Source organism: Streptomyces sp. AC558_RSS880, from assembly GCF_019049255.1.
Taxonomy (GTDB): Bacteria; Actinomycetota; Actinomycetes; order Streptomycetales; family Streptomycetaceae; genus Streptomyces.
The window spans coordinates 57,672-115,342 of record NZ_JAGMUJ010000059.1 but is presented as its reverse complement, the minus strand read 5'-3'; the positions used below and the strand labels follow the sequence as shown (position 1 = coordinate 115,342).

Here is a 57,671-nt window from a genome sequence, read left to right as displayed (position 1 = left end):
CTTGGGCCCGGCGAGCAGGAACCTCGGCGGTGCCACGTACCCCTCGGGGAAGGCCGGCATCCCCTCCGGCCGCTGCCCGGAGATGAGGTACTGGTTGACGCCGGCTTCCTTGATCCAGGTGTCCAGCCACCGGTGCCGGACGCCGCCGCGCAGCCGCATCCGCTCCAGCAGCCCCCGCACGTACGCCAGATAGCGGTCCGGTGTGGGCAGGCCGCCGTCCAGGCCGAGCTGGCCCGGCAGGGTGAGGTGCAGGTCGCGGGCGAGGGCGACGATCCGGTCCGGTTCGGCGATCACCACCTCGGCGGCCGTGGTCCGGGTCAGCTCCAGGGTGCGTCCGAGGCGTGAGCGCAGCCCGAACTCCATGACGGTCGCGAACGCGAGCCGCTCCCCGATGAGTTTCCAGGTCCGCGCGTCCCCGGTGCCGCGTCCCGAAAGCAGCCGGTCCACGCCCGGTTCGTCGTGCAGGTCCGGCGGGACGACCGCGGCCAGCGTCTGCGGGTCGTCCACGGCGTCCAGCACGTCGCCGATCAGGTCGTTCAGCGGCAGCGGCGTACCGGAGTCGTCCAGCCGGTGCGCCAGGAGCGAGCGCAGCGAGAACTTGTACGAGGCGTTGGCGACGTATCCGGCGCGGTGCGCCGCGTCCTGCGTGGAGTCGTTGAACAGCAGCGTCTTGCGTTCCTCCGGCGCCAGCGCGATCTCGTGGCCGCCGGTGAACAGCTGGGTGACCGTGGCGGAGGCCAGCGCGGCGAGCGCGGTGCCGAGGAACCGGATGCCGTTGTCCGTGTCGCAGGCCGGGCAGGTGTCGTCCTTGGCGGCCTGGTCGGCGGTCTTCTTGTCCAGGACGGCCCGCGCGAACCAGGCGTCCTGCAGCCCTTCCGCGTCCTCGGCGACGGGCATCCGGTAGGTGCCCTGCGCCCCGTCCAGCACCACCACGGACTGCGGGTCGACGCCGCCGGCCTGCTTCGGCGCGGTGCCGGTGAGCGCCGCGAGGGCGTCCCGCGCCTCGGCCGGCGTCGCCGAGATGAAGTACCGCAGCCGCCGCTTGTCGCGTCCGACGGCGGCCTGCCAGATCTTCAGCGGGCCGGTCTCCAGCTTCTGCGGATCGGCCTCCGGGGACAGCGCCGCCCAGCCCGAACGCCCGCACACCCGGCAGTAGACCGCGGGCAGGTGCGCCTGGGCCGGCCGCTGCACGGTGTCCGAGCCGGGCAGCGCCTCGGGCCGCCGCGAGTCCGCCGTCGGCCACTCGTCGCCGTCGGACGACTCCTCGGACGCGGACGCCGCGGTGAGCGCGGAGCGCCGGGCGACGGTCCGCTCGTCCTCGTACCAGCGGAACTCCGGCCGGGCGCCCACCCCGCTCAGCACCCGCCCCACCGGCCGCACCCACAGGTGCGCCTCGATGTGCAGCAGCGGACGCGGCCGGCGCTCGTCGGACTCCGGGTCCCGCGCGGACGACAGCAGCGCCACGAACCGCGACAGCGCCTCCAGCGCGAGGCGGGGGTTCTCCCGAGCGGTGCGCGCCCACGCGTACCCGAAGCGGGCCATGCGGTCGCGCAGCCCCCACTCGTCGAGCGGGTCGCCGTTCAGCAGCGCGAGCACCCCGTGGGTGAAGTCGTGCTTCTTCAGCAGCCGCCCGATCCGGAAGGCGTCCAGGCCGCGCCGCCCCAGCAGCCGCTCGGCGAGCCCGTCCAGGTCGAGCCGGTCCGGGTCGGACTCCACGCCCGGCCCGCCCGAGACGTCGATGACCTCCTTGGGATCGGGCGGCTCGGGCAGCTCGTAGTCGATGTCGCCGACGAAGTCGTCGGCGCTCAGCCGCTCCTCACCGATCACCGCGTCCGGCCCGAACGGCACGCCGAACACCTGCTCGGCGACGGCGAGGATGCCACTGCCGTCGCCCCCGCCCTCGCCGAGGGTCGCCGAGGTCGCCACCGGGCAGATCGACCCGAGCGGTCGCTCCGGCTTCGAGGCGCCCACGGCGGACGCCAGCCGCCGCAGCAGCATCGCCACGTCCGTGCCCTGCGCGCCGTCGTAGGTGTGGAACTCGTCCAGCACCACGTACGCGGGGTCCGCGTCCTCCCACAGCGGCCGGTCCTCGGCCCGCTGCAGCAGCAGGTCCAGCATCTTGTAGTTGGTGATCAGCACGTCCGGCGGCGCCTGGCGCATCTCCTCGCGCCGCGTCATCACCCGCCGGAAGTCCGTGTCCGGTTTGTCGCCGATGTAGAGGCCGGCCGTCACCTGGGCCAGCTCCGGCTGCGCCAGGTACTCGCCGATGCGGCCGGCCTGGTCGGTGGCGAGCGCGTTCATCGGGTACAGCAGTACGGCCTTCACGCCGCGCCGGCCCAGCGCCTTCTGCCGTCGGCAGTGGTCGAGCACGGGGATCAGGAACGACTCGGTCTTGCCGGACCCGGTACCGGTCGTCACGAGGGTCGGCTCGGCCGCCCCCTTGTAGGTGCTCAGCCGCTCCCACGCCTTCGCCTGGTGCCGCCACGGCGTGAACGACGGCTGCCACTCCAGCGCCGCCCGCCACCCGTCCTCGGCCGGATGGAACGGCGTCCTGATCCGCAGGAACGGCCCCCGGAAGATGCCCGTCTCCGGATCCCCGAGGAACCGCTCCAACGCGCGCCGCGTGTCCTCGTCGGCCAGCGCGTACGTCGTCGTGAGGTACTGCGTCAGACTGCCGCGGAGCTGCGCGGCGGCCAGGGTGGGCTTCACGAGGACCTTTCGGGCAGGACGGTTACCGCGACCGCCGGTGCGCACCCCCGTGACAACCAGGCGCCGGTACCGTGACGATCAGCATCAAAAATAGCGCCCACCTCGGACATCGGTACCCGCCTGGTCGGATTCCCGGACCGGCCGTACGGCTCCGGCCGTCACTCGGCCTTCCTGAACAACGCCGACATGTCGTCTCCCGTGTCCTGGGTCAGCCGTCCCGGTGCCTCGGGGGACAACAGTCCGATCCGGGCGGCCAGCTCGCGGCCGTGCACGTCCACGGCGGCCTCGATGAGTCCCGCGAGGGCGTCCAGGGCGCTGCGGGCACGCGACCGGGCGACGACCGCGCAGCCGACGGCGGCCGCCGCGGCGGGCCACCACCAGCAGGCGAGCAGGGCATAGCCGACGGCCCAGGCGGCGAGGCGGGCGGCGGCGCCGAAGGAGTCGTGCGCCGACTGAATCCGGCCTACGGCGGGTTCGGGGAGGATCAGCCACAACCGGGGCCACAGGACGGCGAGGTCCACCCCGTAGGCGGCCTCGACGCGATCGGCCGCCGCCTGCATGCGGTCGCCGTACCAGGTGGGGCGGGACGGTTCGCGCAGTGCGATGCGGTCGCGGGCCTCGGTCAGGGCCAGGACCCGTGTCAGGGCCCCGTTCGCGCTCGTCCCCGCACCATCGGGTCCGGTACCCGCGGGGTGGGCGTGTTCGATGGCCAGGGTGAGCTCCGCGTCCCGCTGCCGCCACCGGCGGGCCCGGCGCGCCGTCCTGGCACGCGAGTACGGGTCACGGCCGAAGCGCAGCCGCCACCGCTCGATCCCGCTGCCGAGGAACTGCGCGCCGAGTGAGGCCGCGGTCGCGGTGAGCAGGACGAGGGCGACCAGGAGCGCGGCGGTGCCGGTGCGGTCCAGGGCCGGGCGGGCGGCGAGGTCGTCCAGGGTGGTGCGCAGCCGGTCGACGTCGTGCCAGTGGCGGTGTCCCAGGACGGCGCCGACGGCGGTCGTGGCGAGGAACAGAGCACCGGGGAGGACCAGCGAGTTCAGCCAGCGTTCGGTGAGTTTGCCGCCCAGGGTGGCGAGGAGGGGGTTCACGGGCGCGGGGTCATGGTGCCGAGCCCAGTCGGCTCTTGCGCATGCGGGTGCCGTGCACGGCGCAGAACGGGGCGGGGAGCAGGTCGCGGGCCCGTTCCATGCGGGCGCAGACGGGCGACTCGGGGCAGACGGCGACCTTGATGTGAGGCGCGATGCCGGGAGCCGTGGCGCCCCGGGATACGCCGGCCAGCCCGCGCGCGTCCCCGTTCCGGCGCAGCGCCGTGTCCAGGGCGCGGTAGCAGGCCGCGAGTTCGTCGGCGTCCGCACCCGACCGCAGCAGGTCGCGCGCACGCTCGGCCGCCTCCCTGACCCCGGGCTGCCGCAGATCCTCGGGCGAGCCGAGCAAGGCGCACAGCGCCGCTGCCGCCCTGTCGGGTCGGGGTAGGTAAGGAGATGCGGTCATGGTTCAAGTGTGCCGCAATAAAGAGGAGTTGAGAGCCTCTTCGAGGTGCCGATGAACGTTTGCGGTGGGGGAGTGACGGGATGGCGTACGACCGGGATGGATATCTGAGAGCGCTCCACGCGCGCCTCGACCGGGCCGTAAAGGCGGACGGGGGAACGGGCGCGGAGGTGGTGGCGTGCCCCGAAGCGGACGCCGAACTCCGAGGCCTGCTGAGGACCGCCGATCCGAGGACGGACATGGAGGCCCGGCACGCGGCCGGCTGGCTCTGCTTCCTGCGTGCGGCGGCCGGCCCCGCGGAGCACGGAGGTGTGTACGGGGCGATGGCCGGGACGCTGCTCTTCCCGGTGTGGGTCGCCGATCCGGCGTCGGTCCCACCGGAGTTGGCGGCACCCTACGCGGCCACCGACCCGGCCGAACGCCCCGACCCGACGGGCACGGACGGTCCTTCCGAGTGGTCGGCCGCGTGCGCCGCCGCCGTGATCGCGGCGGAGGGCCGGCAGCACACCCCGCCGCCGGACGCCTCCGAAGACCTCCTTCGACTCCACCAGATGGCCGTGGTGCTGGCCGCGTCGGCCCTCTCCCGTGAGCACCTCCTCGCGCAGGCCGTCGGAAGCGGCAGCCTCGCCGTCCTCGCGACCTGGGAATACGACTACTGGTTCGCCGACCGGCTCGAAGAAGTGGCCCGCGCCGTGGCCCTCGCCGGGACGACCTGGCCGTTCGGGGACCTGGCGGACGGGGACCCGGTCCGGTTCATCCACCGCGCGGTCAAGGGGACCCCGGCCGCTTCCCCCGCACGGCTCCTCGCCCTGGACGGCCTGGGCCGTCGGCTCCGGGACCGCTACCTGGAGTCGTTCGACACCGAGGACCTGCGCGAGGCGGTGGGCATCGCCCGTGACGTGGTGGCACAGCTCCCGCCGGGGCACCCGCACCTGGTCCACGGACTCGGCGCGCTGGGGCGCGCTCTGCTGATGTTGCGGGAGGCGGAGGGGGCGACGGCGGAGCAGTGCGACGAAGTGGTGGACCTGTGCCGCCGGGGATTCCCCGTCCACCCGCTGGGGCCCGCGGCGGCGGGCCACGATCTGGGCATGGCGCTCGCCCTGAGGTCGCAGCACACCGGCCGGGTGGAGGACCTGGACGAGGCGGCCCAGGTGCTGGACGAGGCGCTCCGGATGGCGCGGCGTCCGGGGGAGAAAGCGGCCCTGCACGACGCACTCGGCAGCGTGCTGCGCTTCCGCTCCGTCAGGACCGGAGCCCAGGACGATCTGGAGGCGGCGCTGGACCTCACCGGCCGCACCACCGCGTCCGCGGGTACGACGGGTGCCCCGCAGCCGGCCTTCCTGGCTCCGGCGTTGGCCCTGTACACCCGCTACACACGCGATCCGGCGAGGAACGGGGCGGACCTGGACGAGGCGCTGCGCCGCATCCGGGAGAACGTGGCGTCCCTGCCGCCGGCCCACCCGGACCGTCCCGCGACACTCAACTACCTCGGCCTGGTGCTGGTGGCCTGCCACGAACGCTCGGGAGGGGTGGAGGAGCTGAACGCGGCAGTGGAGGCCCATCGGGAGGCGGTCGCACTCACCCCCGAAGGACACGGAGTGCTCGGGCTGCGGCTGCTCAACCTCAGTGCGGCGTTGAGTCTGCGTCACCGCCTGACCGAGGACGGCGAGGACCTTCGGGAGGCCCGGGAGTGCCGCCGCCGGGCCTTCACGCTGCCCGGCCTGGGCCAGGCCCATCATGCCGCGTTGCTGAGCTCGATGGGGAGCAGCCTGTTCACGGGACACGAGCGAGCCGCCGACCCCGTCGCCCAACTCACGGAGGCCGTGGAGCTCTTCAGGCAGGCCCTGGCACTGACCCCGGACGGCGACCCCCAGGTACACCGTCGGCGGTTCCGCCTCGCCATCGCCCTGCTGACCCTCCACGAGCGGACGCCGTGGACCGGCGCGGCCCGTGAGGCGCGGGAGCTGGTCGACACCGTGATCGCGGCACTGCCCGCGAACTCGCCCGACCTGCCGGGCGCCCTGGTGGTGGCCGCGGCCGCACGGAAGGCAAGCCCGCGCACCCTGCTGACGTCGGCTGCCCGGCGCGAGGTGGTCGCGCTGAACCGCCGGGCGGTCGAGGCCACTCCGCCCGGCCACCCCAAGCGCGCGTCCCGTCTGAGCGCCCTCGGCGCCGCCCTGTACGACCTGGCACTGGACCGGCGCCGCCGCCGGGCCGATCTGGCCGAGGCCGCCGATGTCCTCAGGGAGGCGGCCCTGCAACAGCAGTGCGCGCCCTCCGAGCGGCTGCACGCGGCACAGGCCTGGGGCGAGGTCCGGGCGGAGCTGGGTGACTGGGACCGCGCCCTGGACGGCTACGTGGTGGCGGTCGATCTGCTGCACTCCGTGGCTCCCCGTCAGCTCGTCCGCGACGACCAGGAGTTCCTGCTGAGCCGTACCGTCGGTCTGGGCGCCGCCGCCGCTGCCTGCGCGGTGCGCTGCGGCCGCCCCGGGCTCGCGGTCGGACTGCTCGAACACGCCAGGGGCGTGATCCTCTCCCACGCCTTCGACACCGACAGCGATCTCACCCGGCTCCGGGAGACCGCCCCAGACCTCGCCGCCCGCTTCGAGGAACTCCGGGACGCCCTCGACACGGCCACCGCCGGCGAAGAGTTACCGGAGGAGGGATCGCCCGGCCGGGAATCCCGGGCCGATCAGCGCCAGCGGCTGGCCGCGGAGTGGCGGGACCTCACCGGCCGGATCCGCGCCGAACACCCCGAACTGGGCCTGCTGCGTCCGGTACGGGACTGGGACGAACGCGAGCTGCGCGCGACGGCCGCGGCGGGCCCGGTGGTCCTGGTCAACGTCTCCCCGTACGGCAGCGACGCCCTGGTCGTCACCGAACACGCCATCGAGGCCGTACCGCTCCCGGGGCTCGACCCGGAGACGACAGCCAAGCGCCGACGGACCTTCGAGGACGCGTTGGTCCGCATCGAGACGCCCGGAACCTCACGCAAACAGTCCCAGCGCGCCCAGCAGGACATACGGGAAACCCTCGCCTGGCTGTGGCGGACGGTCACCGGCCCCGTCCTCGACCGTCTCCCCGGGGCCACCCGCGTGTGGTGGTCGCCCGGCGGCCTGCTGGGCACGCTGCCCCTGCACGCGGCGGCCCCCGCCGACGGCACTCCCGGCGCCCTGGACAAGGTGGTCTCTTCCTACACGCCGACGCTGCGGGCCCTGCACCACGCCCGCCGGCGCGTGGCACGCCCGACGGGTACCGGCACCCTGGTCGTCAGTGTCGCGGAGGCCACCGGCCAGGCCCCGCTCCCGGGCGCCCGCCGCGAAGCCGAGCACCTGGCCCGACTGCTCCCCGGTGCCGCGCTGCTGGCGGACACCTCCGCCACGCACTCCGCGGTGGTCTCCGCCCTGCACCGCCACGCCTACGCGCATTTCGCCTGCCACGCCCTGGGCGACCTGGAGCGCCCGTCCGGCAGCCGGCTCGTCCTGCACGACCACACCGAACGCCCGCTGACCGTCCGCGATCTGGCCCGGCTCCGGCTGCCGTCGGTCAGGCTCGCCTACCTCTCCGCCTGCGCCACCCTGCACACCAGCCCCGAACTCGCCGACGAGGCCGTCCACATCGTCAGCGCCTTCCAGATGGCGGGCTTCCCCCATGTGGTTGGCTCGCTGTGGCACGTCGACGACGTGATCGGGGCCGAGGTCGCGCTCAGCGTGTACGAGGAACTGAACACGGGGGACGGCACACTCGACGTCGCCCGCACGGCCGAGGCCCTGCACCGGGCCGTACGCACCCTGCGCGGCACGTATCCGCAGACCCCGAGCCTGTGGGCCTGCCAGGTGCATGCCGGTCCCTAGAAGGGCTCGATCAGGGCGTCCGTCCGTGGAGGTGTCCGGACGCGGTGAACGGGAACACCCGCAGGAGCCGAGGCCGGGCCTCCGTCCGGCGGGGATCGGTTCCCGGTCGCCGGCGGGAGACCACGGGCGGCACCCGCGCGCCCGATCGCCCGTGGCCGTTCGTCGGGTCCGGCCCGTCGGGCACGGGACGCACCCTGCCGGGTCGGTGATCACGGTCCGGAGGCTTCCTGGCGGAGGGCGCCGGACCGGCTGTCCGGCGCGGTGCCCACCACCGCCCACACCGTCTTGCCGGGGCCGCCGCGTCGGTCGATGACGCCCCAGTCGTCGGCGAGGGCGGTGACGAGGAGGAGGCCGCGGCCGGACTCGGACTCGGCGTCGGGGGCCGTGGGGGCGGTGGGCCGGCGTTCGGCGCGGGTGTCGGAGATCTCCACGCGCAGCCGTGCGCCGTCCGCCTCGGCGGTCAGCCGGACGTGGAAGTCCCGGCCGGGGACGCGTCCGTGCCGGACGGCGTTGGCGCACAGCTCGGCGGTGATCAGGGTCAGCGTCTCGTTGACGTCGCTGGTGTAGGAGTGGCCCCAGGAGTTCAGGCAGTGCGCGACGAACAGCCGGGCCAGGCGGGCCCCTCGCGGGGTCGAGGTGAAGGCCATGGCGAACTCGGTGGGAGGCGTGGGACCGGGGGAGAGCCGGTGCTGCTGGGAGGATGGGCTGTGCATGCCGTCAGCGTGGCGGCCGTGCCGGGCGCGCCACCAGCAGCGATGCCTGTACGGGAGTGCGCTGTACGTGGCGCGGGTGACCGCGCCGGCGAGCACGGGGACGGCCGGCGTGTGGGCACCGGCCCCCGACAGCACGCCCCTCACCCCCGGCCCACAGCGGCCTTCACAGGCGGTCCGCCTCCACGATCCGCCGCAGGAAGCGCCACGTGCGGTTCCGGCTCACCCGCACCCGCACCCGTGTCTTGGGCCCCGACCATCCCGACACCCTGACCAGCCGCGACGGTGTGGAGACGGCATTGCTGACGTCGGCTCGTCGGGACGGACTTCGGCGAAGCCGCTGAAAGGCCTGGAGCGGTGGCCGCGTCCGGGGTGCGTGAGGTGTGCGGACGGGGGCGGGTGTCGGCGACGGTTGCGGGACGTCGGCGCCGGGAGTCGGTGCGGAGGCAGGCGGCCGGGCTGTCCGAGCAGGAGATCGAGCCGTCGGAGGCCGCGCGGCGCCTGCCGGCCGGAGGAGGAACGAGAGCAGCCGGCGGGTTCGGCAGGCGGTCCGGTCAGCCGTACATCGCCACGCGGTACAGAGCCGCGAGCGCGTCGTCGATGGGATGGGGCTGCGGCTTGCCGGAGGAGTCGAGCCTGTTCCACCGCTGCAGGTTCACCGCGACCGCCATCTGCCGTTTGCCGTCGGCACGGATCATGGCCAGCGTTCCACCGCCCCAGACCGTGCCGCCGTGGCCCCAGAAGGTGCCCTGACCGGGACCCTCCATCGGGTGCAGCCCGAGGCCGTAGTCGATCGTCTTTCCCTCTTGGGAGACGACCGGGACGGTGCGCCGCATCTGCGCCAGCGACGACGGGCTGACGATCTCCCCGGCCAGCAGCATGCCGAAGAAGCGGTTGAGGTCCGAGACGGTCGATATCAGCGAGGCCGACGGCCCCACCCAGGACATGTCGTAGACGCTGTAGTCGCGCGGTGGGTCGATCATGCCGAACCACGCCTCGTAGAGCTGCGAGTGCGGCCCGTCGACGTACGGTCCGGTGGGCAGCTCGGTGTCCCGGAGCCCGGCGCGCTCGATGACGTTCCGGGTGATGCAGTGCTCGGCGGTGGTGCCGGTCACCCGTTCCAGGAGTTGGACCAGGAGCAGGTAGTTGGTGTTCGAGTACACGCCCGGAGTGCCGCCCGGGGCGCCGACGGCGGGTGCGGTGACCCCCATCTCGATCAGCTCGGTGGGGTCGAACCGCGTGAACCGGTGGTCGTCCAGGCTCTGGGGTCCGGTGTCCGCGAGGACGGGGTACGCCTTGAGGGAGGGGTAGGCGTACGGGAGGTACTCGGCGAGGCCGCTGGTGTGGTTGATCAGCATCCGGACCGTGATCGCGTCACCGCGTTCTCCGGGAACCAGCGTCGGAAGGTAGCGGCCGATCGGTGTGTCGAGCCCGATCCGACCGCTCTCGACCTGCTGCAGCACCGCGGCGGCGGTGAAGGTCTTGGTGACGCTGCCGACGCGGTGCCGCATGCCGGCGGTGACGGGGCGGCCGGTGGCGACATCGGCGACCCCGGCGGCGCCGCGCCAGACCCGGTCGCCGTCGCGCACCTCGGCGAACAGGCCCGGCATCCCGGCGCGGTGGACGTTTTCGATGGCGGCGTCCAGCGCCGCGGAATCCAGTGGGTTCTTCACGTCATGCGTCCTTTCGTGTTGCCCGGGGTGAGCTCCGCATCGCTCGCCTGACCCGGACAACCGGGCACGAGTGGTATGCCGACCCGCCCGGCATACTCATGTCCTCATTATGCACGCGGTGCGTGCATCACCAAGTGCACAGGTAGGCTGAGATCCGGTGAGAGGAGCGAGATGGCAGGTCGAAGGCGTTGGACGACCGAAGAGATCCTGGACGCGGCGGCAGAGCTGCTGCGCACGAGCGACGCGGATTCGTTCAGCGTGCGCAAGCTGGCCGCGGCCCTCGGGACGGATTCCTCCAGCCTCTACCGGCACTTCCGCAGCAAGACCGAACTGCTGCGCGCGGTCGCCGACCGGATCCTCCTGGCCGCGATGGACGGCTACCGCCCCGAGGGCGACTGGAAGCAGCGCATCACCGCCCTGGCCCTGCGCCTGAGAGAGGCCTTCGGCCGGCAGCCCCAGCTCGCCGCGGTCTGGGGGCGCTACGCCTCATCCGGCACCGGTTCCCGGCTGGTCATGGAAGAGGTGCTGCTGGCCCTGCGCGCGTCGGGACTGCCCGACGAGGAGATCCCGGTGCGCTACCACCGGTTGGCGGTCCTCATCGCCGCGCTGATCGCCTCCGAGGCCGGGGTCAGCACTGTCTCCCCCGGAGAGTACGAACAGGCCATGGAGCTGTTCCGCGTCGCGGTTCTGGGCGCCGATCCCGAACGCTTCCCGGCCCTGGCCCACTTCGCCCGCGACGTCCGTCCCCTCGGGGCGGATCGCCGTGCCGCGTTCGAGGAGATCCTCGCCGCCCAGCTCGCCCACATCGAGGCGGCGACCCGCCCGAGCTAGCCGACCGGCTCGGGAGTGTCGACGAACCTCCGGGTCATCCCCGCGGGTGCGGGGGGACGGGAGGGCTCCGGGCGCGGGTGGCCGAGCACCCGTTCGTGGTCCGCGCCGCCCTGCTGACCGAACTGCGCCACGCCGGCCCGCGGCCTCGCATGTCTCCGCCGCCTGCGGACCTCATTCCGAAACGACCGGCTGTGCGGGGCGGGCCACGCTCGGCGTGGGGACAGCGGTGGTGCCGGCGGCAGCGGGCAGGGTAGTGTGCGGGAAGCGTCGCGTGCTCGTGGCAGACCGTGTCAGGCATGGAGGCGCCGGATCGAAGGAGGCCGACGATGCACTCGTCGCACCCTTCGCTCTCGCGTGACTGAGCGCGAGACGACCAGGCTCGTCGCCTGGAGCCAAGAACTCCGCCGGGTGCACGGCCGACTGCGAGAAGCGCTGTCCGTGACCCGCGCGTCCCTTGCCGACGGCACCCCCGGTGAGGCGGCCACCCGTGAACTGCTGCTGTACTGCCACGGCTTCTGCGCGGCTCTCGACGGCCATCACCGGGGCGAAGACCGCACCCTGTTCCCGGCCGTCGCAGCCGCACACCCGGAGCTGCGCCCGGTGCTGCGCTCGCTCGAGCAGGATCACTCGATGATCGCCCACCTGCTGGGCAGCCTGCGCGACGCTGTCGACCGGGCCGCACCGCCCGAGGAACTCGACCAGCATCTCGAAGGCATTGCCGCGGTCATGGAGAACCACTTCCGCTACGAGGAGCGGCAACTGCTCACCGTGCTCGAAAGCCTCGAGCCGGCAGCCGTACCGGGAGAGGCGCTGGGCCCGCTGTGACCCTCGACCGGGTGGTGGGCGGTGGGCGGTGGCGGCCGCCGCCGGACCGATCAGTCCCGTTGCGCTTCGTACCGGGTCAGGTCAGGCTCGGGGGACCCGCTGCCGCTGGGAGCCGCCGGCGGCGATCGGGAGACTGCGCAGCGTCAGCGCACTCGGTGGAGGCAGCGGCCCGTTGGCCGTGTCGGCGCGGAACGACTGGAGCAGGTAGGCCACCAGGCGCCGGGACGCCGCGCCGTCATCCGGCAGGGCGGTCACCAGGGCGCAGTGTGCCAACAGGACCACGGCGAGGTCGGAAGGGTGGAAGTCGGCCCGCAGCGCGCCCGACGCCTGAGCCCTGCGCACCAGGGCCGTGAAGTCCCGTTCGACTCGTCGCCGGGACCCCGCGTGCTGCGACGTGCTTTCCGGGAAGGCCGCGACGAACGCGGCCGGGAACCCGCGTTCCTCCCGTTGCAGAGCGCAGACCGTCTCGACCAGTTGCTGGAAGCCCTGCCACGGGTCGGGGGCGGCCAGAGCCTCGGTGAGCGCCCGCACACAGGTCTCCATCTGCTGCGCGAACGCGCCCCGCACCAAGGCGTCCCGGGTCGGGAAGTGCCGGTACAGCGTCGCCACGCCGACTCCGGCCCGACGTGCCACGGTCGCCATCGGGGCGTCGATCCCGTGCTCCGCGAAGACCGCACGGGCGGCCGCGAGGACGCGCTCCCGGTTGCGCCGGGCGTCGGCCCGCAGCCCGTCCCGGGCGGCGATCCGAGAGGATTCCACCATCACTGCCTCTCGCTTCGGCTCCAAACGGACGATCGCGTCCACTTGGGAGCCTACCGTCGGTGCCGATTCCCCGTACGACGACCGATGGCAAAGGCAGGACGATGAACGACCGCATGATGAAAGCCGTGCTCCATGACCGCTACGGCGGCCCCGACGTGCTGTACCTGGGCCGCGTGCCACGCCCCGAGCCGGCCGCCGGCGAGGTGCTGGTGAAGGTGCGCGCGTTCAGCGTCAACGGCGGCGAACTGGCGGCCCGGGCCGGCCGTCTCCGCCTCGTGACCGGCCGGAGGTTCCCCCAGCGCGTCGGCCTGGACTTCACCGGCGAGGTCGCCGCACCGGGTGCCGGCGTCACACGGCTCGCGGCCGGCGACCGCGTGTGGGGGGTCCTGGGCCGCACCTCCGGGTTCGGCAGCGCCGCCGAGTACGTGACCGTGCCCGCCGAGCGGATCGGCCTGGTCCCCGACGGGCTTGACCTGGTGGCCGCCGCCGCGCTGCCGGTGGCCACCACGGCCGTCACCGCCCTGCGGGACAAGGCCGGGCTGAGCCCCGGCGAACGACTCCTCGTCCGGGGCGCGGCGGGCGGCGTCGGCAACGCCGCCGTCCAGCTCGGACGCGCGTACGGCGCTGAGGTCACGGCCCTCGCCCGTGCGGCCAACCTCGACTTCGTGCGCGGGCTAGGCGCGCACCGGGCCGTCGACCACCGGGGCGTCCGGTTGGCGGAACTGGGCCGCTTCGACGTGGTCCTGGACACCGTGGGCACCGACCTGCGGGCCTTGCGCCGCCTGCTGAATCCCGGCGGGCGTATGGTCACCATCGCCTTCGACCTGAAACGACCCGCTGCGTCGCTCGGCTACCTCGCGGCCAGCGCGGTCCACGGGCGTGGCCGGGTGCGCTTCTTCAGCGGCAACCCCACGCGGGCGGACTTCGACGACCTCGCCCGCCACGTGGTCGAGGGCAAGCTGAGCCCCGCGGTGGACACGGTCTTCCCCCTGGAGGAGACCGCGGCGGCACACCGGGCGCTGGAGGCGGGCGGGGTCCAGGGCAAGTACGTGGTCAGGGTCGCGTAGGACACCTGTGAAGGTGCTGGTCACAACCACTCGTCGACGGCCGCTACGAGTACCGTCGAGCCGTGACCCGCGTGCGGGCCGACGGCCTCCGCGCCGCACGGTCGGGACGTCCCGTCAGGCGTCCGCATGATGGGAACGGGTGACGCGGCCGCCTCAACGGGCGGGCGGGAGCGGGGTCCTGGTGCTGCCGGGGTGCGTGGTGCGGCCGGACGTCGCCTGCCGGGGCATCACGTCTTCCGGGCCAGCCCGGCGACGATGAGGCGTTCCCAGACGCTGAGCTCCCGTTCCGCGCCGCCGGCGTTCCACGGGTTGGGGGCCGTGTCGGGACGCCACAGGGGCGCGGGGACGATCCCGGGGTCGAGGATCTCCAGGCCGTCCAGCAGGGAGGCGATCTCCTCGTCGGTGCGCCACCGGCCGCGGCCGAAGGTCTGCTGGAGGACCCGCTCGGCCTCCGCGGTCTCCGGGTTGTCGCCGGAACGGAAGTGGCTGACGAAGAAGTGGCTCCCGGAGGGCACGTGGTCGCGCCAGTGGCGGACGATCCCGGCCGGGTCCTCCTCGTCGTTGACGTGGTGGAGGATGGCGCTGAGGACGACGGCGACGGGGCGGTCGAAGTCGATCAGTTCCAGGGTGTCCGGGTGGGTGCGGACGCCTTCGGGGTCGCGTACGTCGGCCCGGACGACCCGGGTCCGGTCGTTCTGCTCCAGTAGCGCACAGCCGTGGACCAGCACCTGGGGGTCGTTGTCGACGTACACGATCCGGGACTCCGGGGCGTGCCGCTGCGCGACCTGGTGGACGTTGTCGGCGGTCGGCAGACCACTGCCCAGGTCGATGAACTGCCGTATGCCGGTGGTCGTCACGATCTGCGCGACCGCCCGCGTCAGGGCCGCGCGGTTGGCGAAGGCGATGGCCACCGAACCGGGGAGGTCCCGGAAGAACACGTCCCCGACCTTCCGGTCCACGGCGTAGTTGTCCTTGCCGCCGAGCAGGTAGTCGTAGACGCGGGCGATGCTGGGCCTGGTGGAGTCGATGGAGGAGCCTTCAACCGTCATGCCGGCCATCCTCCCCCGCGACGCCGCCCGCCCACCGGCGTTCCGGAATCCCCGGGCGGACGGATCCCGAGGTCGCGCCGGCCCCGGTCCGCGGCCGCGCGGCCGTACGGTGCCGTGGACGCCTTGCGCCGGTGGAAGGTGCCGACCGCCCACCCTGACGTGCGGGTCTACGCCGGAATCGTCCAGGGCGGCCCATAGGCCGGCGTCCGAGGTCCCGCCCTGCTCGTGCCGGCCGCCCTGGCCGCGAACGCGGTGCCGGCCTCAGTCTGACGGCGCCGGCGCCGGCGCGGCGCAGGCGTCGGCGATGGCCCGCGTGTCCCAGTAGAACGGACGGACCTCGGTGATCCGCCCGTCCTTGACCGTGATCGTCTGCAGGATGGGGAAGCCGAGTGCACGGCCGGTCGCGCGAGCGCGGGCACGGACCTGGGTGAGCACGACCGCCGTCTCACTGGTGGCGAGGAACTCCTGCTCCACCATGTCGAACGACTCCCACACCTCTCCCATCCTGAGGAAGAACCGCGCCAAGCCGTCGTGCCCGCGCCACGTGCCCCCGTAGGGCAGCGCGTCTGCCTGGTGCAGTTCGACGTCCTGCGCGAAGAAGGGCGCGAGCAGATCGAACGAGGCCTCGCCGGGGCCTCCCGCCGCCAAGGGCGTCCGCGAGCTCGCCGAGCGGACCGCCGCACGCGTGCGGGAGGTCGACTGAGGACGCGTGCGGGCCCCGCGTCAGCCGAGATGTGTACTGCCGGAGAGCCGAGTGCCCGGTGTCAGCTGAGCCGTGCGGACTCATCCCACCCGTGACCAACAGACGTCGGGCAGCCCTTGGCGGGGACCGTCGGCACCGACGGGAACGACGTCTCAGGGGAGAGCGGCACGCGTTCTCCGATGGACGGACGGGTGCCGTACGGGGGAGAGGGCGGGCGCTCGTTCCCGTCCCCGGTACGGGGGAAGTGGGGCCTGGGGCGCGTATCGGGTCGTGATCAAACTGCCTGCTTCGCCCACCGCCTGTGAGACCCGCGTGAGAGCATCCGTGCATGAGCAGCGACCTGGAAGTGAGCGCTCTGGCGATCAACGTCACGATCCCGCAGACGCTCCGCTGGACGGACACTCGACGTGGTGAAGAGTTCCAACTGACCACACTCAACATCCGGCTTCTCCCGGACGGTCATCTCGCCGTGAAAGCCTACGGCCGACCAGTCGGCGGTGGTCGGGGCGCATATGTCTCGTTCCCGGTCCCCGACGAACCAGAACTGGCGGCTCTGGTTGTCGATGCGGCCAGCCGCGCCGGGACGCTGTGGGCCGCCCACCGCGGTCTCGGCTGAGCCTGGTTCGGCTCGAGGGCAGACGGTGGCAGTTCCGGACTCCGCTCTCGCGGCGGGCTCTGGTCCGGTAGATCTCCTTGCGTGGCTCGAGTGCAACTGACGGACACGGAGTGGAAGTTCATCGGGCCGTACCTGCCGATCGGCGAGTACGGCCCGTACCCCGAGCGGCTCCGGCAGCGGTTCGAGGGTGTGATCCGGCGGTTCAGGTCCGGTGGTCAGTGGCGGGAGACGCCGGAGGAGTTCGGCGCTTGGTCGACCGTGCACAACCGCTTCCGGCAGTGACGTGACGCCGGCGTCTTCGAGGCCCTGCTGGAGGGGCTGATCGCGGAAGCGGCGAAGCGGGGCGAGGTGGACCTGTCCCTGGTCGGCACCGACTCCACCACCGTGCGGGCACACCACGATGCCGCCGGGACGCACCCCCCTCGTAAAAGCGCGAGGCTAGCCCAGCAGCCGGACGCCATCCGGTACGTCGATCCCGAACTCCTCATCAAGGAGGCGTCGTGCCTCCCTCTCGTCGGTCAACTCCCGCTCCGTGACCGCGCCGTCGGGGCGGGTCTCGGTGAGGTGGCGGCCGTCGAGGAGCAGGTGGCGACCGGGGGTGAGGCGCTGGACGTAGGGACGGCGGCTGAACGGGGAGCGGGGGTGCGTGGCGATGTGCCAGTTGATGACCTCGAAGTCGGGCTGCTCGAAGGGCTCCACCGTGAAGACGTACTGCGCCTCCCAGCCGTCCGCCCCGCCTGCTCCGGTCGTGCCGTACGCCTCCAGCACCCACATCTCCAGTGGACCGTCATGCGGTGCGTGCACCAGCCGGTGGCGGCGGCCCGCGTCGTGGAACTCCGTGCCGACCACCAGCGGCACCGGCTCCAGCAGGGCGCCGACCGTGCCGAATCCCACATCCGCGAGGTGGGGTCGCTGCTCGCCGGGGACCTCGACGAGCAGCGCCATGTGCGTGCGCGGGCGGCTCTCGAAGCGGTCGGTGCCGACCACGACCCGCGCGGTCAGCAGGGTCACCCGGAAGCCCAGCGCCTCCAGGGCGTCCGCGAACAGCGTGTTGTGCTCGTAGCAGTAGCCCCCACGGCGACCGTGCACGAGCTTGGCCGTCAGGTCGGCCGGGTCGAGGGAGGGGACCACACCCCGCACGGGGTCCAGGTTCTCGAACGGTACGGTCAGCGCGTGGGCCGTGTGGACGCCCCGCAGCGTCGCGAGGTCGGCCCGCCGCTCGCCCTCCCACCCGATCCGCTTCAGGTAGGCATCGAGGTCGAACGACGTCGCCGGTACAGTCTCAGGCATACCTCCACCGTACGGACGCACCGTCCCGGCCTACCTGCCCCCGAGGCCGGAACCGCCACCGGTCTTTGGTCCTAGCACTCCAGCCGGACTTCTGTGTTCGTCCTGGTCAACGGTCTCGATGAGGATCCCGCCGGGCGGTTCCTTCCGGAGGCTCCCCTTTTCACCGCCCCGGCAACGTGCTGGTGGGCAGGGGGCATGCGGGGGCAGTCGGAGGAAGTGCTGCTTCGGGTGCGACAGCGGAACGTGGTCGTTCAGGTCATGCCGATCGGATGCGCGCAACACGCGGCCCTGGACCGGGTGCCGCTTCGAGGGAGGATGGGGGAAGAGAGCGGGCCCGCGTGGTGAAGTGTGGGCCTGTGACAACTCCGACAGCAGGGAGCGTTCTTCCGATGACACCACAGCCGGCACGCCCTGAGCGCGGCGGTCCCGAGACCGCATCGGTCATGGACGTCCCGCCGTTCAAGCCTCCTCTCGTCAAAGCGGTGTTCAGGGACGTGACCCCGATGCACGTCTCCCGGTCGGCCGCGTGGGCCGCCGCGTCGGTGACGCGGACAGTGCTGACGGAGATCATCGACGGCGCGAGGAGAGCGGCGGCGGAGGAGGCACGGAAGAAACTGGTTCCCGGGGATCTCCTCTCGGCGATCGACCGGAACGTCGAGGTCGAGGTGGGGAGCAAGTGGTACGACCACAGCCCGACGTTCCGCGGCCTGACCGGTGTCCGGTACGACGCCGAGGGTGTCGTCGTGCCTTCTCCCAGGCGCAGCAGGTCACGCAAACCGAGTGCTGTGGTCGGCGCCCACAGGTTCGAGGCGGGGGTCAGGAAGCTGCTGCGGGGACGGGGGGTGACGGCCGTCCCGGCGATGGTCCGCGACCTGGACGGAATCGCGAGCGTGTTCCTGACGGACCTCGCCCGGGACGCGGCCATGGTCGTCCGCGAGGGCGGGATCAAACGTTTCGGTACGGTCGCCCTGGTGACGCCGGGCGAACCGGCCCCGCCTCCGCCCCTCAAGGAACCCCTCCTGGCCCTGTCCACCCGCAGCGGGGACGGGCGGACCATCGGCAGGGACGACATCCTGGCCGCCACCACGATCCAGTTGTTCGGCAACATCAGGCAGCGAGCCCTCACCGAAGCACGCGAGGCGACACAGCACACTTCGGTCGGCTGAGCGGGTGCGACCGACACCGCCGCCCGCACCCTCATCCGCCACCGCGGACTCGCCACATGAGAGGGCCTCCGAGGAGCGGCACGGTGGTCGAACAGCCGGGCCGGGCGGAGACCCCGCGGGGTCGAGGCGAACGGCATCGCGAACTCACCGGCCGCCGAGGCATCGGGGAGAAGGGAGAGCATGGTACGCATGCGGCCGGCGTTGCGGTCGGGCCGGGCGTGCCACCAGGAGCGAAGCCCGTACGACCGTGCGCTGTACACGGGCGGCGGGCGAGTGGCGTGAGAGCCCTGCCCCACGACGGGGTCAGCCCCGGCGGCACCGTTCCCGCAGCTCGTCGAGGACCGCCTTCTCACGGGAGTTGACGTCACCGTCCACGGTGGCCACGCGTTCCGCCGCGTCGAGGACGTCGCCGAGATCGCCCGGCTCGGCGTCCACGCGCTTCCATACGTCGGCCGGGTCGATGTCGACGACCTGCGCGAGCTGCTCGTCGACCACCTTGTGCCGCTCCCGGACCAGCCTCACCAGATGGCGCATCAGCAGCGCCTCGTCGTCGGCGATCTTGGCCTTCGCGTTCTCCCCCTGGATCGTTCCGCGGTCGGCCGAGCTGCGGGGCGCGTGCCCCGGCTGCCGTCTCCGCGCGTTGCTTCGGCGAGCGGCGCGACAGCCACTCGACGTCCTCCCCTTGAGGCGCCACCCTAGCGGGCACAGGCAGCCAGTGAACCACTTCGCTTGATGCAATACCTGGTCCTGCGTCGGGTTGCTGTTCAGCTTGCGCCGTTCCCAGCGATGGGGATGGCGGATGACGACTCCCGCCATGCCGCCGGACCCGGTGAGCCGGATCACCGGAGTTCCCGGAAGCCGGTCCGGGGTGGTCCTGTCCCTGCTGAGCCCGTTCAGGTCGGCCAGGAAGCAAGGCGTCGGGTTCGCCCGATCGTGGCGGACCCGACGCCCGGACCGTCGCAGCCGTTACCGCCGGCGCGGCGCCCACCGGCCCGCCGGCACGGCGGACATCACTTCACCACGACGTGGTCCCCGGACGACTTCGACGGTCCGGTGGTGGTGTTGCCGTTGTACACCCATCGCCACGTGCCCGTTTTGGAGGCCTTCACGGTCGTCTTGAGGTTGCCCGAGCCGTTCGCGTACACCTTCTTCACCGTGGTGTAGGAGGTGGTGCCGGCGGGCTTGAACTGCAGGCTCACCTGGCGGTCTCCGTAGGAGGCGTACTTCCTGGTCTCCCAGTTGGCCCGGGTGACCTTTCCGGTCACGGTGATGGTCTTGCCCTTGGCCACGGGTTCGGGCGAGGCGTTGACGGTGAGGCGGGAGTTGCGCTTGACGTGGATCGTCAGACCCTTGTAGTCGACGTCCCCGCCGCCGCCCTTGAAGTACACCTCGGCCCCGACCTTCCAGGCCCCGGCCTCGCTGTTGCGCATGTCCCACACGCTCGGGTCGAAGTACATCGTCTCGTTGAAGTCGCAGACGCCCGACTTCACCTTGACGCAGTCGCTCGTCTCGATGGCGTGCCACAGCCGGTCGGCCCCCTTGCGGTACAGGAACACCGCCGGGAACTTCCACTTGTGTGTGGTCGTCATCCGGAAGGAGGCGGGCACCGCGACCTCCCCCGACGCCCCGATCACGATCTGCTTGCCGCCGTTCACCTGGACACGGGAGAACGAGACCCCGCCCTCGGCCGCCCCGGCCGGCACCGCGGCCACGGCCGTGAACGCCGCCGCCGCACCACCGGCCACGACGATTCTCCAGACCTGCTTCCCCACCTGATCCCCAATCCGTACGGAAGGCACCGGAGGCTCATCCCTCCAGCGCCTTGAAGACAGCCGGCAACCACACGGGGTTGTAAGCCTGTTGATCACGATGAAGCATCGGACCAGCCCTGCCTTCCGCGAGGTCGTCGCCGGCACGCGTCCCGGTCCGAAGGCCGCTCACCCGCACGGGACCCGGCCCGCCGGGGCCGGCGGCGGCGCTGAACCCTCGTCACCGACCGGACTGTGCAGCGGGGGATCCTGGTACGAGGCAGGCGCAGGGCGTGCACCGCCTTTCCGGTCACCCCACACGGCCCGTCCCCTGCGTCCGTCTCGTCGGCCCCACCAAGACGACACCTGCGCATCGTCGTATGCGTCGGCCCCATGTGATCGCAGTCGGCCCCTGCGATGCTGATCCTGCTGTTCAAGGACTGTCCCGGTGCGTGGTGTCCGAGCGACGTCGGATGTTCAGCCGGGGGCAGCTCGCGGCCGTTGTCGCTCGGTTCTCAGGGCTCCACGCCACAGCGGCGGGCGATCGCTTCGAGGCGTTCGAGTTCCCGTCGCGCCGCTGTCGGGTGGGCGAGGTCGAGGGCCATGCCGGCGCGGGCCGTGATGTAGAGGATGTCTTGGTGGGTGGCGGTGTCCAGGCCGGGGGCGGTCCGGAGGCGGCGGCCCGTGACGCTCAGGTAGATCGCGATGCTGTCGAGTTCCTCACGCAGGTGTACGGGGAGCACCTCCCGCAGGTCGTCCTTGGCGTAGTCGCGTGCCTGCCGGTCCGCCGTACAGGGGTCAGGCCGTACGGGAGCCCAGGGAAGGCCGGCTTCTCGCGCATCGTCGTACATCTCCGCCACCCAGGCGCGTGCGGACTTGAGATCGCCCGCGGCAGCTGCCTCACGGGCCGATTGCAAGCTGGAACGCAGTCGTGCACGGGCCTGGGGATCTTCGCCGGTCCGGGCGTCCAGATAGCCGGACCACACGTCGAACGCCTTGCTCAGCTCGGCGTCCAGCATGATCTTGTACACGTCCGGCACTCCGCCGCCCCTTCGTTGAGCCCGTCCGGGCATGGACGGGCAGCGGTCAGAATAGGACGGGTGCGGGGTGGGATGCCTGCGCATTATCCGGCGGCGGCGTGCAGGCCTCCGCGTCAGCCGGGATGCGTGCGGCCGAGGAGCCGAGTGCCCGGTGTCGACTGAGCCGTGCGGGCTCGTCCCACCCGTGGCCGACGGGTGCGGGGCAGCCCTTGGCGGGGACCGTCAGCGCCGAGGGTAACGACGTCTCAGGGGAGAGCGGCACGCGTTCCCCGATGTACAGACGGGGGCCGTACGGGGAGAGGGCCAGGGCTCGTCCCCGGTACGGGGGAAGTGGCACCAAGTGGCGCGAAAGCTACGGTGTGTGTCCTTAGAGTGAGCTGTGAGTGACGGTCGGGTGTGGCGCCTGCGGTGAGTTGAGGGGCGGGCGCCACTGTGCGGGTGGGTGAGGTGAGGGCGCCGGTGACTACGACTCACGGTGAGAGCGAGACGGGCATCCTGCGGTGCTTCGGGCAGCAGTTGCGGTTGCTGAGGACGAGCAGGGGGCTGACGCGGGCGGAGTTGGGTGCGAAGCTCAGTTACGGCGAGGACATGGTCGCGTCGGTGGAGTTGGGGCGGCGGATTCCGAAGCCGGAGTTCATCGAGCGGGCGGATGCTGTGCTGGAGGCCGGCGGTCTGCTGACGGTGATGAAGGAGGAGGTGGCGCGGGCGCGGTATCCGGCGTTCTTCCGGGATGCGGCGAAGCTGGAGGCGGAGGCGGTTGAGCTGCATGTGTATGCCAACCAGGCTGTGCCGGGGTTGTTGCAGACGGAGGAGTATGCGCGGGCGGTGTTCGGGGTCCTGCGGCCCCCGCTGGATGATGCGATCGTCAACGAGAGGGTTGCCGCGAGGCTGGCGCGACAGGAGATCTTTCACCGCACGCCACATTCGCTGATGAGCTTCGTCATCGATGAGTCTGTGCTGCGCCGTCCCATCGGCGGACGTGACGTGTTACGGGGGCAGTTGGAGCAGGTGTTGCTCGTCAGCCACATGCGGCACGTCGAGGTACAGGTCATGCCGCTGAGCCGTGATGAAAACGCAGGGATGGCCGGTCCGTTCACCTTGATCGAGACGAAGGGAGAGCGCAGGATCGCGTACGTGGAGGTGCAGAACGTCAGCCGGGTGCACAGTGATCGGGAGTCGGTACGGGCGCTGGAAGCCAAGTACGGAAGCCTGCGTGCCCAGGCCCTGACGCCTCGCGAATCGCTCGCGTACGTCGAGAAGTTGTTGGGAGAGCTGTGAACATCGACAAAGAAGTGGCAGGAGCGGATACCCGCCTGCGCTGGTTCAAGAGCAGCTACAGCAGTGAGGAAGGCGGGGAGTGCGTCGAGGTCGCCATCGACAGCGTCGCCGTCCATGTGCGTGACTCGAAACAGGCGTTGGAGCACGGGCCTGTGCTGACGGTTGGGCCGGTGGCGTGGTCGGCGTTGCTTGACGCGATGTGAGTTGGCCGGGGCTGAGGAGGTTGGCGCTTCTCCTACTGAAGCGCCAACCTGCGTTGAAGAGGTGTGCTCAGGCCTCACGGGTCCCGGGCGGAGTCCAGCGGCCAGCGGCAATCTCTTTGTCCAAGCGAGCTTGGAAGTACGCGTGCGCTGCGCGCATCTCGGCCTCGCGGTCTGCCTTGTAGAAGGGAGTGGTGTAGCCGACCGGGGGTGGGGTGGTCTCTGGATCTTTCAGGTGGGCCATGAGGTCGATGTAGTCCTGCTTGGTCTGGCCGTAACCGTAGGTGTTGTGGTTCGCGGCGATCTTGCGGCCCTTCGAGTCGAAGTACGTTTCGGACTCGTAGTCGGAGAGAACCGGGTATCGGGATTTGTAGATGGCGATGAGTTGGTCGGCTGTGATGCCAATCCAGACGGATACGAGGGCGTCGAGTTCGACGAGAGCGGCTCGGCGTTCGTACTCCGTGCGCAAAGGCGTGTTGTATTTCCAGGTCGGCTTGAGATGCGCGGCAAGTGGCCCGAGGTTTGGCCAGTCAGGGTTGGCCCAGCCCTCGTACCCCGACCAGGTAGGGTGGAACAGCTCCTCCCAAAGGGGCGCGTAGGCCATGGTGAGAGTGTTGAGGCGTAGGGTGCGAACAAGGAGCGGGTGAGCCAGCGGATGGTCAGGGCTTCCCATCGGCATCCTTGAAATGTCGCCGCTCTGCAGATGCCCACGGCCAATGATGCGTAGAAAGTAGTCGAGCGGTAGAGCTGCCCAAAAACCCGCAGCAACGACTGTTGTGCGATTGTCGGCGACGTGACACGAATGTACGCCGTTCACATGAGTTGGGCCTGGTGGAATGATTGCCGCAAAGAGACTTCGTTCGGTGTCGAACGGGATCATCTCGCGCCAAGCGAGGCGGAAGTACTTCGTATATGAGACGTCATTCCAATGATCTTGCGCAGCAGAGTATCGTCCGCTATCGCAAGCGCGAATGTAATTCGTTCGGGGGAGCCAGTCGTGGGGCAGGTGAGTCAGGTCGTATGTCGACCAGTCGAGGTGGCTCTTGCATTTTTCTTTGGGTTGTTTCACAAACGGTGTGGCAACGCCAATGTGAGGCCCTTGGAGGACGACATCTCCTAGGCTCTGCGTGGCTTGTGTTTCCCACCGGATGTATCCGTCTTTGCTGCCGCTGGTCTCGTGGTATCCCTGACTGGTCTTGGGATGGAACTCACCGAGGCGATGAGGAGATCGAGAGAGGGCGGAGATGGCATCTTCTTCGGTATCGGTGAGAGGTGCGAGCAAGCCGCACTCTGTCGCGCTGGTGTTTTTAGAATTCGTGAGTGCGTTCCACTCACTCAAGCGCTCTTGATTGACATGTACCAGGCGTCGGCGATGTGGACGAAGATCCCATTCTCCGCGATATTTGATGCCGGGCAAAGGACCTGTGCCGTCGTGATCCAATGACCCCACGAGTGGTTCGGTGCCGTATAGGTGGCTGATGTGAGTGAAATTCACGGAGCCTTGGGACCCGTATACGTGAACGCCGAAAGCCGTGGTGTGACCCACTGGGTGAGGGAAGGCCCAATTCTTGCCGTTGATAAATCCGGCGTGCGCCCTCAGGTGTTTGTATGCGACTGCGCGGATCCTTCCTTCCTTTGCTCCTCCGAAGTGTGTATCCGGATGTACGAGGCCCGCTGTACCCAGCGTCTGTAGATTCTTCCAAACTCGGCACATGAATGCTCGATACAGATCTGCTTGCGTTCCAACTAGTAGCGGATACGTGGATGTCCCGCCAAGCGTGGCAAGCATGCCGACGTTTTCCGAGAGTTCGTTCAGGAAGAAAGTGGACGAGCGTGAGGAGGTGCCCAGTGCCTCAGCCTTGCGGAGTTTCCATTCCTCGGTGCTTGGTTTCTCTGTGAGACTGAACCAAGGGTCCAGCTCGGCCAGAACCGTGCCTTCCTGCCACCTCGGCCGCACCCAGGGCGGATTACCCACCTGCAGATCAAACCCGCCCCGGATGCCGAAGACCTGCCCGAACTCCAATTCCCAGTGAAAGAACCCCTGCCGCTCAGCCACATCCCGAGCAGCCCCCGCCCACGGATACCGCGACTCCAGCGAAGTGAACCGCTCCATGCCCATCCACTCGGGCAACTCGTCCTCGTACCGCTCCAGTTCATCCAGCGTGTCGAACTGGGCCACCAGCGAATCCGCAGCCACATCCTGCGTGCCCAGCAGCGACTCGGCGAAGTCCAGCCAGTCGTCCAGCGAGGCCAGGGCGATCACCGGACGGCGCTCGCCCCGGATCTGCTCCTTGCGGCTGCCGCCCCGCGTGGCCTTCGACTTGACCTCGACGACCTGGACGTCGCCGAACAGGTCCTCCGACTCGTACGTCTCCCGCTCGGGCGCACCCGCCTGACCAGGGACCGGGGCCGGGGCCGCTGACACGGTCCACCCCGCCGACTGCGAAGCAACCTCCGCCGCCCGCACGTACGCCTCATGCGACCCGTCCAGCAGTGCAGCCTCCTGGACCGGCCAGAACCACAGTGCGCACCACGCGTCCATCAGCGTCTTCAGGCGCCAGTACGGAGTGTCGACCGCCTCCAGGTCCGCCTTGACCTTCTCCCTCGGCACCGCGACCTCAGGCGACCACAGCCAGCCGTCCTCCGCGCCCCACACGTCCACCCGCCGCGAGATCTCCCGCTCGGAGATCTCCAGCCGGCGCACGACCAGCCCCCACAGGTACTCCGCTCGCCGCGCCAGCCCTTGAAGCCGCTTCGCCTGCGTGGCATTGGGCGACTTGGTGATCGCCTTCCGCCAAGCACCCAGCACCTTCGCCTCCGCCGGAGCCAGCGCCTTGGCCTCCTTCTCAGCGGCGACCGCGCCCCACTCCTTCGCCGGAAGCAGGAAGTGATGCACGGCCCCTTCAGGCAGCGTCGCCCCCGCCACCGCCTCCGACAACGGGAAACGTTCCGGAGTGGTCCCCAGCCAGCCGCCCTTCTTCAGACGCTCGGCCGAGTACACCTCCCGACGCCCGCCGATCAGTGAGTTGCCGCGCCGCAGGTGCAGCCCGAACCACGGCGCCTCCATCCCCGGATGCATCGTGTTGAGCCACAACGACACCTCCGCCAGCTCCACCGCCGTGTTGTTGAGGTCCACGCCGTAGGAGTTGTGCAGCGCGATGTACGCCTTGGCCTTCTGGAGCTCGACCGCGTACTTCTCCGTGTCGATGGCGACGCCCAGCTCGTCCTGCCGCCGCCGCAGGTACTCCGCCGCGACCTGGTTGATCGCCTCGTTGAGGAACGCGCCCGAGCCGAGCGCCGGCTCGCAGATCTTCCACTCCAGCAGCTCGCGCGCCTCGGTCACCGTGTCGTCCTGGTCCAGCCGGTGCTGCAACGCCAACTGCACGGTCACCCGAGTCAGCGACTCCGGCGTGTAGTACGACGCCGACGTCTGCCGGTCACGCCCCGACAGGCGGTACACGAACGCCCCCGGCGCATACCGGACCCGCCGCTCCTCACCCGTGTCCTCGTCCTTCTGCCGGACGAACACCTCATCCGGGTACTCGTCGGCCTTCGTCGCCGGAACGAGCCACGAGCCGTCCTTCGGGTCACCGTTCTTCGCGACCTCGTACAGCTCCTCGCCCGCGACGAAGCCCGAGTACGACATCAGACCCTCGTACACGGCGCCGAGCTGGTTGATCCCCAACTGCGCGTAGGAGATGAAGCCACCGCGCTCCCGCTTCTTGCCGCGCGTGAGCATCAGCAACCGCAGCACCCGGTACAGCGTCTCGTTGCGCAGCCGGGTGTCGATGAACCGCTCCCTGCCCTCGGCCTCACCCTCGACACGCGGGTCGGGGACCGCACGCGCGCCGATCAGCCGGATCGCCTCCGGCTCGAACAGCTTGGAGTGCAGCGGCTCGAACCGCAGCCCCACGTCCTCCGACGCCTTCGCGTCCACCACGCCATGCGTCCGACGCGGCCGGTAGCCCTCCTGCACCTTGCTGAACAGCAGGTCCAGCGACTCGTACAGGTAGAAGCCCTTGCGGGACTTCTCGTCGACGAGGTCCCGCTCGGCGATCAACTCGCCCAACCGGCCCAGCCCGTACCCCATCTGGTACTCGGGGTAGTCCGACGGCAGGATGCCCAGCTCCGGGCGGGCCTCCGCGTACAGCAGGAACAGGATCCGGTACAGGTAGCGCAACGACTCACGCGTCAACTGGCGCCCCAGCTCGGGGAGTTCCTTGACCTCCTCCGGACGGACACCGCCCTCGCGCAGCCGGTCAAGGACCTCGTTGGCGATCAGCTCGACGCTCAGCCGCAGCCCATCGCGCAGCTCGCTGGAGACGCCCACCGCGTGCTTCGTCGACTTGTCGACGAGCGTGGCGAGGGGGTTCTCCCCGCCCTCCTCCGGCGTCCGCAGCGAGTCCGCGCCGAACAGCGCGGCCACCGTGTCGAGTTCGCCGCCCGCCTTGGTGTCGTTGCGCTCCAGTGCCGTGTCCAGCGACACCGCGAGGTACCGGCCCTCACCCCACGCCGCCCGGTCCGCGAGCACCACGACACCACCGACGAGCAGCAGCACATAGCGCGGCGCGTCCTCACACGCGAACAGGAACGAGGCGAGCTTGGAACCAGTCACGACGGTGTGCTGACCGTCCAGGCGCAGCTCGTCCAGCAGCCGCCCCGCGCCGTCCGGGTCCAGCGCGTCATCGGGCTCCGCCGACCAGCCGCAGTTCAGCGCGACGAGATCCTTCTCCGCGTGCGCGACCGTCACCTCGTACGACTGGTCGGCGCGGACGACGGTGAGGGTGCCCGGCTTGGCGTCGAAGCCAAGAGCGCGCAGCACCTCCGCGTTGAGCGCGCGCACACGGTCGCGCCACTCGGGGGCGTCGTACGTCACGGCGTCGTCGCCGGTCGCCGCCCGCTCCTCGTCCATCGTGAAGTACGACCGAGAGGCGAAGTAGGTACGGCGCAGCGCCCGCAGGCCCGCGCGCGGGGTGACCGGCAGCGCGCCCTCGGGCCGCTCGGCGCCGGCGGCGTCCTCCTCGCGCTGCTTCCACTCGGCGAGCAGGCCGGACTTGAGGTCCTTGGGGAGGACCTCGGCGAGGTAGTGCGCGGAGAAGTAGTCGCCGCGGTTGACCAGGGAGTCGAACGTCATCGTGAGGAACCTCTGGGTGATCGGTCAGGCGGCGGCGTGGGCCGGGGCGAGGACGGCGAGGACGCGGAGCATCGGGCGGCCGGTGGTGAGGAGGGAGTCCGCGAGCGAGGCGAGACGGTCGCGCGTCGCGGTGGGCGCGGAACCGCCGCCCGCCGTCAGCGTCGGCTGCTCCCACGCGCCCAAGCGGGCCTTGTACTCCTCGATGGGCGCCCGCAGCGGCTCGTCCCACGCCTCGCGGTGCTGCTCCAGGAACGCCTCCGCGGTGTCCAGGACGCCGGGGATCGCCTCGGCGAGGCGGGCGGTGTCATGGGCGAGGCCGGGGTTCGCCATCGTCGGGCCGACCTGGGCGCGGCGCAGCACCGCGACCATGTCGTCGTCGACCTCGCCGTCCTCGGTGACCGCCATCCACTTGACGACGGTCGGGCGGCCGAGCGCGTTGGAGTAGATGCCCTGGACGAGGTACGTGGGCCGGGACACGTCGGCTGTCAGGACCGGCGCCTCCTGCCGGTCCAGGCGCACCAGGACCTTGTCCGTGAGCCACTCCATGACCGGGTGCAGATCGGTCAGCAGGGAGATGTCGGGCCAGCTCGACGTCGCCGAGGCGCGGGCGCGCGCCAGGCTGCCGTCGGCGAGCCGCCGGTTGAAGGTGACCTTCAGCCGGTCGCGCAGGCCCTGCTCGCGGACGTACTCCGGAGGCAGCGCCTTGAGCCGGTGGACCAGGTCGGAGGGCGGGACGAAGGAGAGCAGCCCGGTCTCGGGGTCGGCGGACAGGTCGAGGCGGTCGTGGGCGTCCGGGTAGACCTCGCGCAGCGCCTCGTCGAGGAACTCGCGCGTGGAGCCGAACAGCCGGGGCACGTCCGCCCTGGGCACCGCCCCGCCGCCGTCGCCGCCGTCCGCGGCGAAGGCGCCGTCGTCCTCCTCCGGCTCGTCGTTCACGGCGCCGAAGAAGTCGGCGAGGAAGTCGTCCACGCCGTCGTCGTCACCGGTACCGGAGCCGCGGTCGGCGTCCAGGGACTCGTCCACGCCACGGCCCCGCAGCAGATCCTGGATGAGGGACTTCTCCTCGGCCTCCGCCCGGTACAGGCCGGACACCGCCTCCGCCGTGCCCAGCGACCGGTGCGCCTCGGCCTCCCGCTCCAGCAGGCGCTCGGAGACGAGCGTGTCGTCCTTGGCGCCGTCCACCGCACTGGTGAGGATCAGCGCGCGGAACTGCGGCTGGTGCGGCTGCCCGTAGCGGTCGATGCGGCCGTTGCGCTGCTCGATGCGGATCAGCGACCAGGGCACGTCGTAGTGGACGAGCTGGTGGCACTGGCGGTGCAGGTTGACGCCCTCGGAGGCGACGTCACCGGTGAACAGGATGCGTACCGGCGTGTCCGCGAGGCCGAAGTCCTCCACGCACTGCATCTGCTGCTCGTCGGACAGGCCGCCGTGCATGACCCGGGCGGCCTGCTCGGCGGCCTTCCCCTTGAAGCCGAGGGCCGCCGGTACGGTCCGCGCCAGCCACTCCAGGGTCTGCACCCGCTCGGAGAACACCACGACCCGGGTGTCGGACTTCGGCCCGACCCCGATCTCCCGCAGCTGATCGAGGAGGGCCCCGAACTTGCCCGAGTCCGCCTCCGTCATGCCCGACGCCAGCTCCAGGAGCCGGTGCAGGGCCGCGCGCTCGGCGGCCGTCGCCTCCGGATCGTCCTTCTTCTCCAGCGTCTTGATGCGCGTGGTGACCGTGGCCTTCAGCGCCGTATGGGAGGAGAGGAACGACTTCAGCAGCGTGTACGGGAACAGCGGGACGTCGCTGACCGACTTCGACCCGTCGGACGGCAACCAGACCGCCGCCAGCTCCTCGAAGATCTTCTCCTCGGCCGGAGTCGCCGTCACCCGGACCGAACGCGACGGGCCCCGGTCCGCCCACTGCCCCTTCATCTGCTCCCGCACCTCGGGGCTGACCTTCGTACGCCGGATGAACAGGTGCTTGATGTCGTCGGCGCGGTAGTGCTCCGGATCGCGGATCGCGGCCGGGTCGAGCAGGGAGATCAGCTCGGCGAAGGAGCGGGCGTCACCGTTGTGCGGGGTCGCCGAGGCCAGCAGCAGGGCGTCCGTGTGCGGGGCCAGGGTGCGGGCCAGTTGGTTGCGCAGGGAGCCCTTGTTGATCAGGTTGTGCGACTCGTCGATGACGACCGCGTCCCAGTTGATGCGCTCCAGGTGGTGCTTGTACTGGTCGGTGTTCTTCAGGGTGTCGATGGAGACGATGACCCGCTTGAAGTACGTGAACGGGTTGCGGCCCGCCGGGATCTCCCGCTGGATCCGCTCGATGCCCACCGAGTCCAGCCGCACCAGCGGGATCGCGAACCGCGTCCACAGTTCGTGCTGGAACTGCTCGAGCACGTGCTGCGGGGTGACGACGAGGATGCGCTCGCCCCGGCCCCGGCGGATCAGCTCGGCCAGCGTGAGACCGATCTCCAGCGTCTTGCCGAGACCGACGACGTCCGCGATGAGCAGGCGCGGGCGCAGGTTACGGCCCGACAGGGCGAGCTGGGCGGGGCGCTGCTGGTAGGGGAGGGCGTCCAGGAGGAAGGAGTCCGCGAGCGCCAGGCCGCGCTCGGCCTGCGGCAGCGGCGTCTTGCGCAGCACCGCCTCCAGGAACAGGCGGGAGCGGCGGAAGTTCGGCGAGTCGTCCCGCACCAGGCGGGTCAGCTTCGGGTCGAGCAGTTCGATCCGGTCGAGCTTGTCGAAGAACACCGCCTCCTGGTCGCGCACGAAGTCCGACGCGCCCACCGCCTCGATCCTGGCCCCGTCGTGCTCGGTCCGCGTGGCGTTGCGCACCAGCCACACCTCGTCCCGTACGAGGATCTGGGCGCCCGGCGGGTACTGGGCGTCCTCACCGCTCGTCGCGGGAGCGGTGCTCAAGTCGGCGGTCACGCGGGGGCCTCCTGGGCGGTCATGTCGATGGGGTGGACGTGGGGCGGGGCGGGCGACCGGTGGTGGGGCACGGCCGGACCGGCGGGACGTGGGGCCGGGGGAGCGGGCGTGAGGCCCGGCCGACCGGCCGCCGGTGTCAGAACGGGGCCTTCGCCGCGTACGCGGTACGCAGCCGCTCCGCCGTCCTGCGGGCCTGTACGGAGTGGCGCAACGTGTGCGTCGCCCCCTTCGGCCGCTGGGGATCCGCGGGCGGGCGGCCCGGCGCCGGCTGTTCGCGCCGGGACCCGTCGGGACGGTCCCGCGGGGTGGTGGGTACGACGCCGGGGGAGCCGGGGACCCGAGGGCCGGAGGGGCCGGGGGAGTCGTCGTGGGCCGGAGGGGCGGCGGGGCCGGGGGCGGTCTCGACCAAGGTGGTGGGGGAGACCGGCGGGGCATCGGCCGGGGCCGGTGTCTCCGGCTCGGCCGGGCCGATCTCCGTGGCCGGGGCGTCGTTCGCGGGGGCGGGCCAGGCGACGGTGGGGATGCCGTCGGAGGGTGATTCCCTGTGCCGCTGCCCCGCCGTGTGCGCGGTGAGCCTGCGACGTGCCTGGGTGATCTTCATGCCCTGGGCCTCGATCACCGAGCGGCACTGCTGCACCACCTCGGTCAGCGACGGCCGGTCGGCGGCGTCCTGGGCGAGCATGCCGGTCAGCAGCGGCTCCAGCTCGTCCGGCACGCCGGACAGGTCCGGTGCCGTGCCGGGGTCCGTGACCAGGTGGAACACCATGTACGGGGTGGCCGCCTCATGCGGGTAGTGCCCCGTCACGGCGAAGAGCAGCAGGGCCCCCAGCGCGTACACGTCCACCGCCGCCGTCAGCGGCTTCACCCCGGCGGCCTGCTCCGGGGCCATGCAGATCGGGGTGCCGACGACCTGGTGGGGGGCGGTGAGGGAGACGGACGACTCGGTGAACGCGGCCAGACCGAAGTCGATGATCTTCGGGCCGTTCGGTCCCATCAGGACGTTGGCCGGCTTGAGGTCGCGGTGCAGCAGCCCCTGGGCGTGCACGGCCGACAGCGCCTCCGCGAGGACCGCGCCGAGCGCCGCGGTCAGGACGGACGGCAGCGGCCCGTGCGTCTTGACGTGCCGCGCGAGGTCCGGGCCGTCCACGTACTCGGTGGCCAGCCACGGCTGCTCCGCCTCCGCGTCGGCTCCCAGGAACGCCGCGATGCGGGGGCCCCAGATGGTCTTGAGCACCTCGATCTCCTGCGCGAACCGCTGCCGGGACTCGGAGTCCACGACCGACGGTTTGATCACCTTCACCGCGGCGGGCTCACCGCCGAGGGACTCGCCCAGGAAGACCTGGCCCATGCCGCCCTGGCCGATCCGGCCGAGGAGCTCGAAGTCACCCATCGAGGGCGGGTCCTCGGGATTCAGGGGCGTGATCTGCACGTGTGTCCTCGACATTCGGTCCTGGCGAGCGTCCGATCAGCCGCGATGCGCGCCTGGGGACACGGTAGTGGATGGGGGAGGGGGCAGGGACAGGGGTTGCGGAACGGAGATATCCACCTCTATGGGTGAGGAACGCGCGGAGGGTTCGGGCCGGTGGCGGTGCGCCGGTTACGACATCGCGTCCCGGGACGGGAGCAGCTGCCCCCCGGTCAGCCCGCCCGCCAGCAGCCGCGCCGTCTCCTCCGCCAGCAGGGCCGCCCGCCGGGCCTCCGCCCGGAGCGCGTGCACGTGCCGGAACGCCTCCCCGTACCGTCGCTGTTCCTCCAGCGGCAGCAGCGGTACGCGCAGCCGCCCCGGGGTGAGGTGGCGTGTCGAGCTGCCGGTCGAGGCGCCGGCCAGGTTGGTCTCGGAGCTCAGGAAACCGAGGAGGAACCAGGGGTCCAGCCGCGCCGGGTCCGGCCGGAACAGATGGACGCCCGCGCCGAGCAGGGCGCCGGCCTCCGCCTCGCCCGCGACCCGGGCCACGGGGCCGGTGCCGCCGACCAGGTTGCGGACCAGGACGTCACCCGCGGCGATCTCCGGCATCTGCTCGGCCTGTACGTCCAGGGCCCGCCCCGTCGGCCCGGTCCCGCCGGCGATGTCGCCGCCCGTCACAACCGGCCGGCGTTCCCCGCCGCCGGCGCCCGCCTCCGTGTCCTCCGCCTCGGCGGCCATCGCCCGCGGCGAGACCGGAACCGCGCGCAGCACCTTCAGCGCCCCGCCCCGGGCCAGGTCCGACACGGTGGCGGTGCGCCACTCGCGGGCCGAAGTCCCCGCGGCGTCCCACGACGTCGTGCCGGCCAGCTCGGCCACCGTCCGCGCCGCCGCCGCCAGCCCCTCGCGGGCCGCCGCGGCCTCGCGGGCCAGTTCCCGCGGGTCGACGTCCGCCTGCGAGGCACGCACCTGCCGGGCCGGGGTCACGTCGACGACCTCGTCGAGCAGGTCGACCACGCCCACCGCCCGCGCCACACCGGCCCGCGCCTCGAAGCCGTCCGGGTCCTCGGCGTACGCCGTCCACGCGGAGACGATCTGCTCGGTCACCCGCGCCCAGTCCACCGCACCGGCACGGCTCCCGCCGCGCTCCGGAGCCGTGGGCTCGCCCGCGGTGTCGACGAAGAGCACCGTCTGGTAGGCCGGCCGGGTCGGCTCCGGGCGTTGCAACACCCACACCTGCAGGCCGATGTGGAGCGGGATCGCCGCCCCCGGCGGCAGGGCCGCCACCGCCCGCAGCGCGCCGCTGCGGATCAGCTCGGCGCGGACGCGACGGCCGGAGGAGCGGGACGCCGTGGCCGGCGGGAGGAGCAGCACGGCGTGGCCGCCCGGTTCGAGGTGGGCCAGCGCGTGCTGGACCCAGGCCAGTTCGGACTCGGCGCGGGGCGGGAAACCGTACGCCCAGCGCGAGTCGTAGGCCAGCTCGTCGTGGCCCCAGTCCCGGTCGCCGTAGGGCGGGTTGCACAGCACGGCGTCGACGGTGAGGTCGGGGAAGGCGTCGGCGCGCAGGCTGTCGCCCGTGCGCACGGTGACGTCCGCGCCCTCCTCGGCCGTCAGGGTCAGGCCGACCGCGGTGCGCCGCGCCTGGACGGGGACGCTGTCCTGCCCGTACAGCTCGCGCGCGCCGCGCGCGGCGGCGGCCGTCAACAGGGTGCCGCTGCCGCAGGCGGGGTCGAGGACGCGGGCCGGGGGGCCCGGGACCAGGCGGGCCAGCAGGTCGGCGAGCGGGGCCGGGGTGCGGTAGGCGCCGCTGGCGGCGCTGTCCTCCAGTTCCCGCTCCGCCAGGACGCCCAGCGCCGTCTGCGCGCCCTCGTCGCGGACGCAGAGCAGCAGGGCGCGCAGGACCGTGGCGTCGGAGGCGGTGAACCGGACGGGTTCCGTGTCCGGCACCACGTCCGCGACCCCGGCCGCCGCGTCGTTCGCCCGCTTCACCAGGTCGGCGTCGGGCAGCGCGAGCAGACCGGTGAGGTCGTCGGCGGGGCGGCGGGCCGCCGCGAGGACCAGCAGGAGCAGGTCGGACGCGCCGGCGCCGACCCGCTCGCGAAGACGCAGGGTGGTGCGCAGCTCCCCGCTGGGCGTGGCCGCCGTGTGCTGTCCGCGTGAGGCGAGCCAGGCGCGGACCTCCTCCAGGTCGTACAGCGGGCTGCTGTCCGTGCCGCCCGAGGGCGCGGGGAAGTCGTCGTGCCGACGGCGCCAGTTGCTGACGGTGGCGCGCGTGACGCCCGCGATGCGGGAGATCTCGGCGGCTGTCACCTGGGCGGACGGTGCGGGTGGCTGCGGCATGGGTGAGTCCTGGCTCCGATGGTCTACGTGGTCACACCCTACAGCACGCGTCAACTCTCACAGGCTGTTGGACAATGCTTTCATGGTCGTGCTTACATGTGACTGCTTCCGTGGGTGAGCGGCGCTCTCCGACGTGACGGCTCTCGCCCACAGGCCCCGACCGCCCGTCCCGTGCGGCCCCGCCCACCACCACCCGCGACCTGGAAGGCCACCGTGACGACCACCGAGCACACCGAGCTGATCCGTCGCCTCGCCGACGACTTCACCGCCTTGCAGGAGGCCGTCCTCGCCCGCATGAACGGGATCTGCGCCCCGGAGACCGCCGCGGCCCTGGAACACGCCTCGCTCACCGGTCCCGTCACCGTCGTCCTCGCCCACGCCGACGTCCTCGCCCGCGGCGCCGTCCGGCGCGCGGAACTCTCGGCTCAGCTCCCCGAGCGACTGCGACGGCTGCGCGCACACGCGCGCAGGGTGCGACGGGCCCGGTCGCAGGCGGAGGCCCGGTACAAGGAGCAGCGCGCCCGTCACCTCGCCGGTCGCTCCCGGCCGGTGGACACGCTGGAGCTGAGGGTGGCGCGCACGGCGTTCGCGGCGGCCTTCGACGAGGCCCTGCGGCGGGAACTCCGCGACAGGGGACTGCCGGACGGCACACCGCAGGCACCGGAGAGCGACCTCGGCCAGTGGGCCTGGGACCGGAAAGCCGCAGGCGGCGAACCGCCGGCACCGGTACGTGAACTGCGGGACTGCGACGACGACGCCTTCGTGCAGGCCCTCCTGCGCGACGCCCGGGAGGAGGAGAACCCGTACCTCCCGCACGACGCGGTGGCCGAACGGTGGAGCCGCCACGCCCGCGCCGCGCTGGCCTGGGGCCGCTACGCGATCGGCCGGGCCGAACGGGACGCGCTCGCCTGCCCCCTCCCCGCACGGCGCACCCGGCTCGAGGCCCTGGACGACGCCTACCAGGACACCGCGGTCCTCGCCGCCCGCTCCCGCGAAGCCCTGCTCCGGGCCACGGACCTCCACGACCGGATGCGGGACTGCGTCACCACGGGGCCCTTCGCGGAGCTCGTCGCGCAGTGCCGCGCCGCGGCCCTGGCGCGCTTCGCCGACGCCGAGCCCGAGAGGTGGCACAGCGTGTGCGGACTGACCGCGAGGCACCGGGCGGACTGCCCCGAACGGGCCGGGGGCTGCCCGCACTGTCACCGCGCCCTCGCCGCCGTCCTCGCCGACGCCCCTCCCGCCGACGCGGACGAGGACGGTGACGGTGAACACCCGGCGGCGACGCTCCCGGCCGACGTGGACCGCTACGCCCTGCTCGCCGACCTCCCCGACACCGCCGTCGTGGCCGTCGCCGACGCCGCCGTCGGTGACGAGTCCGCACTATGCGGCTACGGCTGGGCCGCCGAGGACGGGACCACCGGACACGGCGACTCCCTGGCCTCCAGCAGCGGTGAGGCCGAAGTCATCGGTATCTGCGCCGCCGCCCTCAGCCTCCTCGAACACCACGAGGACGCACCCGTGGTCCTGCTGTGCGACAGCACCGAGGCGGTCGGCGTGGTCGACGCGGCCCTGCGCTCCGCCGACCCGGCGGCCGCCCACCGAACCCTCCTCTTCCCGGAGAGCCGGCAGCTGATGGCCCGCCTGGTGCGCCACCGCCACCGCGTCCAGGTCCGCTGGCTGAAGGGCCACGTCGGACACGACCTCAACGAGACCGCCGACGCCTTCGCCCGCCTCGCCCTGCGCCGCGCCACCGGCCGGATCCTTCCCTCCGCCGCACGGAAGGAGGAGGCACGGATCCTGCGCTCACTCGGCTCCGGTGCCGGCCCCCTCCCGGCCGCCGCCTGAACCCACACCGTCTGCGGACGGCCCCGCACCGCTCGACATGTCCGTACGCGCGGTGGAGGCCGACCCCGCGGTGACGGTCGACGGCGAGCCGCGGGGAGTGGTGACGGGGGACTCCGACCAGCCTCTTCCGCGCGTCCTCACAGCCGATGCCGCCGCCCGCGAAGACGCACCGCGGCCCCCTTCCGCCCCGGACGGGGAAGGGGGCCGCGGTGCGGACGCCGGACGGTTCAGGAAGCAGCCGCGGCGACGGGGCTCTCGTCCCGGCCGGAGGTGTCGACGGCCTCGCCCTCGTCGAGCCCCACGTCCTTCGTCTCCTTGCCCAGCAGCAGCGCCACCAGGGTCAGCAGCGCCATCGAGGAGAGGTAGACGCCGACCAGCCACGGCGAGCCGTCGCCGGCCTCCCACAGGGCGACCGCTATGAACGGGGCGACGGCCGCGCCGAGGATCGAGCTGACGTTGTAGGAGATCCCGGAGCCCGTGTAGCGCACGCTCGTCGGGAAGAGCTCCGGCAGCAGCGCGCCCATCGGGCCGAACGTCATGCCCATCAGCGTGAAGCCGAGCACCAGCCACAGCACCACGCCCAGCGTGCCCATGCCGATCAGCGGCACCCACACCAGCCCGAAGACCAGGATCCCGGCGGTGACCAGGATCAGCGTGGAGCGCCGGCCGTACTTGTCGGCGAGCGGGCCGGAGACCAGGGTGAACACGGCGAAGAACAGCACCCCGAAGATCATCATCAGGACGAAGGTGGTGTAGCCGTACCCCAGGCCGGGCACGGCGGCGTCCTTGGGCGTACGGCCGTAGCTCAGCGAGAACGTGGTCATCAGGTAGAAGAGCACGTACGTCGCCAGCATGAAGAAGGTGCCGAGGACCAGCTGCTTCCAGTGGCTGCGGAAGACGGTGGCCAGCGGCAGCTTCCGCACCAGCCCGGCCTCGCGGGTCTGGGAGAAGACCGGCGCCTCCACCAGGCGCATCCGCACCCACAGGCCGATCGCGACCATCACGGCGGAGAACAGGAACGGGATGCGCCAGCCCCAGCTCAGGAAGGCGTCCGAGGGCTGGGACGGGTCGGCGCCCGCCGCGGACGGCAGCAGCGCGCCGATGATCAGGAAGAGCCCGTTGCCGATGATGAAGCCGAGCGGGGCGCCCAGCTGCGGGAACGTGCCGTAGAGGGCGCGTTTGCCCTTCGGGGCGTTCTCGGTGGCGACCAGGGCCGCGCCGCTCCACTCGCCGCCGAGCGCGAAGCCCTGCGCGAGCCGCATCAGCACCAGCAGGGCGGTGGCGGCCCAGCCGGCCTGGGCGTAGGTGGGCAGCACGCCGATGAGGAAGGTGGCGACGCCCATGGTGAGGAGCGAGGCCACCAGCGTGCCCTTGCGGCCGAGCCGGTCGCCGAGGTGTCCGAAGACCACGGCGCCGATCGGGCGGGCGACCATCGCGGCGCCGAACACCGCGAAGGACGACAGCAGGGCCGTCGTCGGGTCGCTGCTCGGGAAGAAGAGCTTGGGGAAGACCAGGACGGCGGCGGTCGCGTAGATGTAGAAGTCGTAGAACTCGATCGTCGTGCCGATGAGGCTCGCGATGAGGACCCGGGACCGAGAGTTGACGGGGGCCGGGCCGGTGGTTGGTGCGGGCATTTCACGGTCTTTCCGGGGAGGAGCGGTCACCGGCGGCGTACACCGGCGGCCCGCACCGCGCCACGCGTCCACCTCGCGGGAGGCCGCGCGAACAGTGTGGGCCATGCAACGATCTCAGACATCTCACTGGCCAGAAACGTCGTACCAAGATGTGAGACGCGGATATTGCGTGGCCCGACCCTCCCCTCCCTCCCTACACTCACCGAGCAGACGCCGCCCGTCCTCGGGCCGCGCATCCATGACCAGTGAGGGGAGACCGGCCGTGCGCGACCACGCCACCGTTGCCGCTCCCCGTTCCCGGTCCCGTCGGTCCGTGGTGATCCTGGTGTCCCGGTCCGTCCGGTGCCCGCTGCGCGCCCGGCACCGGATACCCGTGACGCACGCCTGATCTTCGACGCCCTACGCACCATCAGGGGCGTACGGCGTCGTGCGTCAGGGACATCGCGCCGCCCTTTCCCGGAGCAACCGAAAGGCCACGGGCCATGCGCGACCCGATGAGAGCCAACCCCCTCGCCACCGTCCGCAACCTGGGCATCCTCGCCCACGTCGACGCCGGCAAGACCACCGTCACCGAGCGGATCCTGTTCGCCACCGGCACCACGCACAAGCGTGGTGAGGTGCACGACGGGACCACCGTCACCGACTTCGACCCGCAGGAACGGGACCGGGGCATCACCATCTTCGCCGCCGCCGTCAGCTGCGCCTGGGACGGTCACCGGATCAACCTCATCGACACCCCGGGCCACGTCGACTTCGCCGACGAGGTGGAGCGCGCCCTGCGCGTCCTCGACGGCGCGGTCGCCGTGTTCGACGCGGTCGCCGGTGTGGAGCCGCAGAGCGAGTCGGTGTGGCGGCAGGCGGACCGGCACGGTGTGCCGCGGATCGCGTTCGTCAACAAGATGGACCGGGCCGGCGCCGACCTGGACGCCGCCGTCGCCTCCGTCCGGGAGCGGCTGCACCCCGCACCCCTGGCGGTGCAGCTGCCGATCGGCGCGGAGGACACCTTCACCGGCGTCGTCGACCTGCTGCGCATGCGCGCCCTGACCTGGAACGACGAGGGCGAGGCCCGCGACCCGGCACCGGTGCCGGACGAGCTGCGGGAGGAGGCGGACGGACGGCGCCGGCTGCTGGAGGAGGCCGTCGCCGAACTGCATCCGGGCGCGCTGGAGGAGTTCTGCGACACGGGCGCGCTCAGCACCGGCACGCTCGCCGCCGCCCTGCGGGACCTGACCCGCAGCGGTGACGCCGTCGTCGTGCTGTGCGGCTCCGCCTACCGCAACCGCGGCGTCGAACCGCTGCTGGACGCCGTACTCGCCTACCTGCCGTCGCCCCTCGACGTGCCGCCGGTACGCGGTACGCACGCGGGCGACGGCACCGGACAGCAGCGGGCCGCCGACCCGGCGGCACCGCTGGCCGCCCTCGCGTTCAAGGTGAACGCCACCGCCACCGGGCGGCTGACCTACCTGCGGGTGTACTCGGGAACGATCGAGAAGGGAGACACGGTGTGGGACGCCACCGCGCGCCGCTCCGAGCGCATCGGGCGCATCCTGCGCGTCCGGGCCGACCGGCACGCGCAGCTGGACCGGGCCGTCGCCGGGGACATCGTCGCCGTGGTCGGACTGAAGTCCGCCCGCGCGGGCTCCACGCTGTGCGCGCCGGACGCCCCGCTGGTCCTGGAGCCCCCGGGGGTCGCCGAGCCGGTCGTCTCCGTGGCCGTCGAGGCGCTGAAGGGCACGGACACCGGGCGCCTGGCGTCGGCGCTCGCACGGCTCGCCGAGGAGGACCCCTCGCTGGTCGTGCGCACCGACCCGGAGACCGGTCAGACGGTGCTGTCCGGCATGGGCGAGCTGCACCTGGAGGTCGCGGTGGAGAAGATCCGGCGTGAGCAGGGGCTGGGCGTCAACGTGGGCCGTCCCCGGGTGAGTCACCGGGAGACCGTCGGCCGCGGCGTGTCCGGGTTCGTGTTCCGGCACGTCAAACAGGACGGCGGGGCGGGCCAGTTCGCCCATGTGGTCCTCGACGTGGAACCACTGGACTCCCCGGAGTCCGGCTTCGAGTTCCGTTCGGCGGTCATCGGCGGGCGGGTGCCGCAGGAGTACGTCCGTGCGGTCGAGGCCGGCTGCCGGGACGCCCTGGCCGAGGGGCCGCTGGGCGGTCACCCGGTGACCGGGCTCCGCGTCACGCTCACCGACGGGTCGACCCATGTGAAGGACTCCTCGGACACCGCGTTCCGCACCGCCGGCCGGTTCGGGCTGCGAGACGCCCTGCGGGCCTGCGCGATGGTCCTGCTGGAGCCGGTCGTCGAGGTCACGGTCACCGTGCCCGAGGACGCGGTGGGCGGGGTGCTCGGCGATCTGGCCGCCCGCCGCGGCCGGGTCACCGGTTCGGTCGTCCGGGCGGGCGCCACGGTCGTCACCGCGACCGTGCCGCTGGCCGAACTGTTCGGCTACGCCACGCGGTTGCGCAGCCGCACCCAGGGCCGCGGCACCTTCACCACCCGGCCCACCGGCTACGCCCCCGCACCGGCCCCCGCGCCCGCGCGGTAAGGCGTGAACGGCGGCCCCTCCCGCGAACTGAAGCCGGGAGGGGCCGCCACCACCGCCGTACGGGCACACCCCGACCGTCGGCGTCGGTCACGGGCGTGCCCCGGGCGGCGGGCTCAGGGGTACGACACCACCGTGGACGGCACGGTGGTGGTGCCCGACGTCGGAGCCCCGGTGTCGTTGATGACGCACTCGTACTGCCCGTGCCCGCTCAGCGAGACGACCAGCAGGTCGTGGAAGCGCACGCCCGGACGGTCCGGGGCGGCGAAGCCGTGGTGCTGGACGATGCCCGGGTTCACGTTGTAGTAGCAGTAGCTGCCCATGCCCCAGCCCTCGTGGGTGGTGACCCGGTCGCCGACCTTGTAGGCCGCGTAGCCCTTGACCGAGCCGTTCTGGATCGAGGCCTGGTCGGGGGCGTCGTACGCCTTCTCGTTCTGGAAGAAGATCGTGCGGCCGCGTTCGCCGTTCCACTGCACGTCGTACTTGTTGAAGTGCTCGACGAACAGGCCGGTGGCGAGGACGTCGTGGCCGTTGACGACGACGCCGTAGTCGCAGCGGTTGGTCTCCCAGCCGACGCCGTCGCCGTGGTCGGCGCGCCAGACCCAGGTGTGGTCGACGATGGTGTGCCGGGCGTTGACCACCATGCTGGTGGTCGCCCTGCCGGGCCCCGCGCCGCCGATCCGGATGAAGACGTCCTGCACGGTGATCGGGTCGCGGGAGTGGTCCCGGGAGGCGCCGTTCGGGCCGACCTCCAGCAGGACGGGCGAGTCGACCGGCCCGGCGTCGATCAGGAAGCCCGCGAGGCGTACGCCGTCGACGTCGGCGACCTTCAGGGCGGTGACGCCGTTGTCGGGGATCAGGGTGGCGTAGCCGAGGCCCAGGACGACCGTGCCGGGGCGGTTCACCCGGACCGGCCGGTCGACGTGGTAGATGCCGGGCGTGAGCAGCAGGTTGAGGCCCTGGTCGAGCGCCTGGTTGAGGGTGGCCGCCGAGTCGCCCGGCGCGGCGACGTAGAAGCGGTCCAGCGGCAGGGAGGTGCCGCGCGGGGTGCCGTTGCCCCAGGTGACGCCGCGGGCGTTCCTCCGCAGCGCGGGCAGGAAGACGCGGTACCGGTCGCCGTCGAGGTACAGGAAGGGCTTCTCGCGGGAGATCGGCGTCGTGGCGAGCGTGGTGTACGGCGGGTCCGGGAAGCTCTGTGCGGGGGCGCCCTCGACACCCGAGAACACCATGTTCCAGACGGCGTTGGTCCAGCCGCCGACCGAGCTGTCCCGGGTGTACCACTGCTGCTGCGAGTACGGTCCGACGGTGCCGTCGACGCGGCTGTCGGCGATGTAGCCGCCGCTCGCCCAGCCGTAGCCGGACGGGGCGAGGTCGAGGCCGCCGCGTACGTGCATCCGGCGGAACGGGGCCGCCTGCGCGACCGCCCACCGGTTGGTGCCGGTGACCGGGACGAGCGCCAGGTTCTCCGCCGAACGCCAGAAGTTCTGCGTGGCGTTGCCGTCGAACCAGCCGGCGTCGACCGTCACGTCGCCGTTGATGGTGGTGTCGTCGGGGGAGAGGCCGAGCCCGGAGACGGAGGTGTAGAAGCCGAGCTGGGCGTTGAGCCCGTGGTACGTGCCCGGCTTGAACAGCAGTTGGTAGCGGCCGGTGCCGAACTGCGCCGACTCCTGCCGGGCGAACACCTCGTCGAGCCTGGCCTGGATGCCCGGCGTGGACGGGTCGAAGACGATCACGTTGGGGCCGAGGTCGCCGCCGCCCTTCAGTCGGCGCGGCTTCTTGCGTCCCGCCGCGGGTACGGCGGAGGCCGCCGAGGGCAGTCCGGCCAGGACGGGGGCGGCGGCCGCGGCGCCGAGGACGGTGCGGCGGCCGATGGCCGGCGGCCGGGAGGACGACGGGGAGTCGGACGTCATGTGGCTGGCTCTCCTGGTTCAGGAAATGAACGGCGTGGGGTGCTGGGAGCGCTCTCTCGACGCTGAATGGTTCATCCGTGGAACAGATGAGTCAAGGGGTCCGGCGAGAGTGGGATGAGTCCGTCCAAACCCTTGACGTGCCGCCTCCGGAGGGTTTAACTCACGTCCTAAATTAAGCCGTGAGGCGGTGTCTTCGTGCGGAGGACGCCTCATGCACCCCGGAAAGGGACATCAGGAGCCATGCGCAGTATCCGAGCCGCGGCCACAGGCGCCGTCATCCTGTCTCTCGCACTCGCCGCCTCGGCCTGCGGAGGCGGATCCAGCACCGGTGGCGGGTCCAACGACTCGCCGAAGGAACTGACTTACTGGGCCTCCAACCAGGGCGCCAGCATCGAGGTCGACAAGAAGGTCCTCCAGCCCGAGCTCGACAAGTTCGAGAAGCAGACCGGCATCAAGGTCAAGCTGGAGGTCGTGCCCTGGTCCGACCTGCTCAACCGGATCCTCACCGCGACCACCTCCGGCCAGGGCCCGGACGTCCTGAACATCGGCAACACCTGGTCCGCCTCGCTCCAGGCGACGGGCGCCCTGCTGCCGTGGGACGCGAAGAACTTCGACAAGATCGGCGGCAGGGACCGCTTCGTCGACTCCGCGCTCGGCTCCACCGGCGTCGAGGGCCAGGACCCGGCCGCCGTCCCGCTGTACTCGATGGCGTACGCCCTCTACTACAACAAGCAGATGTTCGCCGACGCCGGCATCGACGGCCCGCCGGCCACCTGGGACGAGCTGGTCGCCGCCGGAAAGAAGCTGTCCGGGGACGGCAAGTGGGGCCTGGGCATGGAGGGTTCGAACCCCTCCGAGAACATCCACCACGCCTTCGTCTTCGCCAAGCAGCACGGCGCCGACTTCTTCACCGCCGACGGCGAGGCCGACTTCACCAACGACGGAGCGGTCGCCGCGGTCAAGCAGTACGTCGACCTCATGGCCAAGGACAAGGTCATCGCCCCGGGCAACGCCGAGTACGCCCAGAACCAGTCGGTCAGCGACTTCGCCAAGGGCAGGACGGGCATGCTGCTGTGGCAGTCCGCCTCCGCCAACCTCACCTCCCAGGGCATGAGCGAGGACGCCTACGGCATCGCCCCGGTGCCCGTGCAGTCCGGCACCCCCGGCGCGGGCAAGCAGGTCAACTCGATGGTCGCGGGCATCAACCTCGCCGTCTTCAAGAACACCGACAACCTCGACGGCGCCACGAAGTTCGTGAAGTTCATGACCAGCGACGCCGAGCAGAAGATCCTCAACACGGCGTACAGCTCCATCCCGCCGGTCAAGACCGCCCAGGAGGACGCGGCCTTCAACTCCCCGGCCAACGCCGTCCTGAAGGACACCCTCGCCAAGAGCGCCGTCGCCCTGCCGCAGGTGCCCGACGAGTCCCAGTTCGAGACCGCCGTCGGCACGGCCGTCAAGGAACTGTTCGCCGACGCCGCCGCCGGACGCGAGGTGACCACCGACTCGGTGAAGGCCGCGCTCACCAAGGCGCAGCAGCAGATGCCCAAGAAGTGAGCCCCGACACCGCCATGACTGCCACTGCTCCCACAGCGGAGGCCACCGTGCGGAAGAGCTCCCCCGGTGCGGCGCGCGGCCCCCGCCGCCGCCCCGGGCGGATCCGCCGCATCGGACTGCCCTACCTGCTCCTGCTGCCCGCCCTGCTCCTCGAACTCCTCGTCCATCTGGTGCCGATGGTGATCGGCATCGTGATGAGCTTCAAGGAACTCACCCAGTTCTACATCCGCGACTGGGGCACCGCCCCCTGGGCCGGCTTCGACAACTACTCGGTGTCGGTGGACTTCGACGCCCCCGTCGGCAAGGCCCTGCTCGACTCGTTCCTCGTCACCATCGCCTTCACCCTGCTCTCCGTCGGCCTGTGCTGGCTGATCGGCACGGCCGCCGCGATCTGCATGCAGGACACCTTCCGCGGTCGCGGCCTGCTGCGCGCCCTGTTCCTGGTGCCGTACGCCCTGCCGGTCTACGCGGCCGTCATCACCTGGGTGTTCATGTTCCAGCACGACAACGGCCTGGTGAACCACGTCCTGCACGACCAGCTCGGCATCACCGACAAGCCGTCCTTCTGGCTCATCGGCGACAACAGCTTCTTCGCCCTGCTGATCGTCTCCGTCTGGAAGGGCTGGCCGTTCGCCTTCCTCATCGTGATGGCCGGCCTGCAGAACATCCCGCGCGAGCTGTACGAGGCCGCCGCGCTCGACGGCGCCGGAATGCTCCAGCAGATCCGCCGCATCACCCTGCCCTCGCTCCGCCCGGTCAACCAGGTGCTGGTCCTCGTCCTGTTCCTGTGGACGTTCAACGACTTCAACACCCCGTACGTCATGTTCGGCAAGACGGCGCCCGAGGCCGCGGACCTCATCTCGGTCCACATCTACCAGGCGTCCTTCGTCACCTGGAACTTCGGCACCGGCTCCGCGATGTCCGTCCTGCTCCTGCTGTTCCTGCTCGTCGTCACGGGCGTCTACCTCGCACTCACCTCGCGCGAGCGGAGGGCCTCGCATGCCTAGCACCCCGACGACGGCACCGGCCGCCTCCCCGATGGCCCCGCCCCGCTCCTTCCTATGGACCCGGCGGATCTTCCTCACCCTGCTGACCGGCTTCGTACTCGTCCCGGTCTACGTCATGGTCTCCAGCTCGCTGAAGCCGCTGGCCGACGTGACCGGCAAGTTCCGCTGGCTGCCCACCGAGCTGACGATCGACCCGTACATCGACATCTGGTCCACGGTCCCGCTGGGCCGCTACTTCGTGAACTCGCTGATCGTGGCGGGCGCCGCGACCGTCTGCTCGGTCGTCATCGCCGTGTTCTCCGCGTACGCCGTCAGCCGCTACAGCTTCCGCGGCAAGCGCGTCTTCACGGTGACCGTGCTGTCGACGCAGATGTTCCCGGGCATCCTGTTCCTCCTCCCGCTGTTCCTCATCTACGTCAACATCGGCAACGCCACCGGCATCGCCCTGTTCGGCTCCCGCGGCGGACTGATCCTCACGTACCTGACCTTCTCGCTGCCGTTCTCCATCTGGATGCTGATCGGCTACTTCGACTCGGTCCCGCGCGACCTCGACGAGGCGGCGCTGGTGGACGGCTGCGGCCCGCTCGGCGCGCTCTTCCGCGTCGTCGTCCCGGCCGCGGTCCCCGGCATCGTCGCGGTCGCCGTCTACGCCTTCATGACCGCCTGGGGCGAAGTCCTCTTCGCGTCCGTGATGACCAACGACACCACCCGCACCCTGGCGGTCGGCCTCCAGGGCTACTCCACCCTCAACGACGTGTACTGGAACCAGATCATGGCCGCCTCCCTCGTGGTGAGCGTCCCCGTGGTCGCCGGCTTCCTGCTGCTGCAGCGCTACCTCGTCGCCGGCCTGACGGCAGGAGCCGTCAAGTGACCGATTCCCCTCATCCCGAAAGGACCTCCGTGACCATCGACTACGCCGCCCTCCCCGACGACTTCCTGTGGGGCACGGCCACCTCGGCATACCAGATCGAGGGAGCCGTGGCGGAGGACGGCCGTTCTCCGTCGATCTGGGACACCTTCTCGCACACCCCCGGCACGATCGACAACGGCGACCACGGCGACGTCGCCTGCGACCACTACCACCGCTGGCGCGAGGACATCGGCCTGATGCGCCGCCTCGGCACCGACGCCTACCGGCTGTCCGTCGCCTGGCCGCGCGTCGTGCCGGGCGGCGACGGCCCGGTGAACGACAAGGGCCTGGACTTCTACGACCGGCTGATCGACGGCCTGCTCGAGGCCGGCATCACCCCGTCGGTCACCCTCTACCACTGGGACCTGCCGCAGACCCTCCAGGACCGCGGCGGCTGGCCCGAGCGCGACACCGCCGAGCACTTCGCCGCGTACGCGTCCGTCGTCGCCGAGCGCCTCGGCGACCGCGTCACTCACTGGGCGACCCTCAACGAGCCCCTGTGCTCGGCCTGGATCGGCCACCTCGAGGGCAAGATGGCCCCGGGCTGGACGGACCTCACGGCGGCCGTCCGCGCCTCCTACCACCTCCTGCTCGGCCACGGCCTGGCCGCCCGCGCCATCCGCGCCGCGGCCCCGGACGCCCAGGTCGGCATCGTCAACAACCTCTCCACCATCCACGCCGCGAGCGACAGCCCCGAGGACCTGGCGGCCGCGGTCCGCATGGACGGCCACACCAACCGCTGGTGGCTCGACCCCGTCCACGGCCGGGGTTTCCCGGAGGACATGCGCGAGGTCTACGGCGTCGAACTCCCGGAGCGGCAGGGCGACCTGGAGACCATCGCCGCCCCGCTCGACTGGCTCGGCCTCAACTACTACTTCCCGCAGGTGGTGGCCGCCGACCCGGACGGCCCCGCCCCCCACGCCGCCTTCGTGCGCCGGGACGGGGTGCCGCGCACCGGCATGGACTGGGAGATCGACGCGAGCGGCATCGAGACGCTGCTGCTGCGCCTGACGAACGAGTACGGCGCACGCAAGCTCTACGTCACCGAGAACGGCTCCGCCTTCCCCGACGTCGTCCGCCCCGACGGCACCATCGACGACCCCGAGCGCCAGGACTACCTCACCCGGCACCTGGCCGCCTGCGCCGACGCCGCCCGCAAGGGCGCCCCGCTGGCCGGCTACTTCGCCTGGTCCCTGCTGGACAACTTCGAGTGGGCGTACGGCTACGACAAGCGCTTCGGCCTCGTCCACGTCGACTACGAGACCCAGGCACGCACGATCAAGGGCTCCGGTCACCACTACGCGGACATCATCCGCGGGCACCGTGACCGCGCGCGGCGGGCGGCCTGACGCCACCGGTGAGCGCGGACGGGCCGTCGAAGACCCGGAAGGGAATCCGACGGCCCGTGCCCCTCGTGCCGCCGCGAGCCGGTCGGCGTGACGCGGCGTCAGATCCGGTGCACGGTGTGCAGGGTCTTCGCGTAGGTGCCCGTGCCGTCCAGCAGTGAGGCGCCGCCGAGGTCGGCCATGGTGGGCCCGTCGACGGTCTTGCGGCTGGAGAGGAAACGGCGCCGGCCGGCCGCGTCCACACCCAGGTGGATGCCGACGTGGTCGACCGTGTCCGTCTGCCGGTCGTCGCCGGAGTCGGCGTTGAACAGCACCAGGTCACCGGGCTGGAGCAGCGCGGCGGCGGGCGGAGCGGTACCGTCGGTCCGGTCGATGCGCACGCCGGGCGCGTGGTCCGCCATGTCCCGGGACTTGCGGGGCAGTCGCTGCCGGGAGGTGTCCTCGCCCGCCGCCAGCGGAACGCCCATGTGGTAGCCGTACACCATGCGCGTGTACCCGGAGCAGTCGAGGTTGCCGACCTGCTTGCTGGACGGCCCGGTGTAGGCACCGTCGTCGAAGGTCCAGCCGATGCCCATGTACTCGTGGAAGTCGGCACCCTCGTAGCGGTAGCCCTGGGGGTCCAGGTAGCCGTACCCGGCCTCTCCCAGGACCTGCCTGCCCCGGGCAGGTCCCGCCCCGGCCGTCACCGCCGGAGCCCCGCCGAGGAACATCGCGGCGTACGCGAGCACGTCCGGAGCCGTGGAGCCGGCCCAGCCGCGTATGACCTGGTCCAGTTCCTCGGTCCAGGTGCCGTCGAACGGCCGGGGCAGCACACGCACCCAGTCGCCGTGTGTGACGCTCGGCGGGGCGTCCCAGGTCGCGGCGTCCACCTGGAAGCGGCTGACGGAGAGCCTGACCGGCAGGTTGGTGCACCCCTGGTTGGCCAGGGCGCGCAGGCCCACCCGGCCCTTGGCGAAGGTGGAGTCGCTGACGTCGACGTCCCATGCGGACGGTTCGGCCGACTCCGAACGCCACGCCTTGACCCGGATGCGGGAACCCTCGCGGCGCACCCGGATCGTCCAGTCGGTGTTCGCGGGCACCCCCGTGGCGAGTGTCAGGGCCGGGGTCAGCTGGGTGACGGTGTCGGCGACCTCCTTCTCGACGCGCAGCTGGACCGCGCCCGTGGTGAGGAAGGACAGCCGGGCCCGGTAGTTGTTGTGGGCGTCCTGGTATCCGAAGGACAACGCGTACGAGCACGCCTCGCCGGTGGGAACCTTGTCGAACGCGGCCACGGAGCGCACGTCGACGTCGGTGATGTCGTCGTCGCGCAGACTGGCGTGGCGACTGGCGTAGTCGGTGGTCAGGTCGATGACGCCGGCACCCGGCACCACCGAGTAGTCGGTGTCGACGGGCCCGAGGGTGGACCAGACACCCCCGCCGGGCGAGGCACCCCAGTGGTCCCGTTCCGCGACCGGCAGCGACAGGTCCGGCAGGGTACGCCGGAAGTCGTCCACGAAGGGTCGCTTGTCCTCGGTGAACGTGCGCCGCGGTCCCGGCAGTACGACGGTCCGCGCGCCGTGGGTCAGCAGCGCGACGCGTCTGCCGCCCGAGGTGACCTCGGTACGGGCCGGGGAGCCCGGCAGCACGGTCGTGGTGAGCGAGGCGTCGAGCGTCACCGGGGCGAAGTAGGAGGCGTCCAGCGGGGACAGCGTCACGGAGGACCGGGCCGCGGCCGTCCCGGCCGCGACCGCGAGGGGCTGCACGGACACGGGAACGGACGAGGCGGCGCGCGCGGGTGCGGCGACTGCCCCGGCCAGCGGAACGGAGGCGGCGGAGGCGGCGAAGGCGGTCAGCAGGGTGCGTCGGGAAGCATGGATCATGCGGCACATGATCTCGTGCCTCGCACCCGGGCAGGGCGCTTCCGGGAGAACCTCCGGAGGAGGGCGGGACGGACCCGTCGTGAGGACGGACCCGTCGTGAGGACGGGTCCGTCCCCCGCTCCGCGACCGGCCGCCGGGACGGCGACCCCTGGTACGGGCCGGGCCCCCGCGGCAGCACGCCACCGGTGGACCGGCGCCCGGTGCGCGTGAACAGCTCGTGACAGTGCCCCACGGGGCGCGCTCCCGGGTACCCGCCCGTCCCGTCCGGCTCTGACCTGGCGCGATGCGCGCGGTGGAGGAGCTGGGCCACCGGCCCGACACGGCCGCCCGGCGGCCGGGGCTCGCCCCGGGGGAGGTAGGTGTCGGCGTGCCGGGCGGCGATCGGCAGGGCGGCCTCGGAGGAGCCGCCGAAGAAGACCGGGGGCCGGGTCAGCGGCGGCCGGCGCAGGCGCCCGCCCGCGACCCGGTGGTGGACGCCCTCGAAGTCGTACTCCCCTCCGCTCCAGGCGGTGTGCGGCAGGTGGAGGAACTCGCCGGTGCGGGTGTGGCGCTCGTCGTGGGCGAGGAAGTCGCCGTAGGAGCGCTGCTCGTCGGCGTCGGACCGTGCGGCGCCGCGCGTGATCGTCGTCCCCGGCGTTCTGGTCGCCGTCGCGGGCTTCCTCGCCTTCGCCGTCCAGGCCGGCTCCGACGCCCCTCACTGGTGTCTGGTCGCCTCCCCCGCCGTCATGGGCACCGGGGTCGGCATGACGAACATGCCCGTCATGGCCTCCGCCACGCGCGGCCTCGCGGGCACCGAGGTGGCCGCCGGCGGTACCGCGCTGGACATCGTCTCCCGGGCGGCGGCGTCCGCCGGCACGGCGCTGGTGGCTTCGCTGCTGACGGCGACGGACGGATTCCGTACGACGCTGCTGTGCGGGGCGGGCCTGAGGGCGCCGGCGCTGCCGATGGCGACGCGCCTGCCGAAGCACCGGCCGTGAACGCGGTGCGCGCGCTCACCTTCCGGGCCGGTACGACCCTCGTCTTGATAGGCAAGTCGCCACTTGCCTATGCTGGTGGTCGTGGAGGAGGATGTCTTCAAGGCGCTGGCCGACCCCACCCGCCGCCGCATCCTCGACGAGCTGGTGGAACGGGACGGCCAGACCCTGTTCGAAATATGCGCGCGGCTGGTGACCAAGTACGGCCTGGGACTGTCCCGTCAGGCGATCAGCCAGCACCTGGCCGTACTGGAATCCGCGGGTCTGGTCGTCTCGAGGCGCCAGGGCCGCTACAAGTTCCACGACCTGAACACCGAACCCCTCGAGCACATCGTCACCCGATGGCTCAGGCCCGACCCACCGGAGGGCACCCCATGAGGATCCACCTCACCAGCGTCTTCGTCGACGACCAGGAGAAGGCCCTGCGCTTCTACACCGGCGTACTGGGCTTCGTGAAGAAGAACGACATCCCGATGGGCGCGGACCGGTGGCTGACCGTGGTCTCGCCGGAGGACCCCGACGGGACGGAACTGCTGCTCGAGCCCTCCGGCCATCCCGCGGTACAGCCGTACAGGACGGCGCTGGTCCAGGACGGCATCCCGGCCGCGTCCTTCGCCGTGGACGACGTGCGGGCGGAGTTCGAGCGGCTGCGCGGGCTCGGGGTGCGCTTCACCCAGGAGCCGCTGGAGATGGGCCCGGTCACCACCGCGGTTCTGGACGACACCTGCGGCAACCTGATCCAGATCGCCCACAGCAAATAAGACGCCATTTCAGGTGGCGTGCTCTTGCGGCAGTCCGGGGTGATGACTGCCGCGCTCGTCGAGCGGATGGCGCCGGAAGACCTGTGGGCCTTGTTCCAGCGGGTGGTGCCGGCGTCAGGCGTCGCCGTTGAGCATGGCGGCGGTGAGGACGTTGCCGGCCACTCCCCAGCCTCCGTCGACGACCTCGTCGACGAGCACGACGGTGGTGGCGCGGGCCCGCTCACCGTAGATCTCCGCGTACAGATCGGTGGTGCGCTCGACGATCTTCTTCTTGTCCTCGGCGGTGACGGTGCCCGCGGGGACCTTGAAGTTGGCGAAAGGCATGACTGTCCCTGAGTGGTCGGCGGTCCGGGAGGACCGGGCGTGGTTCACAGCGACGGCGGGGCCGCCCCGGTGAACCGGTGCGGAACGGAGGTCGCTGGTGGTCGTGTCCTCCACTCTGCGCGCCGACGGCCGGCCGAACCAGGTGATGTCGTCCCCTGGGCCGGTGCCCCGGCCCGGCACACAATGGCGGACATGGGTTCTGTGAAACACACCGAGCTGGGAGCATTCCTGCGGTCGCGGCGTGACCGCATCCGCCCGGGCGACGTGGGGCTTCCGGCCGGGCCCCGGCGCCGGGTGCCCGGGCTGCGCCGGGACGAGGTCGCCCAGCTCGCCGGGGCGTCGGTGGACTACTACAACGAGCTCGAACGCGGAGCCGGGTCCCAGCCGTCCGAGCAGATGATCGCCGCACTGGCGAGGGCGCTGCGCCTGACCGCCGACGAGCGGGACTACCTCTACCGTCTGGCGGACCGCCCGGTGCCCGCCCCGGGCAGCGCCGCCTCGCACGTCCACCCCGGCATGCTCGACCTGCTGCACCGGATGCCGTCGACTCCCGCGCAGGTCATCACCGATCTGCATGTCACGCTGGTGCAGAACCCGCTCGCGGTGGCACTCCTGGGGGACCACTCCCGATTCCAAGGGATCCGGGCCAGCTTCGTCCACCGGTGGTTCACGGAGGCCGACGCCCGGAGCCTGTACCCGGAGGCCGACCACGAGGCCCAGTCCCGTGCCTTCGTCGCCGACCTGCGGGCCGCGGCCGCCCGGCGGGACGCCAAGGACGCCGAAGCCACGTCGATGATCCGCTCGCTGAGGGACACCTCGCCCGAGTTCGCCGCGCTGTGGGCCGACCACGAGGTGGCCTTCCGGCGCGACGACCGCAAACGCATCCGGCACCCCGCACTCGGGATCGTCGAGGTCAACTGCCTCAACCTGTTCAGCGAGGACGGCCGGCAGCGGCTGCTCTGGTTCACCCCCGCACTCGGCACCGACAGCGCCGACCTGCTCGACCTGCTCGCGGTCCTCGGCACCCAGGACGTCGTCGACCCCGCACCCTGAAAGGGCTCCGGCCGAGCCGGGTACTCCCCACCCCCGGGACGACATCCCCTGGTCGCCCCCACCGCGGACAGAAACACTGAACGGGCCGAAGCCACCTGCTTCTGACGGAAACCAGGCCCTGTGACAAGGAGTTTCTCATGCAGCGGCGGACAGTACTGCTCCTCGGCGCCGCCTTGGCGGTGTCCCCGGCCGTCGAGGCCCACGCGCATCCGGGTCACCCGATCTCCCCCGGTGGAACGCCCCCCGTGGAAGAAGGGCCCTACCACAGGGGCTGGCAGCGACTCGCACCGATCGCGAGCGGACCCCGGCAGGAGCACAGCGTCGCCGCCGTCGGCGACAAGGTCTACGTCATCGGCGGCATCGTCCCCGGGGAGTCCGGCGGCATCACCACCACCACGCGGGTCGACGTCTACGACACGCGTCACGACACCTGGTCGGACGCGGCACCGTTGCCCGTCGCGATGAACCATCCCAATGTGGCGGTGGTCCACGGCCGGATCCACGTCCTCGGCGGGCTGTCCGGCGGATCCGAGTGGCAGGCCCTGCGCGACAGCTTCGTCTACTCCCCGCGCGCCGACCGATGGCGACGGCTTCCCCCCATGCCCGCGGGCATCGAGCGGGGGAGCGCCGCGATCGGCGTGCACGGGACGAAGATCTTCCTCGCCGGCGGCATGCGCGTCCTCGTGCCGGGCGCGGGCGGCCTTCAGGACACGGTGGACACCGTGTCCGCGTACGATGCCGTGACCGGCCGGTGGGAGAGTCTGCCGAGTCTGCCGCAGGCGCGCGACCATGTGGGCGGAGCCGTGGTCGGCGGGACGTTCTACGTGCTCGGCGGCCGGGACCGGGGGCAGGTGAACGTACGGGACACCGTCTACGCGCTCGACCTGCGCGCCCACCGCTGGTCCGAGCGAGCACCGATGCCCACGGCCCGCGGCGGCATCGCCGCCGCGGCCGTGGGGACGAGGATCTACACCTTCGGCGGTGAGGGGCGGCACGACGGCAGCAACCCGAACACGGTCTTCGACGAGACCGAGGCGTACGACACCGAGCGCGACCGGTGGCAGCGGCTGGCTCCCATGCCGGTGCCGCGCCACGGCACGGCCGCCGTCGCCGTACGCGGCACGATCCACATCCCCGGCGGCGGCGTCCGGGGCGGTGGCGCCCCGGTGCATGTCAACGACGCCTACCGTCCCGCCCACCGGTGAGCGTGCCCGCCGGCACCGTGGACACCTGAGGCACTCGAAGACCGGCCGGCCGTGTCCCTCGACGACACTCTCGCCGAGCGACACGGCCGGCCTCCTCCTCCCGGGCGCGGGTGCGGCGACCTCGGGAAGGTCGTCGACACCCGGCCCGGGGAGGAACGCGCGCTCGGCCGTCCGCGGTCAGTGACCAGCGAGCAAAGACGCCAGGGCGTCGGCGGTCGCAGGGTGACGGCTTGCCAGCGCGGCACCCGACGGGCCGGAACCGGCCGTTGCCCACGCCCCTTCGCAGCCCAGCAGCTCCGCCACCGCGTCGCACGCCGCCGGATGCGCGGCCAGCAGCCCGGCGCCCGCCGGGGCCGGGGCGTCGGACCGCGTCCAGCCTCCCTCGCAGCCGAGCAGCCCCGCGACCGCGTCGCACGTCGCCGGATGTGCCGTGAGCAGCGTGGCGCCCCGGCGGACATCGGCCACGGGCTTCGCGGCGAACGGATCCGTCTCCGGCATCCGCCACGGCGGCACCCACGCGTCCAGCGCCGCCAGCCGGCCCGGGAAGATCCGGCCGGCCTCGCGGACCATCAGCGGGGCGAGGTCCGCCGCGCCGGAGCGCAGGGTGGTGATCAGCAGCGGCAGCCACGGCAGCAGCACCGAGTCCGGCAGCCGCCCGAACGCGTTCGACACCGCCTCCACCACCACGTCCGCCAGCCCCGGCACGGGCTCCAGCGCGTGCACGAAGCCGCTCAGATAGCGCGGGTAGGCGGGCACCACCAGCGGGTTGTCCAGCAGCTCGTCGCACCGGGCCCGCAGCTCGGCCCGGGACAGGGTGCCGAGCTGCACCTGCGCCGCCCACAGCAGTGCCGTCTTCGACGGGTCGTCCGGGTGCGACTGGGCGACCGCGAGCTCCAGCTGGGTCCGGTCGCAGCCCAGCGACAGCGCGAGGCCCTCCATGGAGAACAGGAAGCCGAGCATCGCCGCGACCTGCCCCACCGTGGCGTCCTCGTCCCGGAACGCCGTCGGCAGCAGGGTGCAGTAGTGGGCGTAACCGGTCTTGACGAACGACTCGATCCACGCCGGCAGCACCGGCTCGCTGGTGCGGTAGTACGCCAGCAGCGCCCGCACCCGGCGCAGCACCTCCGGCGCCCCGTCGACACCGCGCTCGGCGGCGAGCAGCTTCAGCGCGTGCGTGCCGAGCTCGTCGGCGAGCCGGCGGCCGCCCAGGTACAGGAGCGAGTCCTCGACCGCCGCCAGCACCGTCGCCGTCGTCGCCTGCGGCCCGTACGCGTCACGCCGCAGCCGCTGCTCCAGGACCTGCTCGAGGCTGACGCCCTCGTAGCCCAGCTCGATCAGGGCCCGCTGGTGCGTCCCGAGCGCCAGGTCCCACGACTCCTGGATCGACCGCTCACCGAGCCGCCGCTCACCCATGATCGGCCGAGCCGCCCCCTGCGGAAGCAGCCGCCGCAGCATCCACAGCACATCGGAGCAGGCCCGCAGTTCCGGCCGGGACGCCATGTCCAGCAGTGCCCTGCGCACCCCGCGCTGTTCGAGCTTCAGCTCCAGCGGTGCGAGCCGGTCGTACACGTCACGGGCGAGCGGCGGCAGCGAGTCGTACCCGACCTGCCCGATCCGGTCGCCGCCCATCATGATCTCGACGAGGCGCCGCACGTCCCGCCGCCCCGGGACACTGTCCTTCTCGATGCAGGTGACCGCCGCGTCCTGGAAGTCGTACGGCGTCGGCCTGGCCCGGTCCCGCATGCCGGCCAGCAGGATCGACGTCTCGAAGACGGCGATGGCGTCGGCGGTCGAGGCGAGATAGCCGTTGCGCCGGGCCGCGCGCACGATGTCCACCGACCAGCCGAGCAGCTCGGCCTCGTCCAGACCGTCGAGCACGGGCGGCCGGCGCAGGAAGCCGGACAGCTTGTCCGCGTCGGCCGCGGGCGCCGGAACCGGAGCCGGGGCGACGGCCGCCTTCTTCCCCCCGGACTTCCTCGCCCCCGCCTGACCTTCCAGCCGGTACGGCTCCACCCGGGTCCGCTTCAGGCTCTTCGCCCACTCCGTCGCCGCGATCGACACCGACCCGGCGGCGAGGCCGAACTGCGCCTCGATCGCCGCGTGGCTGGACGGGATCAGCCCGTACTGCCAGGTGGTGGCGGTGCGCGGGGAGATCGTGAACGTGTCCGAGCCGCCGTGCACGCCGAACTCCTCGACGCGGCTGGCCGCGTGGAACGCCCCGCACACGTACAGGCAGTCCTCCGGGTCCGTGCCGGTCGCCGCCAGGTGCTCCCGCATCCGGGTCCACATGTACCGCTCGCGGTCCTCGTCCACCCGGACGCGGGACCCGTCGCCGGGGGCGAGCCGCCGGAACAGGCTGCCGATGAGGAACATGACCTGGCGGTAGGTGTCGTGGTCGGCGGCGCTGTCGCCGAGCGGGACCTCGACGTACTGGTGCCACCACTCCGACCAGTGCCGCACCTTGCCGTGGCGCAGCAGGTGCTCCTCCAGTTCGGCGAAGCGCGGCCGCAGGTCGCCGATCTCGACGCCGACGGCCTCACCGTGCAGCGCGGCCTCGGCCTCCTCCGGAGGCTCGGTGCCCTCCTGCTCCTGCTCGCCCCTCCTGTCCCACTGGAAGACGTGGTCCGCCGACCGGTCGACCAGGACCAGTTCCACGCCCGGGGTGTCCAGGGCGTACGCGATCGCCTGGTACTCGGCGGACGCCTCCGTGATCGGTGCCACCACCGACAGCGGGGCCCAGTCGGCGGGGAAGCCGTCGACGTCGCCGGCGAACGCCTGCACCGCCACCGGCAGCCGGCAGTTGCGCAGCTCGGTCAGGAGCGGTGCCATGTCCTCGCACAGCTCCAGGTACACCACCTTGGGCTGCTTCTCGCGCAGGCGGCGGGCCATGGCGAGCGCGGACGCGGGGGAGTGGTGACAGACGGGGAAGATCTCCAGCGGCTCGCGCACCGCCCGGTCGACGTCGTCGACCATGCCGAGGAGGATGCCCTCCAGGGCGTCCGGGCCGCCCGCGAATTCGGCTGCGGCTTCCTGTAGTTGTCCGCGCAGCGCGGCGAACGACGTGCTCTCCTGGGACCCGCTCATGACAGGGTGGCGATCGCGTCGCGGCCGCCCTCGAGGAACTCGGGCCAGGAACCGCCCTCCTCCTTGCTGCGCGGCTCGACGACACCGTGCAGGTACTTGTTGAGGATGGCCAGGTCCTCGGGCTCGCGCCGGGTGAGGGAGCCGACCAGCGAGGAGGCGAGGGCGCGGGCGGTCAGGGTGCGCTCGCCGAAGAAGTTGCCGTGCAGGACGGCGTCCTCCAGCACACCGATCTGCTCGGCCGTCGACAGCGCGGACTCCAGCTTCTCGTCGTCGCTGCCGGCCGCGGCGGCGGACGCCCGCAGGTCGGCGAAGCTCTGCAGCAGCACGTCCAGCAGGGTCGGCGGCACGTCCAGGTCGATCGAGTGGCGGCGCAGCAGCTCCTCGGTGCGGAAGCGGACGATCTCCGCCTCGCTCTTCTTGTTCGTCACGACCGGGATGCGGACGAAGTTGAAGCGCCGCTTCAGCGCGGAGGAGAGGTCGTTGACACCCCGGTCGCGGCTGTTGGCCGTGGCGATGATCGAGAAGCCGGGCTTGGCGAAGACGATGTTGTCGTCGCCGCCCCCGCTCTCCAGTTCCGGAACGGAGATGTACTTCTCGGAGAGGATCGAGATCAGCGCGTCCTGGACGTCGCTCGTGGAACGGGTCAGCTCCTCGAAGCGGCCGATGGCTCCGGCCTCCATGGCGGTCATGATCGGCGAGGGGATCATCGACTCCCGCGACTGGCCCTTGGCGATGACCATCGACACGTTCCACGAGTACTTGATGTGGTCCTCGGTGGTGCCGGCCGTGCCCTGCACCACCAGCGTGGAGTTGCGGCAGATCGCGGCGGACAGCAGCTCGGCCAGCCAGCTCTTGCCCGTG

Annotated in this window: 41 protein-coding genes and 3 pseudogenes (2 of these 44 cut by a window edge); 21 read left to right on the top strand and 23 right to left on the bottom strand. The window is 71.8% G+C overall.

Annotation, left to right across the window (positions count from 1 at the left end):
- The 3 genes from KUM38_RS20670 to KUM38_RS20660 all read right to left on the bottom strand — a co-directional run.
- A protein-coding gene (locus tag KUM38_RS20670) for a DEAD/DEAH box helicase (RefSeq protein ID WP_217130885.1) crosses the window boundary here: on the bottom strand, positions 1 to 2,709 show its start. 4,164 nt of this gene lie to the left of the window's left edge; 2,709 of the gene's 6,873 nt are visible here — the first part of the coding sequence; the start codon lies at positions 2,707 to 2,709; its stop codon lies beyond the left edge, outside the window.
- A 158-nt stretch (positions 2,710 to 2,867) separates the two neighbouring features.
- A complete protein-coding gene (locus KUM38_RS20665) occupies positions 2,868 to 3,794 on the bottom strand; it encodes a hypothetical protein (protein WP_217130884.1) in 927 nt (308 codons plus the stop codon).
- A gap of 10 nt (positions 3,795 to 3,804) precedes the next feature.
- The gene (locus KUM38_RS20660) at positions 3,805 to 4,197 is read right to left on the bottom strand and encodes a hypothetical protein (protein ID WP_217130883.1); all 393 of its coding nucleotides are present in this window, start codon (positions 4,195 to 4,197) and stop codon (positions 3,805 to 3,807) included.
- A gap of 80 nt (positions 4,198 to 4,277) precedes the next feature.
- Here KUM38_RS20660 and KUM38_RS20655 point away from each other — a divergent pair, with 80 nt between their 5' ends.
- Positions 4,278 to 8,048: a CHAT domain-containing protein gene (locus tag KUM38_RS20655; RefSeq protein ID WP_217130882.1), complete on the top strand. Its 3,771-nt coding sequence runs from the start codon at positions 4,278 to 4,280 to the stop codon at positions 8,046 to 8,048.
- Positions 8,049 to 8,257: 209 nt separating this feature from the next.
- Here the strand turns inward: KUM38_RS20655 and KUM38_RS20650 are convergent, their stop codons facing one another.
- Positions 8,258 to 8,761, bottom strand: a complete 504-nt coding sequence (locus tag KUM38_RS20650; RefSeq protein ID WP_308409003.1) for an ATP-binding protein — start codon at positions 8,759 to 8,761, stop codon at positions 8,258 to 8,260.
- A 551-nt stretch (positions 8,762 to 9,312) separates the two neighbouring features.
- Complete coding sequence (locus tag KUM38_RS20645; RefSeq protein ID WP_217130881.1) at positions 9,313 to 10,431, bottom strand: serine hydrolase; 1,119 nt, start codon at positions 10,429 to 10,431, stop codon at positions 9,313 to 9,315.
- A gap of 171 nt (positions 10,432 to 10,602) precedes the next feature.
- Here KUM38_RS20645 and KUM38_RS20640 point away from each other — a divergent pair, with 171 nt between their 5' ends.
- Together KUM38_RS20640 and KUM38_RS42950 are read left to right on the top strand one after the other, a co-directional pair.
- Positions 10,603 to 11,262 (top strand): TetR/AcrR family transcriptional regulator, encoded by a 660-nt coding sequence (locus tag KUM38_RS20640; protein WP_217130880.1) that lies wholly within the window; start codon positions 10,603 to 10,605, stop codon positions 11,260 to 11,262.
- 354 nt (positions 11,263 to 11,616) lie between these two features.
- Entirely contained in the window at positions 11,617 to 12,087 is a 471-nt protein-coding gene (locus tag KUM38_RS42950; protein WP_308409002.1) for a hemerythrin domain-containing protein, read from the top strand.
- A gap of 81 nt (positions 12,088 to 12,168) precedes the next feature.
- Here the strand turns inward: KUM38_RS42950 and KUM38_RS20630 are convergent, their stop codons facing one another.
- The gene (locus tag KUM38_RS20630) at positions 12,169 to 12,849 is read right to left on the bottom strand and encodes a TetR/AcrR family transcriptional regulator (RefSeq protein WP_217130879.1); all 681 of its coding nucleotides are present in this window, start codon (positions 12,847 to 12,849) and stop codon (positions 12,169 to 12,171) included.
- Between the two features lie 101 nt (positions 12,850 to 12,950).
- Here KUM38_RS20630 and KUM38_RS20625 point away from each other — a divergent pair, with 101 nt between their 5' ends.
- Complete coding sequence (locus KUM38_RS20625; RefSeq protein WP_217130878.1) at positions 12,951 to 13,916, top strand: NAD(P)-dependent alcohol dehydrogenase; 966 nt, start codon at positions 12,951 to 12,953, stop codon at positions 13,914 to 13,916.
- Between the two features lie 227 nt (positions 13,917 to 14,143).
- Here the strand turns inward: KUM38_RS20625 and KUM38_RS20620 are convergent, their stop codons facing one another.
- Both KUM38_RS20620 and KUM38_RS20615 read right to left on the bottom strand, forming a co-directional pair.
- Positions 14,144 to 14,974: an SAM-dependent methyltransferase gene (locus KUM38_RS20620; protein ID WP_217130877.1), complete on the bottom strand. Its 831-nt coding sequence runs from the start codon at positions 14,972 to 14,974 to the stop codon at positions 14,144 to 14,146.
- Positions 14,975 to 15,226: 252 nt separating this feature from the next.
- On the bottom strand, positions 15,227 to 15,613 hold the full coding sequence (locus KUM38_RS20615; RefSeq protein WP_217130876.1) for a nuclear transport factor 2 family protein: 387 nt from the start codon (positions 15,611 to 15,613) through the stop codon (positions 15,227 to 15,229).
- Between the two features lie 383 nt (positions 15,614 to 15,996).
- On the opposite strand from KUM38_RS20615, the gene KUM38_RS20610 reads away from it, so the two are divergent.
- Positions 15,997 to 16,284, top strand: coding sequence for a hypothetical protein (locus KUM38_RS20610; protein ID WP_217130875.1), 288 nt, complete (start codon positions 15,997 to 15,999; stop codon positions 16,282 to 16,284).
- 81 nt (positions 16,285 to 16,365) lie between these two features.
- Positions 16,366 to 16,710, top strand: a pseudogene (locus tag KUM38_RS20605) (transposase); the annotation flags it as partial.
- A gap of 12 nt (positions 16,711 to 16,722) precedes the next feature.
- On the opposite strand, the gene KUM38_RS20600 reads toward KUM38_RS20605, so the two are convergent.
- Positions 16,723 to 17,574, bottom strand: coding sequence for an arylamine N-acetyltransferase (locus KUM38_RS20600; RefSeq protein WP_217130874.1), 852 nt, complete (start codon positions 17,572 to 17,574; stop codon positions 16,723 to 16,725).
- Positions 17,575 to 17,963: 389 nt separating this feature from the next.
- Between KUM38_RS20600 and KUM38_RS20595 the strand changes: the two genes are divergently transcribed.
- Complete coding sequence (locus KUM38_RS20595) at positions 17,964 to 18,740, top strand: hypothetical protein (RefSeq protein ID WP_217130873.1); 777 nt, start codon at positions 17,964 to 17,966, stop codon at positions 18,738 to 18,740.
- A 303-nt stretch (positions 18,741 to 19,043) separates the two neighbouring features.
- Here KUM38_RS20595 and KUM38_RS20590 read toward each other — a convergent pair whose 3' ends face one another.
- From KUM38_RS20590 to KUM38_RS20580, 3 genes are all read right to left on the bottom strand, one after another.
- A complete protein-coding gene (locus KUM38_RS20590) occupies positions 19,044 to 19,274 on the bottom strand; it encodes a hypothetical protein (RefSeq protein ID WP_254397495.1) in 231 nt (76 codons plus the stop codon).
- A gap of 476 nt (positions 19,275 to 19,750) precedes the next feature.
- Complete coding sequence (locus tag KUM38_RS20585; protein WP_217130872.1) at positions 19,751 to 20,512, bottom strand: hypothetical protein; 762 nt, start codon at positions 20,510 to 20,512, stop codon at positions 19,751 to 19,753.
- Between the two features lie 491 nt (positions 20,513 to 21,003).
- Positions 21,004 to 21,528, bottom strand: coding sequence for a hypothetical protein (locus tag KUM38_RS20580; RefSeq protein WP_217130871.1), 525 nt, complete (start codon positions 21,526 to 21,528; stop codon positions 21,004 to 21,006).
- A gap of 459 nt (positions 21,529 to 21,987) precedes the next feature.
- Between KUM38_RS20580 and KUM38_RS20575 the strand changes: the two genes are divergently transcribed.
- The gene (locus KUM38_RS20575) at positions 21,988 to 22,806 is read left to right on the top strand and encodes a helix-turn-helix transcriptional regulator (protein WP_217130870.1); all 819 of its coding nucleotides are present in this window, start codon (positions 21,988 to 21,990) and stop codon (positions 22,804 to 22,806) included.
- Positions 22,803 to 23,009 carry a DUF397 domain-containing protein gene (locus KUM38_RS20570; protein WP_308409001.1) on the top strand — a complete coding sequence of 69 codons (207 nt, stop codon included), beginning with the start codon at positions 22,803 to 22,805 and terminating at the stop codon, positions 23,007 to 23,009. The genes KUM38_RS20575 and KUM38_RS20570 overlap by 4 nt, the downstream gene beginning before the upstream one ends.
- 67 nt (positions 23,010 to 23,076) lie before the next feature.
- On the opposite strand, the gene KUM38_RS20565 is transcribed toward KUM38_RS20570, so the two are convergent.
- The 4 genes from KUM38_RS20565 to KUM38_RS20550 all read right to left on the bottom strand — a co-directional run bounded on the left by KUM38_RS20565 (position 23,077) and on the right by KUM38_RS20550 (position 34,798).
- A complete protein-coding gene (locus KUM38_RS20565; RefSeq protein ID WP_217130869.1) occupies positions 23,077 to 28,140 on the bottom strand; it encodes a class I SAM-dependent DNA methyltransferase in 5,064 nt (1,687 codons plus the stop codon).
- A 24-nt stretch (positions 28,141 to 28,164) separates the two neighbouring features.
- Positions 28,165 to 31,056: a DEAD/DEAH box helicase gene (locus KUM38_RS20560; protein WP_217130868.1), complete on the bottom strand. Its 2,892-nt coding sequence runs from the start codon at positions 31,054 to 31,056 to the stop codon at positions 28,165 to 28,167.
- 136 nt (positions 31,057 to 31,192) lie between these two features.
- Entirely contained in the window at positions 31,193 to 32,485 is a 1,293-nt protein-coding gene (locus tag KUM38_RS20555; RefSeq protein ID WP_217130867.1) for a serine/threonine-protein kinase, read from the bottom strand.
- 168 nt (positions 32,486 to 32,653) lie between these two features.
- Positions 32,654 to 34,798, bottom strand: a complete 2,145-nt coding sequence (locus tag KUM38_RS20550) for an N-6 DNA methylase (RefSeq protein WP_254397494.1) — start codon at positions 34,796 to 34,798, stop codon at positions 32,654 to 32,656.
- A 213-nt stretch (positions 34,799 to 35,011) separates the two neighbouring features.
- On the opposite strand from KUM38_RS20550, the gene KUM38_RS43305 reads away from it, so the two are divergent.
- Positions 35,012 to 36,643, top strand: a complete 1,632-nt coding sequence (locus KUM38_RS43305) for an RNase H family protein (protein WP_217130866.1) — start codon at positions 35,012 to 35,014, stop codon at positions 36,641 to 36,643.
- 227 nt (positions 36,644 to 36,870) lie between these two features.
- Here KUM38_RS43305 and KUM38_RS20540 read toward each other — a convergent pair whose 3' ends face one another.
- The gene (locus KUM38_RS20540; RefSeq protein ID WP_217130865.1) at positions 36,871 to 38,277 is read right to left on the bottom strand and encodes an MFS transporter; all 1,407 of its coding nucleotides are present in this window, start codon (positions 38,275 to 38,277) and stop codon (positions 36,871 to 36,873) included.
- A 494-nt stretch (positions 38,278 to 38,771) separates the two neighbouring features.
- Here KUM38_RS20540 and fusA point away from each other — a divergent pair, with 494 nt between their 5' ends.
- Complete coding sequence (gene fusA / locus KUM38_RS20535; RefSeq protein ID WP_217130864.1) at positions 38,772 to 40,823, top strand: elongation factor G; 2,052 nt, start codon at positions 38,772 to 38,774, stop codon at positions 40,821 to 40,823.
- Positions 40,824 to 40,936: 113 nt separating this feature from the next.
- On the opposite strand, the gene KUM38_RS20530 is transcribed toward fusA, so the two are convergent.
- Positions 40,937 to 42,730, bottom strand: a complete 1,794-nt coding sequence (locus KUM38_RS20530) for a coagulation factor 5/8 type domain-containing protein (protein WP_217130863.1) — start codon at positions 42,728 to 42,730, stop codon at positions 40,937 to 40,939.
- Positions 42,731 to 42,970: 240 nt separating this feature from the next.
- Between KUM38_RS20530 and KUM38_RS20525 the strand changes: the two genes are divergently transcribed.
- From KUM38_RS20525 to KUM38_RS20510, 4 genes are read left to right on the top strand one after another with little or no spacing between them, the layout of a single operon-like run.
- Positions 42,971 to 44,287: a sugar ABC transporter substrate-binding protein gene (locus tag KUM38_RS20525; RefSeq protein ID WP_217130862.1), complete on the top strand. Its 1,317-nt coding sequence runs from the start codon at positions 42,971 to 42,973 to the stop codon at positions 44,285 to 44,287.
- A gap of 14 nt (positions 44,288 to 44,301) precedes the next feature.
- A complete protein-coding gene (locus KUM38_RS20520; RefSeq protein WP_217130861.1) occupies positions 44,302 to 45,294 on the top strand; it encodes a carbohydrate ABC transporter permease in 993 nt (330 codons plus the stop codon).
- 31 nt (positions 45,295 to 45,325) lie between these two features.
- Positions 45,326 to 46,165, top strand: coding sequence for a carbohydrate ABC transporter permease (locus tag KUM38_RS20515; protein ID WP_217130908.1), 840 nt, complete (start codon positions 45,326 to 45,328; stop codon positions 46,163 to 46,165).
- A gap of 29 nt (positions 46,166 to 46,194) precedes the next feature.
- Positions 46,195 to 47,553 carry a GH1 family beta-glucosidase gene (locus KUM38_RS20510; protein WP_217130860.1) on the top strand — a complete coding sequence of 453 codons (1,359 nt, stop codon included), beginning with the start codon at positions 46,195 to 46,197 and terminating at the stop codon, positions 47,551 to 47,553.
- 98 nt (positions 47,554 to 47,651) lie between these two features.
- Here KUM38_RS20510 and KUM38_RS42945 read toward each other — a convergent pair whose 3' ends face one another.
- Positions 47,652 to 49,409, bottom strand: coding sequence for an NlpC/P60 family protein (locus tag KUM38_RS42945; RefSeq protein ID WP_217130859.1), 1,758 nt, complete (start codon positions 49,407 to 49,409; stop codon positions 47,652 to 47,654).
- A gap of 385 nt (positions 49,410 to 49,794) precedes the next feature.
- Positions 49,795 to 50,031, bottom strand: a pseudogene (locus KUM38_RS42940) (LLM class flavin-dependent oxidoreductase); the annotation flags it as partial.
- On the opposite strand from KUM38_RS42940, the gene KUM38_RS20495 reads away from it, so the two are divergent.
- The 4 genes and pseudogenes from KUM38_RS20495 to KUM38_RS20480 all read left to right on the top strand — a co-directional run.
- The gene (locus tag KUM38_RS20495; protein ID WP_217130858.1) at positions 50,027 to 50,386 is read left to right on the top strand and encodes a hypothetical protein; all 360 of its coding nucleotides are present in this window, start codon (positions 50,027 to 50,029) and stop codon (positions 50,384 to 50,386) included. The pseudogene KUM38_RS42940 and the gene KUM38_RS20495 sit on opposite strands and share 5 nt — an antisense overlap.
- A gap of 81 nt (positions 50,387 to 50,467) precedes the next feature.
- Positions 50,468 to 50,761, top strand: coding sequence for a helix-turn-helix transcriptional regulator (locus KUM38_RS20490; RefSeq protein ID WP_217130857.1), 294 nt, complete (start codon positions 50,468 to 50,470; stop codon positions 50,759 to 50,761).
- Positions 50,758 to 51,144 (top strand): VOC family protein, encoded by a 387-nt coding sequence (locus KUM38_RS20485; protein WP_217130856.1) that lies wholly within the window; start codon positions 50,758 to 50,760, stop codon positions 51,142 to 51,144. Before KUM38_RS20490 ends, KUM38_RS20485 begins: the two co-directional genes overlap by 4 nt.
- A gap of 42 nt (positions 51,145 to 51,186) precedes the next feature.
- A pseudogene (locus KUM38_RS20480) lies at positions 51,187 to 51,285 on the top strand (IS5/IS1182 family transposase); the annotation flags it as partial.
- Here the strand turns inward: KUM38_RS20480 and KUM38_RS20475 are convergent.
- Positions 51,259 to 51,468, bottom strand: coding sequence for a 4-oxalocrotonate tautomerase family protein (locus KUM38_RS20475; protein ID WP_132857471.1), 210 nt, complete (start codon positions 51,466 to 51,468; stop codon positions 51,259 to 51,261). The pseudogene KUM38_RS20480 and the gene KUM38_RS20475 sit on opposite strands and share 27 nt — an antisense overlap.
- A 183-nt stretch (positions 51,469 to 51,651) precedes the next feature.
- On the opposite strand from KUM38_RS20475, the gene KUM38_RS20470 reads away from it, so the two are divergent.
- A complete protein-coding gene (locus KUM38_RS20470; protein WP_302181241.1) occupies positions 51,652 to 52,521 on the top strand; it encodes a helix-turn-helix transcriptional regulator in 870 nt (289 codons plus the stop codon).
- A 137-nt stretch (positions 52,522 to 52,658) separates the two neighbouring features.
- Positions 52,659 to 53,726 (top strand): kelch repeat-containing protein, encoded by a 1,068-nt coding sequence (locus KUM38_RS20465; protein ID WP_217130854.1) that lies wholly within the window; start codon positions 52,659 to 52,661, stop codon positions 53,724 to 53,726.
- Positions 53,727 to 53,903: 177 nt separating this feature from the next.
- Here the strand turns inward: KUM38_RS20465 and KUM38_RS20460 are convergent, their stop codons facing one another.
- Together KUM38_RS20460 and KUM38_RS20455 are read right to left on the bottom strand one after the other, a co-directional pair.
- A complete protein-coding gene (locus KUM38_RS20460; protein ID WP_217130853.1) occupies positions 53,904 to 56,810 on the bottom strand; it encodes a DUF5682 family protein in 2,907 nt (968 codons plus the stop codon).
- Positions 56,807 to 57,671 carry the 3' portion of an AAA family ATPase gene (locus tag KUM38_RS20455; protein ID WP_217130852.1) on the bottom strand. Its footprint extends 260 nt past the window's final position, so the window shows 865 of its 1,125 coding nt (coding positions 261-1,125); its start codon lies off the right edge, out of view; the stop codon is at positions 56,807 to 56,809. The genes KUM38_RS20460 and KUM38_RS20455 overlap by 4 nt, the downstream gene beginning before the upstream one ends.

What these genes read in the sequence shown, in the direction of transcription:
- KUM38_RS20610 (WP_217130875.1), top strand. Translation starts at nt 15,997, where the DNA reads ATGAGCAGCGACCTGGAAGTGAGCGCTCTGGCGATCAACGTCACGATC.
- KUM38_RS20640 (WP_217130880.1), top strand. Translation starts at nt 10,603, where the DNA reads ATGGCAGGTCGAAGGCGTTGGACGACCGAAGAGATCCTGGACGCGGCG.
- KUM38_RS20475 (WP_132857471.1), bottom strand. Translation starts at nt 51,468, where the DNA reads ATGCCTTTCGCCAACTTCAAGGTCCCCGCGGGCACCGTCACCGCCGAG.
- KUM38_RS20595 (WP_217130873.1), top strand. Translation starts at nt 17,964, where the DNA reads ATGACACCACAGCCGGCACGCCCTGAGCGCGGCGGTCCCGAGACCGCA.
- KUM38_RS20620 (WP_217130877.1), bottom strand. Translation starts at nt 14,974, where the DNA reads ATGGCCGGCATGACGGTTGAAGGCTCCTCCATCGACTCCACCAGGCCC.
- KUM38_RS42945 (WP_217130859.1), bottom strand. Translation starts at nt 49,409, where the DNA reads ATGATCCATGCTTCCCGACGCACCCTGCTGACCGCCTTCGCCGCCTCC.
- KUM38_RS20540 (WP_217130865.1), bottom strand. Translation starts at nt 38,277, where the DNA reads ATGCCCGCACCAACCACCGGCCCGGCCCCCGTCAACTCTCGGTCCCGG.
- KUM38_RS20485 (WP_217130856.1), top strand. Translation starts at nt 50,758, where the DNA reads ATGAGGATCCACCTCACCAGCGTCTTCGTCGACGACCAGGAGAAGGCC.
- KUM38_RS20565 (WP_217130869.1), bottom strand. Translation starts at nt 28,140, where the DNA reads ATGACGTTCGACTCCCTGGTCAACCGCGGCGACTACTTCTCCGCGCAC.
- KUM38_RS20590 (WP_254397495.1), bottom strand. Translation starts at nt 19,274, where the DNA reads ATGCGCCATCTGGTGAGGCTGGTCCGGGAGCGGCACAAGGTGGTCGAC.
- KUM38_RS20515 (WP_217130908.1), top strand. Translation starts at nt 45,326, where the DNA reads ATGGCCCCGCCCCGCTCCTTCCTATGGACCCGGCGGATCTTCCTCACC.
- KUM38_RS20600 (WP_217130874.1), bottom strand. Translation starts at nt 17,574, where the DNA reads ATGCCTGAGACTGTACCGGCGACGTCGTTCGACCTCGATGCCTACCTG.
- fusA (WP_217130864.1), top strand. Translation starts at nt 38,772, where the DNA reads ATGAGAGCCAACCCCCTCGCCACCGTCCGCAACCTGGGCATCCTCGCC.
- KUM38_RS20660 (WP_217130883.1), bottom strand. Translation starts at nt 4,197, where the DNA reads ATGACCGCATCTCCTTACCTACCCCGACCCGACAGGGCGGCAGCGGCG.
- KUM38_RS20630 (WP_217130879.1), bottom strand. Translation starts at nt 12,849, where the DNA reads ATGGTGGAATCCTCTCGGATCGCCGCCCGGGACGGGCTGCGGGCCGAC.
- KUM38_RS20520 (WP_217130861.1), top strand. Translation starts at nt 44,302, where the DNA reads ATGACTGCCACTGCTCCCACAGCGGAGGCCACCGTGCGGAAGAGCTCC.
- KUM38_RS20625 (WP_217130878.1), top strand. Translation starts at nt 12,951, where the DNA reads ATGAACGACCGCATGATGAAAGCCGTGCTCCATGACCGCTACGGCGGC.
- KUM38_RS20650 (WP_308409003.1), bottom strand. Translation starts at nt 8,761, where the DNA reads ATGCACAGCCCATCCTCCCAGCAGCACCGGCTCTCCCCCGGTCCCACG.
- KUM38_RS20465 (WP_217130854.1), top strand. Translation starts at nt 52,659, where the DNA reads ATGCAGCGGCGGACAGTACTGCTCCTCGGCGCCGCCTTGGCGGTGTCC.
- KUM38_RS20530 (WP_217130863.1), bottom strand. Translation starts at nt 42,730, where the DNA reads ATGACGTCCGACTCCCCGTCGTCCTCCCGGCCGCCGGCCATCGGCCGC.
- KUM38_RS20470 (WP_302181241.1), top strand. Translation starts at nt 51,652, where the DNA reads ATGGCGGACATGGGTTCTGTGAAACACACCGAGCTGGGAGCATTCCTG.
- KUM38_RS20550 (WP_254397494.1), bottom strand. Translation starts at nt 34,798, where the DNA reads ATGCCGCAGCCACCCGCACCGTCCGCCCAGGTGACAGCCGCCGAGATC.
- KUM38_RS20525 (WP_217130862.1), top strand. Translation starts at nt 42,971, where the DNA reads ATGCGCAGTATCCGAGCCGCGGCCACAGGCGCCGTCATCCTGTCTCTC.
- KUM38_RS20460 (WP_217130853.1), bottom strand. Translation starts at nt 56,810, where the DNA reads ATGAGCGGGTCCCAGGAGAGCACGTCGTTCGCCGCGCTGCGCGGACAA.
- KUM38_RS20655 (WP_217130882.1), top strand. Translation starts at nt 4,278, where the DNA reads ATGGCGTACGACCGGGATGGATATCTGAGAGCGCTCCACGCGCGCCTC.